General features: G+C 66.0%; 41 protein-coding genes and 1 pseudogene (1 of these 42 only partly in view). 27 read left to right on the top strand and 15 right to left on the bottom strand.

From position 1 onward, the window contains the following. Positions 1–165: 165 nt before the first annotated feature. Positions 166–942: an enoyl-CoA hydratase gene (locus C7401_RS29460; RefSeq protein WP_112174921.1), complete on the bottom strand. Its 777-nt coding sequence runs from the start codon at positions 940–942 to the stop codon at positions 166–168. Positions 943–1,080: 138 nt separating this feature from the next. On the opposite strand from C7401_RS29460, the gene paaN reads away from it, so the two are divergent. From paaN to paaK, 5 genes are all read left to right on the top strand, one after another. Then, complete coding sequence (gene paaN / locus C7401_RS29455) at positions 1,081–2,781, top strand: phenylacetic acid degradation protein PaaN (protein WP_112174920.1); 1,701 nt, start codon at positions 1,081–1,083, stop codon at positions 2,779–2,781. Between the two features lie 108 nt (positions 2,782–2,889). Beyond that, positions 2,890–4,098: a 3-oxoadipyl-CoA thiolase gene (pcaF, locus tag C7401_RS29450; protein WP_112174919.1), complete on the top strand. Its 1,209-nt coding sequence runs from the start codon at positions 2,890–2,892 to the stop codon at positions 4,096–4,098. A 118-nt stretch (positions 4,099–4,216) separates the two neighbouring features. Then, positions 4,217–5,008, top strand: a complete 792-nt coding sequence (gene paaG / locus C7401_RS29445) for a 2-(1,2-epoxy-1,2-dihydrophenyl)acetyl-CoA isomerase PaaG (RefSeq protein ID WP_112174918.1) — start codon at positions 4,217–4,219, stop codon at positions 5,006–5,008. Between the two features lies 1 nt (position 5,009). Continuing rightward, positions 5,010–5,480, top strand: coding sequence for a hydroxyphenylacetyl-CoA thioesterase PaaI (gene paaI, locus C7401_RS29440; RefSeq protein ID WP_112174917.1), 471 nt, complete (start codon positions 5,010–5,012; stop codon positions 5,478–5,480). Positions 5,481–5,546: 66 nt separating this feature from the next. Continuing rightward, positions 5,547–6,845 carry a phenylacetate--CoA ligase PaaK gene (gene paaK / locus C7401_RS29435; protein ID WP_112174916.1) on the top strand — a complete coding sequence of 433 codons (1,299 nt, stop codon included), beginning with the start codon at positions 5,547–5,549 and terminating at the stop codon, positions 6,843–6,845. Positions 6,846–6,949: 104 nt separating this feature from the next. Here paaK and mltA read toward each other — a convergent pair whose 3' ends face one another. After that, the gene (gene mltA, locus C7401_RS29430; protein ID WP_258397277.1) at positions 6,950–8,230 is read right to left on the bottom strand and encodes a murein transglycosylase A; all 1,281 of its coding nucleotides are present in this window, start codon (positions 8,228–8,230) and stop codon (positions 6,950–6,952) included. Here mltA and C7401_RS46335 point away from each other — a divergent pair. Then, positions 8,196–8,339 carry a hypothetical protein gene (locus C7401_RS46335; RefSeq protein ID WP_208949054.1) on the top strand — a complete coding sequence of 48 codons (144 nt, stop codon included), beginning with the start codon at positions 8,196–8,198 and terminating at the stop codon, positions 8,337–8,339. The two genes, mltA and C7401_RS46335, sit on opposite strands and share 35 nt — an antisense overlap. 38 nt (positions 8,340–8,377) lie before the next feature. Here the strand turns inward: C7401_RS46335 and apaG are convergent, their stop codons facing one another. Beyond that, positions 8,378–8,752, bottom strand: a complete 375-nt coding sequence (gene apaG / locus C7401_RS29425) for a Co2+/Mg2+ efflux facilitator ApaG/CorD (protein ID WP_028208771.1) — start codon at positions 8,750–8,752, stop codon at positions 8,378–8,380. A gap of 241 nt (positions 8,753–8,993) precedes the next feature. On the opposite strand from apaG, the gene rpe reads away from it, so the two are divergent. From rpe to C7401_RS29380, 8 genes are all read left to right on the top strand, one after another. After that, positions 8,994–9,692, top strand: a complete 699-nt coding sequence (gene rpe, locus C7401_RS29420) for a ribulose-phosphate 3-epimerase (protein WP_112174928.1) — start codon at positions 8,994–8,996, stop codon at positions 9,690–9,692. Continuing rightward, positions 9,689–10,396, top strand: coding sequence for a phosphoglycolate phosphatase (locus tag C7401_RS29415; RefSeq protein ID WP_112174914.1), 708 nt, complete (start codon positions 9,689–9,691; stop codon positions 10,394–10,396). Before rpe ends, C7401_RS29415 begins: the two co-directional genes overlap by 4 nt. Before the next feature lie 476 nt (positions 10,397–10,872). Beyond that, positions 10,873–12,366 (top strand): anthranilate synthase component I, encoded by a 1,494-nt coding sequence (gene trpE, locus C7401_RS29410; RefSeq protein ID WP_112174913.1) that lies wholly within the window; start codon positions 10,873–10,875, stop codon positions 12,364–12,366. Between the two features lie 14 nt (positions 12,367–12,380). Then, positions 12,381–12,956: an aminodeoxychorismate/anthranilate synthase component II gene (locus C7401_RS29405; protein WP_112174912.1), complete on the top strand. Its 576-nt coding sequence runs from the start codon at positions 12,381–12,383 to the stop codon at positions 12,954–12,956. A gap of 13 nt (positions 12,957–12,969) precedes the next feature. Continuing rightward, a complete protein-coding gene (trpD, locus tag C7401_RS29400) occupies positions 12,970–14,001 on the top strand; it encodes an anthranilate phosphoribosyltransferase (RefSeq protein ID WP_112174911.1) in 1,032 nt (343 codons plus the stop codon). Between the two features lie 27 nt (positions 14,002–14,028). After that, positions 14,029–14,814 (top strand): indole-3-glycerol phosphate synthase TrpC, encoded by a 786-nt coding sequence (gene trpC / locus C7401_RS29395; protein WP_112174910.1) that lies wholly within the window; start codon positions 14,029–14,031, stop codon positions 14,812–14,814. A 23-nt stretch (positions 14,815–14,837) separates the two neighbouring features. After that, the gene (locus C7401_RS29390) at positions 14,838–15,464 is read left to right on the top strand and encodes a CYTH domain-containing protein (protein ID WP_112174909.1); all 627 of its coding nucleotides are present in this window, start codon (positions 14,838–14,840) and stop codon (positions 15,462–15,464) included. 183 nt (positions 15,465–15,647) lie between these two features. Beyond that, a complete protein-coding gene (locus C7401_RS29380) occupies positions 15,648–16,625 on the top strand; it encodes a uracil-DNA glycosylase (RefSeq protein ID WP_181565719.1) in 978 nt (325 codons plus the stop codon). Between the two features lie 114 nt (positions 16,626–16,739). On the opposite strand, the gene C7401_RS29375 is transcribed toward C7401_RS29380, so the two are convergent. The 4 genes from C7401_RS29375 to C7401_RS29360 all read right to left on the bottom strand — a co-directional run bounded on the left by C7401_RS29375 (position 16,740) and on the right by C7401_RS29360 (position 21,562). Next, positions 16,740–17,336, bottom strand: coding sequence for an FMN-dependent NADH-azoreductase (locus tag C7401_RS29375; protein ID WP_112174907.1), 597 nt, complete (start codon positions 17,334–17,336; stop codon positions 16,740–16,742). Positions 17,337–17,535: 199 nt separating this feature from the next. Further along, positions 17,536–19,338, bottom strand: coding sequence for a M61 family metallopeptidase (locus C7401_RS29370; RefSeq protein WP_112174906.1), 1,803 nt, complete (start codon positions 19,336–19,338; stop codon positions 17,536–17,538). A 119-nt stretch (positions 19,339–19,457) separates the two neighbouring features. Then, positions 19,458–20,189 (bottom strand): DsbC family protein, encoded by a 732-nt coding sequence (locus tag C7401_RS29365; protein ID WP_112174905.1) that lies wholly within the window; start codon positions 20,187–20,189, stop codon positions 19,458–19,460. A gap of 200 nt (positions 20,190–20,389) precedes the next feature. After that, positions 20,390–21,562 (bottom strand): UbiH/UbiF family hydroxylase, encoded by a 1,173-nt coding sequence (locus C7401_RS29360; RefSeq protein ID WP_112174904.1) that lies wholly within the window; start codon positions 21,560–21,562, stop codon positions 20,390–20,392. Between the two features lie 325 nt (positions 21,563–21,887). Between C7401_RS29360 and ychF the strand changes: the two genes are divergently transcribed. From ychF to C7401_RS29345, 3 genes are all read left to right on the top strand, one after another. Then, positions 21,888–22,982, top strand: coding sequence for a redox-regulated ATPase YchF (ychF, locus tag C7401_RS29355; protein WP_112174903.1), 1,095 nt, complete (start codon positions 21,888–21,890; stop codon positions 22,980–22,982). Positions 22,983–23,210: 228 nt separating this feature from the next. Next, positions 23,211–24,875 (top strand): energy-dependent translational throttle protein EttA, encoded by a 1,665-nt coding sequence (gene ettA / locus C7401_RS29350; protein ID WP_112174902.1) that lies wholly within the window; start codon positions 23,211–23,213, stop codon positions 24,873–24,875. A gap of 157 nt (positions 24,876–25,032) precedes the next feature. Beyond that, on the top strand, positions 25,033–26,202 hold the full coding sequence (locus C7401_RS29345; RefSeq protein WP_112174901.1) for a DUF748 domain-containing protein: 1,170 nt from the start codon (positions 25,033–25,035) through the stop codon (positions 26,200–26,202). A gap of 66 nt (positions 26,203–26,268) precedes the next feature. Here C7401_RS29345 and C7401_RS29340 read toward each other — a convergent pair whose 3' ends face one another. The 3 genes from C7401_RS29340 to C7401_RS29330 are packed head-to-tail and all read right to left on the bottom strand — an operon-like array spanning position 26,269 to position 29,064. Continuing rightward, positions 26,269–26,892, bottom strand: a complete 624-nt coding sequence (locus C7401_RS29340; RefSeq protein WP_112174900.1) for an HAD family hydrolase — start codon at positions 26,890–26,892, stop codon at positions 26,269–26,271. Between the two features lie 43 nt (positions 26,893–26,935). Beyond that, positions 26,936–28,750 (bottom strand): aminopeptidase P family protein, encoded by a 1,815-nt coding sequence (locus tag C7401_RS29335; RefSeq protein WP_112174899.1) that lies wholly within the window; start codon positions 28,748–28,750, stop codon positions 26,936–26,938. 56 nt (positions 28,751–28,806) lie between these two features. Next, a complete protein-coding gene (locus C7401_RS29330) occupies positions 28,807–29,064 on the bottom strand; it encodes a hypothetical protein (RefSeq protein WP_112174898.1) in 258 nt (85 codons plus the stop codon). A 193-nt stretch (positions 29,065–29,257) separates the two neighbouring features. Between C7401_RS29330 and C7401_RS29325 the strand changes: the two genes are divergently transcribed. The 7 genes and pseudogenes from C7401_RS29325 (at position 29,258) to C7401_RS29295 (ending at position 35,582) form a co-directional block, all read left to right on the top strand. Beyond that, positions 29,258–30,004, top strand: a complete 747-nt coding sequence (locus tag C7401_RS29325) for a response regulator transcription factor (RefSeq protein ID WP_112174897.1) — start codon at positions 29,258–29,260, stop codon at positions 30,002–30,004. Between the two features lie 27 nt (positions 30,005–30,031). After that, positions 30,032–31,321: pseudogene (gene hemA, locus C7401_RS29320) on the top strand (glutamyl-tRNA reductase); the annotation flags it as partial. 191 nt (positions 31,322–31,512) lie between these two features. Next, positions 31,513–32,595, top strand: a complete 1,083-nt coding sequence (prfA, locus tag C7401_RS29315; protein ID WP_112174895.1) for a peptide chain release factor 1 — start codon at positions 31,513–31,515, stop codon at positions 32,593–32,595. Between the two features lie 13 nt (positions 32,596–32,608). Beyond that, positions 32,609–33,454, top strand: a complete 846-nt coding sequence (gene prmC, locus C7401_RS29310) for a peptide chain release factor N(5)-glutamine methyltransferase (protein WP_112174894.1) — start codon at positions 32,609–32,611, stop codon at positions 33,452–33,454. A gap of 107 nt (positions 33,455–33,561) precedes the next feature. Beyond that, complete coding sequence (gene grxD, locus C7401_RS29305; RefSeq protein WP_112174893.1) at positions 33,562–33,873, top strand: Grx4 family monothiol glutaredoxin; 312 nt, start codon at positions 33,562–33,564, stop codon at positions 33,871–33,873. Positions 33,874–34,013: 140 nt separating this feature from the next. Further along, positions 34,014–34,637: a UbiX family flavin prenyltransferase gene (locus tag C7401_RS29300; protein WP_112174892.1), complete on the top strand. Its 624-nt coding sequence runs from the start codon at positions 34,014–34,016 to the stop codon at positions 34,635–34,637. 150 nt (positions 34,638–34,787) lie between these two features. Further along, positions 34,788–35,582 carry a DODA-type extradiol aromatic ring-opening family dioxygenase gene (locus tag C7401_RS29295; protein ID WP_112174891.1) on the top strand — a complete coding sequence of 265 codons (795 nt, stop codon included), beginning with the start codon at positions 34,788–34,790 and terminating at the stop codon, positions 35,580–35,582. Positions 35,583–35,711: 129 nt separating this feature from the next. Here the strand turns inward: C7401_RS29295 and C7401_RS29290 are convergent, their stop codons facing one another. Beyond that, the gene (locus C7401_RS29290; RefSeq protein WP_112174890.1) at positions 35,712–37,307 is read right to left on the bottom strand and encodes an APC family permease; all 1,596 of its coding nucleotides are present in this window, start codon (positions 37,305–37,307) and stop codon (positions 35,712–35,714) included. 423 nt (positions 37,308–37,730) lie between these two features. On the opposite strand from C7401_RS29290, the gene C7401_RS29285 reads away from it, so the two are divergent. Beyond that, entirely contained in the window at positions 37,731–37,934 is a 204-nt protein-coding gene (locus tag C7401_RS29285) for a cold-shock protein (protein ID WP_027819263.1), read from the top strand. Positions 37,935–38,092: 158 nt separating this feature from the next. On the opposite strand, the gene C7401_RS29280 is transcribed toward C7401_RS29285, so the two are convergent. The 3 genes from C7401_RS29280 to C7401_RS29270 form a co-directional block, all read right to left on the bottom strand. Then, positions 38,093–39,352: an Hsp70 family protein gene (locus tag C7401_RS29280; RefSeq protein WP_112174889.1), complete on the bottom strand. Its 1,260-nt coding sequence runs from the start codon at positions 39,350–39,352 to the stop codon at positions 38,093–38,095. A gap of 210 nt (positions 39,353–39,562) precedes the next feature. Continuing rightward, on the bottom strand, positions 39,563–40,165 hold the full coding sequence (locus C7401_RS29275; protein ID WP_112174888.1) for a nitroreductase family protein: 603 nt from the start codon (positions 40,163–40,165) through the stop codon (positions 39,563–39,565). A gap of 119 nt (positions 40,166–40,284) precedes the next feature. Further along, entirely contained in the window at positions 40,285–41,568 is a 1,284-nt protein-coding gene (locus C7401_RS29270; RefSeq protein WP_112174887.1) for an MFS transporter, read from the bottom strand. A 188-nt stretch (positions 41,569–41,756) separates the two neighbouring features. Here C7401_RS29270 and C7401_RS29265 point away from each other — a divergent pair, with 188 nt between their 5' ends. Both C7401_RS29265 and C7401_RS29260 read left to right on the top strand, forming a co-directional pair. Further along, on the top strand, positions 41,757–42,404 hold the full coding sequence (locus C7401_RS29265; protein WP_112174886.1) for a TetR/AcrR family transcriptional regulator: 648 nt from the start codon (positions 41,757–41,759) through the stop codon (positions 42,402–42,404). 4 nt (positions 42,405–42,408) lie between these two features. Then, positions 42,409–43,002 (top strand): DUF1415 domain-containing protein, encoded by a 594-nt coding sequence (locus C7401_RS29260; protein WP_112174885.1) that lies wholly within the window; start codon positions 42,409–42,411, stop codon positions 43,000–43,002. A gap of 31 nt (positions 43,003–43,033) precedes the next feature. Here the strand turns inward: C7401_RS29260 and C7401_RS29255 are convergent, their stop codons facing one another. Continuing rightward, positions 43,034–43,784 carry the 3' portion of a class I SAM-dependent methyltransferase gene (locus tag C7401_RS29255; protein WP_112174884.1) on the bottom strand. It continues 113 nt past the right edge of the window, so 751 of the gene's 864 nt are visible here — the last part of the coding sequence; its start codon lies off the right edge, out of view — the gene reads right to left on this strand; its stop codon occupies positions 43,034–43,036.

Raw genomic sequence — 43,784 nt, 5'->3', positions numbered from 1 at the left:
TGTCGACTCCTGCGTCCGCCGGTTTCCGCGGCGGCCTTCGCAAACCCGGATATCAGAGACATCGAACTGCGAAGGGGGCGAATCTTAACCCCGCCAGCGCCGCCCCGCAAGGGGGCGGGCGAAAAAATTCGATCGCCGTTTCCGGCGATCGGTCACATCGCTCTATTACTTGTTCTTGAATGCCGGCTTGCGCTTCTCCACAAACGCCGCCATCCCTTCCTTCTGATCTTCCGTCGCGAACAGCGAATGGAACATGCGGCGTTCGAAGTGCACCCCTTCCGCGAGGGTGGTCTCGTACGCGCGGTTCACCGACTCCTTCGCCATCATCACGGCAGGCAGCGAGAATTCGCAGATGGTCGCCGCGGCCGCAAGCGTTTCGTCCAACAGGTCCGCCGCCGGAATCACGCGCGACACAAGACCCGCACGCTCCGCCTCCTCCGCACCCATCATCCGCGCGGTCAGGCACAGATCCATTGCCTTCGCCTTCGACACCGCACGCGGCAGACGCTGCGTACCGCCCGCCCCAGGAATCACACCGAGCTTGATCTCCGGCTGGCCGAACTTTGCCGTATCGGCGGCGAAGATCATGTCGCACATCATGGCCAGCTCGCAGCCGCCACCCAGCGCGAAACCCGCCACTGCCGCGATGATCGGCTTGCGGATCGAGCGGATCGTTTCCCAGTTACGCGTGATGTAGTCACCCTTGTAGACATCCATGAAGGTGTAAGTCGCCATCATGCCGATGTCCGCGCCTGCGGCGAAGGCCTTCTCGCTGCCGGTGATGACGATCGCGCCCACACCCTCGTCGGCGTCGAATGCCTTGAGCGCCGAACCCAGCTCGTCCATGAGCGCGTCGTTCAGTGCGTTGAGCGCCTTCGGCCGGTTCAGCGTGATCAAACCGACCTTGCCGCGCGTCTCAACCAGGATGTTTTCGTACCCCATAACCCCTCCTTGCATCTAAAGAAAGTCCCCAAAAAAATTTTTCACGCCGAACTTTGACTAATGCTAACATTGCCCAACCAACCGGTCGGTCAATTAATTGGCACGGGCCCTGTCCAACCTCTCAATTCACGTTGCGCCATGACAAATCCGTTGTTCGCCAAGCATGAAGGCACGCTCCAAAAAGCGCTTGCCGCCATCGAGACCCGCGGCTACTGGAGCCCGTTCGCCGAAATGCCAAGCCCCAAAGTGTACGGGGAAACCGCCAGCGCGGACGGCGAAGCCGCGTTCAAAGCCAACCTGAACCGCACCTTCGAACTCGACCAGCCGTCGACGGGTGAAACCGTCGGCAGCGAGACTTCGCCCTTTGGCTTTGCACTCGGTGCGCGCTATCCGAAGTCGACGCCGGACCAGTTGATCGAAGCGGCGCAGAAATCCCAACGCGACTGGCGCGCCGCCGGCCCGCAGGCATGGGCAGGCGTGAGCCTCGAAATTCTCGAACGCCTGAACCGCGCGAGCTTCGAGATTGCCTTCAGCGTGATGCACACGACCGGCCAGGCGTTCATGATGGCCTTCCAGGCCGGCGGCCCGCACGCCCAGGACCGCGCGCTCGAAGCCGTGACCTACGCGTACGACCAGCTGCGCCGCATTCCCGCCGACGCGCACTGGGAAAAGCCGCAGGGCAAGAACCCGCCGCTCGCGATGCACAAACGCTTCACCATCGTGCCGCGCGGCACCGGCCTCGTGCTCGGCTGCTGCACGTTCCCGACCTGGAACGGCTACCCCGGCCTGTTCGCCGATCTCGCAACGGGCAACACCGTCATCGTCAAGCCGCACCCGGGCGCGATCCTGCCGCTCGCGATCACCGTGCGCATTGCGCGCGACGTGCTGCGCGAAGCGGGCTTCGACCCGAACGTGGTCACGCTGCTCGCCACCGATCCCAATGACGGCGCGCTCGTCCAGCAACTCGCCGTGCGCCCCGAGATCAAGCTGATCGACTTCACCGGCAGCACGCAAAACGGCGACTGGCTCGAGCGCAATGCGCACCAGGCGCAGGTCTACACGGAAAAGGCCGGCGTGAACCAGATCGTGATCGACTCCGTGGACGATCTGAAAGCCGCCGCGCGCAACATCGCGTTTTCGCTCTCGCTCTACTCGGGCCAGATGTGCACGGCCCCGCAGAATATTTACGTGCCGCGTGGCGGCATCCGCACCGCCGAAGGCCCGGTGAGCTTCGACGCCGTTGCGCAAGCCATTGCCGGCGCCGTGCAGAAGTTCGTGTCCGACCCGGCGCGCGCTGTCGAGGTGCTCGGCGCGATCCAGAACGAAGGCGTGACCGCTCGCATCGACGAGGCCCGCAAGCTCGGCACCGTGCTCGCCGACAGCCAGACGCTCGAACACCCGCTGTTCGCTGGCGCGCGCGTGCGCACGCCGCTCGTGCTTGCGCTCGACGCCGCCCGCGACGCCGCGCAATTCACGCGCGAATGGTTCGGCCCGATCTCGTTCGTGATCGCCACGGACTCGACCGCGCAGTCGCTCGAAATGGCCGGCGCGACCGCCCGCGACCACGGCGCGCTTTCGTTTTCCGTCTATAGCACCGATGACGCCGTGATCGACGCCGCACACGAAGCCGCCGTGACCGGCGGCGTGGCGCTCTCGATCAACCTGACGGGCGGTGTGTTCGTGAACCAGACGGCCGCGTTCTCTGACTTCCACGGCACCGGCGCGAACCCCGCCGCCAACGCCGCGCTCTCCGACTCCGCCTTCGTGGCGAACCGCTTCCGCGTGGTTCAAAGCCGCGTTCATGTTGAACCGAAAGCGGCTCCCGCGGTAGCCGGCTGAACGGCCTATGCCGTTCGGCCGAGTGGCGCCCAAGTGGCGCCCGCTTGACCATCCCTCTAGCATGCAAGGCGTGAGCGCACTTCCGCGCTCGCGCCCGAGGAACCCCAGATGACCGAAGCCTATATCTGCGACGCGATTCGCACCCCGTTCGGCCGCTACGGCGGCGCGCTCAAGGATGTCCGCACGGACGATCTCGCGGCCGTGCCCATCCGCGCGCTCGTCGAGCGTAATCCCGGCGTGGACTGGAGCGCGCTCGACGACGTGCTCTACGGCTGCGCCAACCAGGCCGGCGAGGACAACCGCAACGTCGCGCGCATGGCCGCGCTGCTCGCGGGCCTGCCGACCGATGCTCCCGGCGGCACGCTCAACCGCCTGTGCGGCTCGGGCCTCGACGCCGTCGGCAGCGCGGCGCGCGCCATCAAGGCGGGCGAAGCGCGCCTCATGATCGCGGGCGGCGTGGAAAGCATGACGCGCGCGCCGTTCGTGATGGGCAAGGCCGCCACGGCCTTCTCGCGCGAAGCGGCCATCTACGACACGACCATCGGCTGGCGTTTCGTCAACAAGCTGATGAAGCAGCAATACGGCGTCGACTCGATGCCCGAAACGGCGGAAAACGTCGCGGGCGATTTCAACATCAACCGCGCCGACCAGGACGCGTTCGCCCAGCGCAGTCAGCAGAAAGCGGCGCGCGCGCAGAAGGACGGCACGCTCGCGCAGGAAATCGTCGCGGTCGAGATCGCGCAGAAAAAGGGCGACCCGGTGCGCGTGACGCTCGACGAACACCCGCGCGAGACCACGCTCGAAACGCTCGGCAAGCTCAAGGGCGTGGTGAAGCCCGACGGCACCGTCACGGCGGGCAATGCCTCGGGCGTCAATGACGGCGCCTGTGCGCTCCTGCTCGCCAACGAGGAAGCCGCGAAACAATACGGCCTGCGCCGCCGCGCGCGCGTGCTGGGCATGGCCACGGCCGGCGTCGCGCCGCGCATCATGGGCATCGGCCCGGCGCCCGCCACCCAAAAGCTGCTCAAGCAACTCGGCATGACGCTCGACCAGTTCGACGTGATCGAACTCAATGAAGCGTTCGCGTCGCAAGGTCTGGCCGTGCTGCGCGAACTCGGTCTCGCCGACGACGATCCCCGCGTGAACCCGAACGGCGGCGCGATCGCGCTCGGCCATCCGCTCGGCGCTTCGGGCGCGCGACTCGTCACAACGGCGCTCTATCAGCTCGAGCGCACGAACGGACGCTACGCGCTCTGCACGATGTGTATCGGCGTTGGCCAGGGCATTGCACTGGCGATCGAACGCATCGAGGCATAACGCGCGCAGTATCGACCGGCCGCCGGGCGCAGCGTTCGGCGGTCTTTGGCAGGCGACTGCTTTGCATGGGGCGGGACCAGGCACTCAAGCGCCAAGTCCCGCCGACAGGAGACAACCGATGCCCTACGATGCGATCCGCGTCGAAATCGACGCATCCACCCGCGTGGCCACGATCACGCTGAACCGCCCGGACAAGCTCAACAGCTTCACGCGCGCCATGCACGGCGAACTCGCCACGGCGCTCGACGAAATCGCCGCAGCGGGCGCGCGCGCACTCGTGCTGACCGGTGCCGGCCGCGGCTTCTGCGCAGGCCAGGATCTCGCCGACCTCGACTTCACGCCGGGTGCGATGACCGACCTGGGCGAGCTCATCGACGAGCATTTCAATCCGCTGATCAAGCGCCTGCAAGCGCTGCCCATGCCTGTGATCGCCGCCGTCAACGGCACGGCGGCCGGCGCGGGCGCGAATCTCGCCCTCGCCTGCGACCTGGTGCTCGCCGCGCGCTCCGCAAGCTTCATCCAGGCGTTCGTGAAGATCGGCCTCGTGCCCGATTCGGGCGGCACGTGGTTCCTGCCCAAGCGTGTGGGCATGGCCCGCGCGCTCGGTCTCGCCATGACCGGCGAAAAGCTCAGCGCGGAGAAGGCGGAAAACTGGGGCCTCGTCTGGCAAGTGACCGACGACGCCGAGCTTGTGCAAACGGCCGGCGCACTCGCCGCGCGGCTTGCGCAGCAACCCACGCGCGCCATCGTCGCGACGCGGGAAGCACTGCGCGCATCGGCTACGAACACGCTCGACCAGCAGCTCGATCTCGAACGCGATCTGCAACGCGAACTGGGCGCTTCGTACGACTACGCGGAAGGCGTGCGCGCCTTCATCGAAAAACGCGCACCGCATTTCGAGGGCCGCTGAGATGTCCACGCAAGTTTCGCAACTGTCAGAGGAGCAAGGCATGTCGCCCGACGAACTCGCTCGCGCGGCCGCGCAAGCGATGTACGAAGCCGACGGCTGCACGCGCGCGCTCGGCATGGAGCTGCTCGAAGTACGCGCTGGTTACGCGCGCCTCTCCATGGCCGTGCGGCCCGAGTTCCTCAACGGCCATCAGACCTGTCACGGCGGGATGATCTTCTCGCTCGCGGATTCGGCGTTCGCCTTCGCTTGTAATTCATACAACGTCAACACGGTGGCGGCCGGCTGCTCGATCGAGTTCCTGCGTCCGGTCCTGCGCGACGAAGTGTTGACCGCCGAAGCCGTCGAACAGGTGCTATCGGGACGCAACGGGGTCTACGACATCCGCGTGACGAACCGGGCAGGCGAAACGGTCGCGCTTTTCCGAGGCAAGTCCGCGCAGATTCGCGGCAATGTCATTCCAGTCGCAATGTGAACCGGGTTTCCCCTTCTCGATTCCCCACGCGTCACGAGTAAAGTTCTTAAGGTCCAGGAGACACCCATGACTACCACGCTGCCGCTCGAGCCCATCGAGAAAGCGAGCCGCGACGAGCTTGCCGCGCTTCAGCTCGAGCGCCTGAAATGGTCGCTGAACCATGCGTACGAGAATTCGCCGGTCTATCGACGCAAATTCGACGAAGCGGGCGTGCATCCGTCCCAGGTGCAGTCGCTCGCCGACCTCGCGCGCTTCCCGTTCACCACGAAGAAGGACCTGCGCGACAACTACCCCTTCGGCATGTTCGCCGTGCCGCAGGAGCAGATTTCGCGCATCCACGCATCGTCGGGCACGACCGGCAAGCCGACCGTGGTGGCCTACACCGCGCGCGACATCGACACGTGGGCCAACCTCGTGGCGCGCTCGGTGCGCGCGGCCGGCGCAAAGCGCGGCGACAAGGTGCATATCAGCTATGGCTACGGCCTCTTCACGGGCGGTCTCGGTGCCCATTACGGCGCGGAGCGCGCGGGTCTCACGGTCATTCCGTTCGGCGGCGGCCAGACCGAGAAGCAGGTCCAGCTGATCCAGGACTTCCGTCCCGACATCATCATGGTCACGCCGAGCTACATGCTCGCGATCGCCGACGAAATGGAGCGCCAGGGCATCGACCCCGCCAGCAGCTCGCTGCGCATCGGCATTTTCGGCGCGGAGCCCTGGACCAACGACATGCGCGCGGCCATCGAGCAGCGCATGGGCATCACGGCGGTCGACATCTACGGCCTTTCGGAAGTGATGGGTCCGGGCGTCGCGTCGGAATGCGCGGAAACGAAGGACGGCCCGACCATCTGGGAAGACCACTTCTATCCCGAGATCATCGACCCGGAGACCGGCGAAGTCCTGCCCGACGGCGAATTCGGCGAACTCGTCTTCACTTCGCTCACAAAGGAAGCGCTGCCCATCATCCGTTACCGCACGCGCGACCTCACGCGTTTGCTGCCGGGTACGGCGCGCACCATGCGCCGCATGGAAAAGATCACGGGCCGCTCGGACGACATGCTGATCATCCGTGGCGTGAACGTGTTCCCCACGCAGATCGAGGAACTGCTGCTCAAGCAGCCGGCGCTTGCGCCGCACTATCAGATCATCCTGACGAAGGAAGGTCCGATGGACGTGATGACGCTCAACTGCGAGCCTTGCCCGGAAACCGCACCCGACTACGGCGCGATCGACGCGGCAAGCAAGGCTCTCGCTTACGACATCAAGTCGCTCATCGGCGTGACGTGCAAGGTGAACGTGCTGGACGTGAACGGCATCGAACGTTCGGTGGGCAAGGCCAAGCGCGTGATCGACAAGCGGCCGAAGTAAGCGCCGCGCGAGCAGCATAAGAACAAGAACGCGCAGCAGGAAACGAAAAAGCCGGCAGATGCCGGCTTTTTCGCTACAGGGGCGCCACGCGGGCGCCGCTGCGATCACGAGTTCGGAAACAGCAGCCACATCCGGCCGCCCTGTTTCATCTTCCCGGCCAGATCGCCAGCATCGTCGCCCAAGCCCCAGAAGTAGTCGGCGCGCACGCCGCCCTTGATCGCCGTGCCCGTATCCTGCGCGAACACGAGCCGGTTGAGCGGCGTGTTCGTGAGCGGACGCGTGGTCTGGAGAAACACCGGCGTGCCGAGCGGAATCGACGACGGATCGACGGCAATCGAGCGCTCCGGCGTGAGCGGCACGCCGAGCGCGCCGATCGGGCCATCCGCGCCACCTTGCGCATCGCCCTCGTTCGACTGCATGTCGCGGAAGAACACGAAGCGCGGATTGGTGTCGAGGAGCGCATCCACGCGCGTCGGGTTCGCGCGCGCCCAGGCCTTGATGCCCTGCATGGTCGCCTGCGCCGGCGTGAGCTCGCCGCGATCGAGCAGCCAGCGCCCGATCGACTTGTACGGCTGGTTGTTGGTGCCGCCGAAGCCCACGCGCATCACGCTGCCGTCTTCCATCACGACGCGCCCCGAGCCCTGCACCTGAAGGAAGAACGCCTCGATCGGATCGTCGACCCACACGAGTTCGTTGCCGTTGAGGATGCCCGCGCGTTCGAGTTGCGCGCGCGGCGGCAACGCGGCGCCCGCGCGATAGCCGGAAGGCCAGCGATAGAGCGCCGTCTGATAGATGCCGTGACGCGTGCGTGAGCCGTGCAGCAGCGGCTCGTAGTAGCCGGTCACGAGACCGTCGAGCGTGCCGTCGGTGTTGGCGAATTGATACGGCGTGAAATACGTTTCGAAGAACACGCGCGCACTGGAGGCATCGAGATCGTCGAGATGCGACGCGGCGGAGCACGCGCGCTGCCAGCGCGGATCGCGTGCAAGGCGCGTGCAATTGGCACGCAGCGCCGCGGTCGCGCCGATCAGCGAGTCGTCCTGCCAGCCCGGCACCTGTTGCCAAGCGACCGGCGTGAGACGCTGGGCCGCGAGTTGCGAGGGCAGCGCGGGCGCGCCCTTGGGCGGCGCGTTGCGCACGTAGCTCGGGCCGCCGCACGCGGCGAGCAGGGCCGCCAGCGAAACGGCGCCAAGCCAGCCGCCCAGGCGGGCAGCCAATCGGGCGCCCGCGCTGCGCAGCGTCGAGCCCGCACGATATCGCGCCGCTGTGAATCCCGGCATTACTGGAGAACCGAGGCCGGAATCGACGCCACAATCACGCCTACAATATTGGCTCTCGATGGATGCCGCCATGTCAGAACTGCTCGACGAATACCCGATGCTCATGTTTGGTCTGGAAGCGCTCCTTGCGCTGTTCCTGCTGATTTTCATCGTTGTGTGGACCGCGTCGGGCAGGAAAAAGCGCGCCCCGCACGACGATCGGCGTCAGGACTAGCAGACCCCAAATTCGCGCCGCGGTTCAATCGCGGCGCGTCAGTGCAACGTGCGAGGCATGCGCAGCACGAACTCGGGCACGGGCGCCTCGAAGCGCTCGGCGTCCTCGGCCACACAGAAGTACTCGCCGCGCATGGTGCCCACGGGCGTCGCGATCACGGCCCAGCTCGTGTACTCGAACTGCTCGCCCGGCTTCAGAAGCGGCTGATGGCCGACCACGCCGAGCCCCTTCACTTCCTGCACGTGATTTTCGCTGTCGGTGATGACCCAGTGGCGCGCAATGAGCTGTGCGCTCACCTGACCGGTGTTGCGAATGGTCAACGTGTACGCGAAGGCATACTGCCGGCGCTCCGGGTCCGATTCTTCGGGCAGGTAGCGCACCTGCGACGTCACGCTGAATTCGTACTGGCTCATCCTTGTTCCAATCGCCCGGGTGCGGCTGCTGAGTCTGATTACTGAAACGCCCGCGCGCAAGAGCGTCGGCAGGCGCGCCGCGATGCGCGGCACATGGTTTCGCATTCTGCTTGATGCAACCGGCACCCGCAACCCGGCGCGGCCCGCGACAACGCTCCTGGCCGTGGCCGGACAGCGGCCGCGGCGGCCCGCCCCACTGACGGTAAAATACGGTTTTTCCGACAGTTTTCCGATTGCCGCCATGACGCAATTCCGCATCGCCCCCAGCATCCTCTCCGCCGACTTCTCGCGTCTTGGCGAGGAAGTCCGTAACGTCGTCGCAGCCGGCGCCGACTGGATCCACTTCGACGTGATGGACAACCATTACGTGCCGAACCTCACGATCGGGCCGCTGGTGTGCGAGGCGATCCGCCCGCACGTGAATGTGCCCATCGACGTGCATCTGATGGTGCGCCCGGTCGACCGCATCGTGCCCGACTTCGCCAAGGCCGGCGCGAACCTCATCAGCTTCCACCCGGAAGGCTCGGACCACATCGACCGCACGCTCTCGCTGATCCGCGACCACGGCTGCAAGGCCGGTCTCGTGTTCAACCCGGCCACGCCGCTGAACTACCTCGACCATGTGATGGACAAGCTCGACCTGATCCTCATCATGTCGGTGAATCCGGGCTTCGGCGGCCAGTCGTTCATTCCCGAGGCGCTCAACAAGCTGCGCGAGGCGCGCGCGAAGATCGACGCCTACACGGCGCGCACGGGCCGCGAGATCCATCTGGAAGTGGACGGCGGCGTGAAGGTCGACAACATCGCCGAAATTGCGGCGGCCGGCGCGGACACGTTCGTGGCGGGCTCGGCGATCTTCGGCAAGCCGGACTACAAGGCTGTGATCGACCAGATGCGCGCGCAGCTCGCAAGCGTTGCCAGCGCCGCAACCGCGAAATGAACGCTCCCGTCAAATTCAGCGCGCCGCGCATCGAAGCGGCGCTGATCGACCTGGACGGCACGATGGTCGACACCGCCGACGACTTCGCCGCCGGCCTGAACGGCATGCTCGCGCAGCTCGACGCCGAAGAAACCACGCGCGAGGAAGTGATGGGCTACGTGGGCAAGGGCTCGGAGCACCTGATCCGCAGCGTGCTCGCGCCGCGCTTTCCCGCCGACGACGCCCAGGAGCGCTTCGACGAAGCGCTCGCGCTCTACCAGGACGAGTACGCGAAGATCAACGGGCGCCACACGCATCTGTACCCGGACGTCGAAGCGGGCCTGGCCGCGCTGCGCGGCCAGGGCATCAAGCTCGCGTGCGTGACCAACAAGCCGCACCGCTTCGCCGTCGAGCTTTTGCAGCAATACGGCCTGGCGCACTACTTCGAGGTGGTGATTGGCGGCGACAGCCTCGCGAAGAAGAAGCCCGACCCGCTGCCGATGCTCACCGCCTGCGAGCGCCTGGGCGTGAAACGCGCAGCGGCTGTGGCGATCGGCGATTCGGAGAACGACGCGATTGCGGGCCGCGCGGCCGGCATGGCCACGCTCACGGTGCCCTACGGCTACAACCACGGCCAACCTGTACAAAAAATTGAATCGGATGGTATAGTTGCCTCGCTGCTCGACGCCGCCAAGGCGGTCGCAGCACACAATGATCTGACTTAAGTTCTCAACTGAACGTCAACTATCCTCATGTTTCTGAATAAAAAACGGAGTCTGAGCACGATCGACCGGGGAGCCTGGCCCTGGCGTCGCTGGTCGCGCTAACCTCGCCTGAGGTTCGCTGAAGCTTGTCTTCAGCACCGTTTTTTACTTCGCTGCGCACTCGCGCGTGTCTCGACTCTAAACTGTTGCAGTAAACCGTCGGCTGATCTGGCCATTGGCTTTCGTTGTCCTTGCGTGTTGTTTCGCCGTTCGCGGCGAGGTGCGCAAGGCGCGAGCGGCTACGCCTCGTCTTCCGTCGATGTACTGCACGCCGGCCCGGCAAGCGCGCCTTCAGCAGCGCAAGCACGGACCGCACGAGCGAGCGCCAGCGGCCATCAAGCACTCAAAAACAAACGCCTCGCGCACGCCGCGCGCCCCGTTTTGAGCCGCACTGGGCCCGCACCCGCCGCGACCGGCAGCACGAACAGGATCGGAACATGACCGAACTCGAATTTCAGTCCCTCGCCAACGAGGGCTACAACCGCATCCCACTGATCGCCGAAGCGCTCGCCGATCTCGAAACGCCGCTCTCGCTGTATCTCAAGCTCGCGCAACCCGAGCGCGGCGGCGCCAACTCTTTCCTGCTGGAGTCCGTGGTGGGCGGCGAGCGCTTCGGGCGCTACTCGTTCATCGGCCTGCCAGCGCGCTCGCTGATCCGCACGCGTAACGGCGTTTCGGAAGTCGTGCGCGACGGCCAGGTGATCGAGACGCACAACGAAGATCCGCTCGAATTCATCGCGAAGTACCAGGCGCGCTTCAAGGTCGCGCAGCGTCCGGGCCTGCCGCGCTTCTGCGGCGGCCTCGCCGGCTACTTCGGCTACGACGCGGTGCGCTACATCGAGAAAAAGCTCGCCGACACCTGCCCCACCGACGATCTCGGTCTGCCCGACATCCAGTTGCTGCTGACCGAAGAAGTCGCGGTCATCGACAATCTCGCGGGCAAGCTCTACCTGATCGTCTACGCCGATCCGCAAACGCCCGAGGCGTACACCAAGGCCAAGCACCGCCTGCGCGAACTCAAGCAGCGCCTGCGCACCACGGTTCAACCGCCGGTGACGAGCGCGAGCGTGCGCACCGAAACGTTCCGCGAATTCAAGAAGGACGATTACCTCGCCGCCGTGCGCAAGGCGAAGGAATACATCGCAGCGGGCGAGTTGATGCAGGTGCAAGTGGGCCAACGCCTCTCGAAGCCGTATCGCGACAACCCGCTTTCGCTCTACCGTGCGCTGCGTTCGCTGAACCCGTCGCCGTACATGTACTACTACAACTTCGGCGAATTCCACGTGGTGGGCGCGTCGCCGGAAATTCTCGTACGCCAGGAAAAGCGCGGCGAGGACCGCATCGTGACGATTCGTCCGCTCGCAGGCACGCGTCCGCGCGGCAACACGCCCGAGCGCGACGCCGAACTCGCGACCGAGCTGCTCAACGACCCGAAGGAAATCGCCGAGCACGTCATGCTGATCGACCTCGCGCGCAATGACGTGGGCCGCATCGCCGAAATCGGTTCGGTGGCCGTGACCGACCAGATGATCATCGAAAAGTACTCGCACGTGCAGCACATCGTGAGTTCGGTGGAAGGCAAGCTCAAGCCCGGCATGAGCAACTTCGACGTGCTGCGCGCCACGTTCCCGGCCGGCACGCTTTCGGGCGCGCCGAAGGTTCGCGCGATGGAACTGATCGACGAACTGGAGCCGGTGAAGCGCGGCCTGTACGGCGGCGCAGTCGGCTATCTCTCGTTCAACGGCGAGATGGATCTCGCGATTGCGATCCGCACCGGCCTCATCCACAACGGCAATCTGTATGTGCAGGCCGCCGCGGGCGTGGTTGCGGATTCGGTGCCCGAGTCCGAATGGCAAGAAACCGAGAACAAGGCGCGCGCCGTGCTGCGCGCGGCCGAGCAGGTGCAGGACGGCCTCGACAGCGACTTCTGAGCGGAGAAAAGACCATGTTGCTCATGATCGACAACTACGATTCGTTTACCTACAACATCGTCCAGTACTTCGGCGAGCTCGGCGAAGACGTCCACACGTATCGCAACGACGAAATCACGATCGACGACATCGCGAAGCTCAACCCCGAGCGCATCTGCCTCTCGCCGGGACCGAGCAATCCGCAGCACGCGGGCATCACGCTCGACGTGCTGCGCGAATTCGCGGGCAAGACGCCGATTCTCGGCGTGTGCCTCGGGCATCAGGCGATTGGCGAAGCGTTCGGCGGGCGCGTCGTGCGCGCCAAAACCATCATGCACGGCAAGGTGAGCCAGATCGAAACCGATTGCAAAGGCGTGTTCGCCGACCTGCCGAAGCACTTCAACGTCACGCGCTATCACTCGCTGGCGATCGAACGCGAGTCGCTGCCCGACTGCCTCGAAGTATCGGCCTGGACCGACGACGGCGAGATCATGGGCGTGCGTCACCGCGAACTGGCGGTGGAAGGCGTGCAGTTCCATCCGGAATCGATTCTCTCGGAGCACGGCCACGCGCTGTTCGAGAACTTCCTGAAGCAAACCAGGCACGCTTGATACGGAGGCGACCATCATGATTACCCCGCAGGAAGCGCTCCAGCGCACGATCGAGCATCGCGAGATTTTTCACGACGAGATGCTCCACCTCATGCGCCTCATCATGCGCGGCGAGCTGTCGCCCGTGCTGTCGGCCGCCATCATCACCGGCCTGCGCGTGAAGAAGGAAACCATCGGCGAGATCACGGCGGCCGCGACCGTGATGCGCGAGTTCGCGAATCACGTCGAGGTGAAGGACAACTCGAACTTCATCGACATCGTCGGCACCGGCGGCGACGGTTCGCACACCTTCAATATCTCCACGGCCTCGATGTTCGTGGTCGCGGCGGCAGGCGCGAAGGTCGCCAAGCACGGCAACCGTGGTGTGTCGAGCAAGTCGGGCAGCGCGGACGTGCTCGAAGCGCTCGGCGTGAACATCGATTTGCAACCGGACCAGGTGGCCGCATCGATCGCCGAAACGGGCATGGGCTTCATGTTCGCGCCCAACCATCATCCCGCGATGAAGAACATCGCCGCCGTGCGCCGCGAACTCGGCGTGCGCACGATCTTCAACATCCTCGGGCCGCTCACGAATCCGGCTGGCGCGCCCAATCAGTTGATGGGCGTGTTCCATCCGGACCTCGTCGGCATTCAGGTGCGCGTGATGGAGCGTCTGGGCGCGAAGCACGTGTGCGTGGTGTACGGCAAGGACGGCATGGACGAAGTGTCCCTTGGCGCGGCGACGCTCGTCGGCGAACTGAAGGACGGCCAGATTCGCGAGTACGAGATCCACCCTGAAGACTTCGGTATGCAGATGGTTTCGAACCGCTCGCTCAAGGTCGAAAACGCCGGCGAGTCGAAGGCGATGCTGCTCGGCGCGCTCTCGAACGAGCCGGGCACGGCGCGCGAAATCGTGACGCTGAACGCCGGCACGGCGCTCTACTCCGCGAACGTGGCGGATTCGATTGCCGACGGCATCGCGCTTGCGCGCGAGACGCTCGCGAGCGGCCGCGCGCGCGCCAAAGTCGACGAACTGGTACGCTTCACGCAACAGTTCAAACGCTGATCCAGCACCGTTTTTTAGCCGAACATCATGAGCGACATCCTCGAAAAAATCATTGCGGTGAAGCGCGAAGAAGTGCGCGCCGCGGAACAGAGCGCCCCGCTCGAAGAGCTGCGCCTCGCGGCGAGCGCGCGCGACCTGCGCGATTTCGTCGGCGCACTGCGCGCGAAACACGAGAACGGCCAGGCCGCCGTGATCGCCGAAGTGAAGAAGGCGAGCCCCTCGAAAGGCGTGCTGCGCGAGAACTTCGATCCCGCCGAAATCGCGCGCTCGTACGCCGAAGGCGGCGCGGCCTGCCTTTCCGTGCTCACCGACGTGCAGTTCTTCCAGGGCAGCGCCGCCTACCTCGAAGCCGCGCGCGCCGCATGCCATCTGCCGGTGCTGCGCAAGGACTTCATCGTCGATCCGTACCAGGTCGTCGAAGCCCGCGCGATGGGCGCCGACGCGATCCTGCTGATCGCCGCCGCGCTCCAGCCCGGCGAAATGCGCGACCTCGAAGCGCTCGCGCATTCGCTCGGTCTCGCGGTGCTCGTCGAAGTGCACGACCGCGCGGAACTCGACCATGCGCTCACCTTGAAGACGCCGCTCATCGGCATCAACAACCGCAACCTGCGCACGTTCGAAACCACGCTGCAAACCACCATCGGCATGCTCGACGACGTGCCCGAAGATCGCATCGTCGTGACCGAGTCGGGCATTCTTTCGCGTGCGGACGTCGAGAACATGCGCTCGCTTTCGGTGCACACGTTCCTTGTGGGCGAGGCGTTCATGCGCGCCGAACAGCCGGGCGCGGAACTCGCCCGCATGTTCTTCTGATTGCTTGCGAGTAGAAGGCGACGATGGGTATCGAACGCGAAATCAAGCTCGCGCTGCCGAGCGACCAGGTGGACGCGGCGCTGCGTCTGTTCGAGACGCGCGCCGGCGTGCCGGGCCGCGCGATCAGGCTGGAGAACATTTACTTCGACACGCCTGCGCTCACGCTGGCGCGCGCAAAGAGCGCGCTGCGCCTGCGCCGCGCGCCCGAAGGCTGGCTTCAGACCTTCAAGACCGTGGGTGTCGCGCAAAACGGGCTGCACGCGCGGCACGAGTGGGAAATGCCGGTGGCGGGCGAAGCGCTCGAAATCGACAGGCTGTTGCACGAGTGCGATGAAGCCGGCGTTTCGACGGCGCTTTCCGATGCCGCCGCCAGCCTGATTCCGCTCTTTCGCACCGATTTCACGCGCACGCTGTGGGCGCTCGAAATCGACGGCTCGCAGGTGGAAGCGGCCGTCGATCAAGGCGAGGTCAGCGCGCAGGTGAACGGTGAAACTCGCCGCACGCCGATCTGCGAAATCGAGCTCGAACTGAAAGCGGGCGACGAAGCCGCTTTGCACACGCTCGCCGCCGAGCTGGCGAAGGTGCTGCCGGGCCTCGCCCCCGACGACATCAGCAAGGCCCAGCGCGGCTACAAGCTGCGCGAAGGCTGAGCACGACGCTGCGCGGCGCTTGAAGCGTCGCGCACGGGCACGGGCACGGGCACGGGCACGGGCACGGGCACAACAAAGAGGCTCGCTGTTAGTTGCATCAACAGCGCCAATGCGTCCACCGCCCGCCCTGCCGCGCTCGCGCCGGATTGAATCGCCGCGCGATTGCTGCGACACTTGCCGCCCATGACCTCCACGAAACGCCCGCGCCTCGCTCAGCCGGTGCAGACCTCGCTCTTCGACGACGAACCGCCCGACACCGCGCTGGCTACGCTCGATGAGCCGCCGCTGCCCGAAGTCGACCCGCGCCAGATCTCGATCTTCTCGCTGTTCGACGCCGACGAATTCCCGGCGCCCGCGCGCGCCCGCTCGCACGTCGACACGTCTGCCGAACCGCCCGCACCCGCCATGTCCAAAGAATCCGCCACGCCGCAGGCCCCGGCCGAGACCACGCGCCTCGAAGACCAGTTCGACGCGCTGCCCGCCGCCTGGCGCGAACTGCTCGCGCCGTTTATCGCGAGCGACACCTACGCTGCACTGTGCCGCTTCGTCGACGACGAGCGCGCCGCCGGCAAGACCGTCTATCCCGCCGACGTATTCCGCGCGCTGCGCCTCACCTCGCCCGACGACGTGAAGGTCGTGATCCTCGGCCAGGACCCGTACCACGGCGACGATCGCGGCACGCCCCAGGCGCACGGTCTCGCGTTCTCGGTGCCGCCTTCGGTGCGCCCGCCGCCTTCGCTGCGCAACATCTTCAAGGAGATTGCCGCGAGCCTCGGCATCGAAGCGCCGCCGCACGGCTGTCTGGACGCCTGGGCACGTCAGGGCGTGCTGCTGCTGAACACCGTGCTCACCGTCGAGCGCGCCAGCGCCGCGAGCCACGCCAAGCGCGGCTGGGAGCGCTGCACCGACACGCTGATCCACGAACTCGCCGCGCGCCACGAGCATCTCGTGTTCATGCTGTGGGGCGCGCACGCGCAAAACAAGCGCACGCTGCTCTCGGGCGCGCATTGCGTGCTGGAAGCGCCGCACCCGTCGCCGCTCTCCGCGCATCGCGGCTTTCTCGGCTGCGGGCATTTCGCGCAAGCCAACGACTATTTGCAGGCGCATGGCCGCCAGCCGATCGACTGGCGTTTGCCTGTGCAAGGCGTCGTGCTCGCCTGATACCCACCGACTACGCGCCGATTCGGGCCGACACGCGCCGGGAGGCCCACAAGCAAAAACGCCACGAAATCGCTTTCGTGGCGTTTTTGTTTTACCGCAGGGAAATCGCCCGCATTACGCGGCGGCGATCGCCTCACGTGCGCTCGCGAGCGCGGCGCTGGCTGCGTCCGGGCCCATGTTCAGGCCTTCGGCATAGATGAAGTTCACGTCGGTCATGCCGAGGAAGCCGAGGAACGACTTCAGGTACGGCGTCTGGCTGTCGTGCGGGGTGCCTTGATACTTGCCGCCGCGCGCCGAAACGACGAACACCTTCTTGCCCGTCACGAGGCCTTCCGGACCGTTCGCGGTGTAGCGGAACGTGATGCCGGCGCGAGCGATCCAGTCGAAGTACGTCTTGAGCTGCGACGAGATGCCAAAGTTGTAGAGCGGCGCGCCGATCACGATGACGTCGGCTGCCTGCAATTCCGCGATCAGCGCTTCGCTGCGTGCGGCGATGGCCTGCTGCTCGGGCGTGCGCTGCTCGGCCGGCGTGAAGAACGCGCCGAGGACGGCGTCGTCGAGGTGCGGCAGCGGATCGGCTTGCAGGTTGCGCGTGACGACTTGCGCGCCCGGATTCGATTGTTGCAGCCTGGCCGTCAATTCATTGACGAGCAGCGTCGACTGGGCGCCTTGCGAGCGGGCGGCGGAATTGATTTGCAGGATCGTGGTCATGGTGGCTCCTTCGGGTCTCAGTTGCGCAACGTTGCGCGAGTGAAGGCATTGTGTTTTTTTACCGCGCCGCGAAAAAGTAGGCCGCCGATGACGGATTGTTGCAAAGATAGAACAATCGTCGGCATGAAAAAACGGCGCGGGATATCTCGCCCGCGCCGCTTCCGGTGCCGCCGCGCTGCGAGCGCGGCTCGATCCCCGCTCAGGCCGCCAGCCACCGCTCGCGCAAGCCGCGCACGGCGGCTCGCTTGTCAGTTCGCTTGTCGGCGGCGCTGAGCTTGTAGCGCGCGACTTCGGGCGCGTCGAGGGTCAGACGCGCCACGCGCAGCTCGTCGCGGCGGAACGCGTGAATCTCGACCTTCGCGCCCGGCTGGTAGCGCGAGAGCAGCGCGTCGAGATTGGCGCCCGTCACGCGCAGGCCGTCCAGCGCGACGAGCGCGTCGCCGGCCGAAAGGCCTGCTTTCTGTGCCGCGCCGCCTTCGTAGACCACGGCAAGCGTCGCGTCCGCGCCGCCGCGCAAGCGCGCGCCGAGCGACGGCTTGGCGCCGCGCTCGGGCTCCCCTTCGAGCGTGACGCCGAACGGCTCGAACAGCGCCGCGAGCGGCAAATCGCGCGTGCCGCGCACGGCGTCGCTGAAGAGTGCGCCCAATTCCACTCCCGTCGCCTCGGCGATCAGCGCCTCGACGTCGTCCTCGCCCACGCCCACCGGCTTGCCGCGGTAGAAGTCGCGCCCGTAGCGCTGCCACAGGAGGCGCATGACGTCGTCGAGCGACTTGCGGCCGCCCGTTTGCGCGCGGATCGACAGATCGAACGCCAGGGCGACAAGCGAGCCCTTCGTGTAGTAGCTCACGATCGCATTCGAAGCGTTCTCGTCCTGGCGGTAATACTTCACCCATGCATCGAACGAGCTTTCGGCCACGCTCTGCTTCAGCCGCCCCGTGCCGCGCAGCACGCCCGCAATCGTCTTGCCGAGCAGGCCGAAGTATTCGTCTACGGAAATGAGGCCGCTGCGTACGAGCATCAAGTCGTCGTAGTACGACGTGAAGCCTTCGAAGAGCCACAGGAGCGACGTGTAGTCCTCGCGCGTGAGGTCATACGGCACGAACGCCGCGGGCTTGATGCGCTTCACGTTCCAGGTATGGAAGTACTCGTGACTGCACAGGCCGAGATAGGTGCGATAGCCGTCCGACGTCTCGGGCTTGCCCTTCACCGGCAAGTCCGTGCGATTGCAGATGAGCGCCGTCGAAGCGCGGTGCTCGAGGCCCCCGTAACCGTCGCTCACGGCCTGCGTCATGAACACGTAGCGCTCCATCGGCGCGCGCTTCGTGCGCGGCTCGAAAAGCGCGATCTGCGCCTCGCAGATCTTCTTCAGGTCGGCGGCGAGACGCTCGGTGTCGAGCGCCACCACGCGGCCCGCGATCACGATGTCGTGCGGCACGCCGTGCGCCTTGAAGCTCGCGAGCGTGAACTCGCCGAGCGTGACCGGATGGTCGATCAGCTCGTCGTAGTTGGTGGCCGCGTATTCGCCGAAGCCGTAACGCTTGGTGCCGCGCGCCTCGGCGAGCGCCGTGCCCACGCGCCAGTGGCGGTACGCATGGCCGTCCGGACGCTGGATGTCGACCACGTGCTGCGCCTCTTCGTGGCCGAGCGCCGCGAGAAACACGCTCGTGCCGTTGAAGAAGCCGACGGTGTCGTCGAGATGCGCGGCGCGCACCGACAGGTCCCACGCGTACACCTCGTAGCGCAGCGTGAGTGCGCCCTTCACGGGCGCGGCCTGCCACGTGTGCTTGTCGGTTTTCGTCACGCGCACCTTGCGGCCCGCGTCGTTGAAGGCGCGCAGCGTGACGATGTTGCGCGCGAACTCGCGCACCATGTAGCTGCCCGGAATCCACACGGGCAGCATGAAGCACTGGCCCTCCGGCGCGGGATCCTCGACGGTGAGCGTCACCTCGAACAGATGCGCGGCAGGGTTCTTCGGGACGATGGTGTATCGGATCGGCTTCATCGGCGGGATCGGTGAGAAGTTCGGTCGGCGCAATGCGATTACAGCACGCATGGCCGGGGAAAACGCGAAGGATAAGAAAACACCGGCCGCAAAAGCGGCCGGAGGTTTCGGGCGAGGCCTCAGTGAGCGCTGCTCAGGGCCTTTTCGAGCCGGTCACCGCTGACCGCGCCCGGCAGCCGCGTGCCGTCGGCGAGGATCACGGTGGGCGTGCCGGTCACGTTCATCTTCTGGCCGAGCGCGAGATTGCTGTCGATGGCGGCGGTGTCGCAGGTGCCGGCGGCCGTGGGCGCCTTGCGGTCGACCATCCACGACTCCCACGCCTTCGCGCGGTCCGTCGAGCACCAGATCTGCTTGGCCTTCGCCGTCGAATCCGGCGAGAGCACCGGGTACAGGAAGGTGTAGACCGTCACGTTGTCGATCGACTTGAGCGTGCTTTCGAGCTGGTGGCAGTACGGGCAGTTCGGGTCGGAGAACACGGCCATCTTGCGGCTGCCGTTGCCCTTCACCACCTTCACCGCGTTCGCGAACGGCAGCTTCGCGAAGTCGACCTTGTTGATCTCGTTCAGGCGAGCCTCGGTGAGATTGCGATGCGCCTTGGTGTCGATGAGTTCGCCGTTGAGCACGTAGTCGCCGTTGGCGTCGCTGTAGATGAGCTGCGTGCCGAGGTTGATCTCGTACAGGCCCGGCATCTGTGCCTTGGTAATGCCCTTGATGTCGCTGGCGTCGATGCCGAGGCGCGACTGGAGCGCCGATTTGATCTTGTCGGTGGTCTGGTCGGCCTGGGCCGAGCAACCGAGCGCCGAGGTGGCCGCCGCGATGACGATCGCGGCAATGCGAATACGCGTTTGCATGGGATGCATTCCTGATTCGGGCGCGCCGCGCGAATGCGGCGCGCGCAGAGTTCCGTTGGCTGACCGCAGCGCTGACAAGCGCTGCAAACACCGCCTTCGCCGGCACCGCTGGGCGAATACGCCCATTCTAAGCTGCACCGGGCTTCGAGCAACCGAAATGCCCGCTCGGGCTCGACGATGCCATAAGCGCTACGGGCGCGCTAACCGAGCGCCGAAGCCACGAGCCAGCGCTTGAGCAACGGCTGCGCGCCCACGAACGCCATGCCCGTGTTGCGCACCGCGCGAGCCAGCGTGCCGGGAAATGAAAAGAGGCGTTGCAGGCCGTCGGTGGCGACGACGAGTTTCTGGATGTCTTCGCGGCGGCCGCGTTCGTAGCGGCGCAGCAGCACGAGGTCGCCGAGGTCGCGAAACGCCTCTTTCTTCGTGACGACGTCCACAAGCGCGGCGACGTCGCGCAAACCGAGGTTCACGCCCTGACCGGCGAGCGGGTGAATCAGATGCGCGGCGTCGCCGACCAGCGCGACGCGCGGCGCGACGAGCCGATCGACGGTTTGCAGCGAAAGCGGAAAGCCGCGCGCGGGCGTGACGCATTCGAGCGCGCCCAGCTGGCTTTGCGAAACGCGCTCGACTTCGGCGGCGAGCTGCTCCGGTTCGAGCTTGAGGAGTTCATCGGCATGATCCGTCTGCGCCGACCAGACGAGCGATACGTGCTGGTCCGGCAGCGGCAGCAACGCGACGATCTCGCCCTCGCGGAACCACTGGTACGCCGTTTCGCCGTGCGGCTTTTCCGCGCGGAAATTGGCGACCACGCCGGTTTGGCGGTAGTCGCGCCGCTCGACCTTCGAGCCGATCTGCGAGCGCACCCACGAATGCGCGCCGTCCGCGCCGATCGCGAGATCGGCTTCGATCGTGCGGCCGTTGGCGAGGCCGATCACGGCGGCGTCCGGCTTCACGTCGAGCGTTTGCGCGCGCGTGTCGATCCACGTGAGATTGGGCTGGAAGTGCAGCGCTGCGTCGAGCGCGCGCTCGACGACCGACGACTCGGCAATCCACGCGAGCTGCGCAACCGAGGCCTGATACGCCGAGAAGTGCAGCTCCGCGGCGGCGTCGCCGAACACGCGCATGTCGAGCACGGGCGTGAGGCGCGCGGCGTCCACGGCCTGCCAGACCCGCAGCCGCTCGAACAGCGCCTGCGAGCTGCGCGAAAAGGCGTAGACACGCGCGTCGAACACGGCGCCCGTGGGCAGCGGCGCGCACGGCTGCGCGAGCAGCGCCACGCGCAGGCCGCCCTGGGTCAGCGCGAGCGCCGCCGACTTGCCGACGAGCCCGCCGCCGATCACGGCGACATCAAAGGTCTGGTTGCTTGCAGTCATGCGCGCATTATAGCCGCGGGGGCTTGCCCGACAGGGCCGGACGGGCAGGATGTTGCGGCGCAACAAGGGGCCCGCGTCACCCGGCGCTACACGGCGTCGCAGGGCGAATCCGCGTTTCGGGGCGCCCGCCCGCATCGCCCACGCCGAACCCTCCCCCGGACGAGGTTACAATTACGGTTTTCGTGACCCGTAGAATCGTGTCACGCCCCCCGACGTGCCACCTGCGCCGCCCCGCCCGCCGCCTCCGCTATTCGCGCGACGCCCGGCCCCGGGCGCTACGCGCGCGGCGAGCCGCACGTCACCACCCTGACATGCAGAGATTTTCATGAGCCTCAAATGCGGCATCGTCGGCTTGCCTAACGTCGGCAAGTCCACCCTCTTCAATGCGCTGACCAAGGCAGGCATCGCCGCCGAGAACTATCCGTTCTGCACGATCGAGCCGAACGTCGGCGTGGTCGAAGTGCCGGATCCGCGCCTGAAGGCGCTCTCGGAGATCGTGAAGCCCGAGCGCGTCGTGCCGGCCGTGGTCGAATTCGTCGACATCGCGGGTCTGGTCGCGGGCGCGAGCAAGGGTGAAGGCCTCGGCAACCAGTTCCTCGCCAACATCCGCGAAACGGATGCGATCACGCACGTCGTGCGCTGCTTCGAGGACGAAAACGTGATCCACGTGGCGGGCAAGGTCGATCCGCTCTCCGACATCGAAGTCATCAACACCGAACTCGCGCTCGCCGACCTCGCCACCGTCGAAAAGTCGCTCACGCGCTATTCGAAGGCCGCCAAGTCGGGCAACGACAAGGAAGCCGCGAAGCTCGTCGCCGTGCTGGAAAAAGTGCGCACGCAGCTCGACCAGGCCAAGCCCGTGCGCGCGCTCGACTTGAACGAAGACGAACAGGCGCTCCTGAAGCCCTTCTGCCTGATCACCGCGAAGAAGACGATGTACGTCGCGAACGTGAAGGACGACGGCTTCGAGAACAACCCGTACCTCGACGCCGTGCGCAAGCACGCCGAAGCCGAAGGTGCGCCGGTCGTGGCCGTGTGCGCCGCGATCGAAGCCGAAATCGCCGACCTCGACGACGAAGACAAGATCGCCTTCCTCGCCGACATGGGCATGGAAGAGCCGGGCCTCGACCGCGTGATCCGCGCGGGCTTCAAGCTGCTCGGCCTGCAAACGTATTTCACGGCGGGCGTGAAGGAAGTGCGCGCGTGGACGATCCACGTGGGCGATACGGCCCCGCAAGCCGCCGGCGTGATCCACACCGACTTCGAGCGCGGCTTCATTCGCGCGCAAACCATCGCGTTCGACGACTTCATCCAGTACAAGGGCGAAACCGGCGCGAAGGAAGCCGGCAAGATGCGCGCCGAAGGCAAGGAATATGTCGTGCACGACGGCGACGTGATGAACTTCCTGTTCAACGTGTAAAGCGACGTTGCAAGGCAATGCAGAAAAGCCCGCTTGTGAGCGGGCTTTTTTGTGGCTGAGGGCGCGAGCGGCCGACGGTAGCCACCCGTCACTCCCCCGCCGCCCCCACCCCGTACAATAGCGGTTTGCGTTTCACCCGGCGTCACCCCAATTCGCGGTTCCGACGCGGCGCCCGTGCAAGCAGCGCCGCGTCCCGCCCCCTTTTCTCCCGTTTCCAAAGACACTCTCATGGCCCAATACGTCTTCACCATGAACCGGGTCGGCAAGATCGTGCCGCCCAAGCGCCAGATCCTGAAGGACATCTCGCTGTCGTTCTTCCCCGGCGCGAAGATCGGCCTGCTCGGCCTGAACGGCTCGGGCAAGTCCACGCTCATCAAGATCATGGCCGGCGTCGACAAGGACATCGAAGGCGAAGCCACGCCGATGCCGAATCTGAACATCGGCTACCTCCCGCAGGAGCCGCAGCTCGATCCGGAAAAGACCGTGCGCGAAGCGGTCGAAGAGGGTCTGGGCGACGTATTCAACGCGCAGAAGAAGCTCGACGAAATCTACGCCGCCTACGCGGAGCCGGATGCCGACTTCGACGCACTGGCCGCCGAACAGGCAAAGTACGAAGCGATTCTCGCGACCACCGACGGCAGCGCCGAACAGCAGATCGAAATCGCCGCCGACGCCCTGCGCCTGCCGGCGTGGGACGCGAAAATCGGCAATCTGTCGGGCGGTGAAAAGCGCCGCGTCGCGCTGTGCAAGCTGCTGCTCGAAAAGCCCGACATGCTGCTGCTCGACGAACCGACCAACCACCTCGACGCCGAATCGGTCGAGTGGCTCGAGCAGTTCCTCACGCGCTTCCCGGGCACCGTGGTCGCCGTGACCCACGATCGCTACTTCCTCGATAACGCCGCCGAGTGGATTCTCGAACTCGACCGTGGCCACGGCATTCCCTGGAAGGGCAACTACTCCAGCTGGCTCGACCAGAAGGAAGAACGCCTGAAGCAGGAAGAAGCGTCGGAATCGGCGCGCCAGAAGGCGATCAAGAAGGAACTGGAGTGGGTGCGCCAGAACCCGAAGGGCCGTCAGGCGAAGTCGAAGGCGCGTATCGCCCGCTTCGAGGAACTGTCGAGCGCCGATTACCAGAAGCGCAATGAAACGCAGGAAATCTTCATTCCGGCGGGCGAGCGTCTGGGCAACGAAGTCATCGAGTTCAAGAACGTCAGCAAGTCTTACGGCGACCGTCTGCTGATCGACAACCTCAGCTTCAAGATTCCGGCGGGCGCGATCGTCGGCATCATCGGGCCGAACGGCGCCGGTAAGTCGACGCTGTTCCGCATGCTCACGGGCAAGGAGCAGCCGGATTCGGGCGAGATCGTGCAGGGCCCGACGGTCAAGCTCGCGTACGTGGACCAGAGCCGCGACGCGCTGGCCGCCGACAAGACCGTGTTCGAGGAAATCTCGGGCGGCGCGGACGTGCTGACCGTGGGCAAGTACGAAACGCCGTCGCGCGCGTACATTGGCCGCTTCAACTTCAAGGGCGGCGACCAGCAGAAGGTCGTCGGCAATCTGTCGGGTGGTGAGCGCGGCCGTCTGCATCTGGCCAAGACGCTGATTTCGGGCGGCAACGTCCTGCTGCTGGACGAACCGTCGAACGACCTCGACGTCGAAACGCTGCGCGCGCTCGAAGACGCGCTGCTCGAATTCGCGGGCTCGGTGATGGTGATTTCGCACGATCGCTGGTTCCTCGACCGTATCGCCACGCACATCCTGGCGTTCGAAGGCGACTCGCAGGTCACGTTCTTCGACGGCAACTATCAGGAATACGAGGCCGACAAGATCAAGCGTCTGGGCGAGGAAGCCGCGCGTCCGAAGCGTCTGCGCTACAAGCCGATCAGCCGCTAACCCGCGACGGGTTCGGTAGCCAGCAACGGCGGCCCTCGGGCCGCCGTTTTGCTTTGCGGCACGCGCGGCACGGCGGTTGCGCGAAAGCCGCTACGCTTAGGGCCTTCCGCCTTTGGTCCTCTAGCCTCCTGGCCCTCTCCCCCGCGAGGAATTGCGCATGGCGATGCCGCTCCGCAACCGGATTCTGCTGATCGTGGCGATCGCCGCCGCGTTACTCGTGCTTGCGGCGCTCGGCGCGATGTACACGCTCCAGCGCGAGGCAAAGGCGTATGTGGAGCGAGCGCTCGCGCCCGTCGGCACGGCGGCGAGCGTGAACGTGGCATTCAACCTCTCGTCCGTCGAACTCGTCGACGTCCGCCTGAAACCGCCGCCCAACTGGCCCACCGCCAACACGCTGCGCGCCGCGCGCATCACGATCACGCCCGACCTGCGCGCACTGCTCTCGCACCGCGTGCACATCCGCAGTGTCACCGTGAGCGACTTCACGATGACGGTGCTGCGCCGGGAGAGCGGCTCCATCCTGATCCTGCCGAATCTGCGCGACGAGATGGCGCAGGCTTCAGCGCCCGCTTCCGGCGCGAGCGCAACGCCGGACGCGGGCGGCCTGCCGCGCGAAAAGGTCATCGACCATATCGGCTTCGAGAACGGCACGTTCGAGTTCTACGACCGCTCGGTGAGCAATCCGCCGTGGCGCGTGACGGTGAACCGCGCGCAGGCGAGCGTGGACAACGTGCATCTGCCCGCGCTCAGCGAGCCCACGCGCGTTTCGGTCACGGGCAATGTGGTCGGCCCCGAGCATACGGGCCGCGTCGCGTTTGACGGCTGGGTGCAGATCGCGAACAAGGATTCGCAAACGCACACGACGCTGCGCGGCGTGGACGTGCGCACGATCGATCCGTATCTGCTGAAAAAGGCCGGCGCCAAGGCCAATGTGACGGGCGGCACGCTCGACCTCGATCTCACCTCGACCGTGCGCGGCTATCACCTGCACGCGCCGGGCACGGTCACGCTGCACAACCTGCAACTGGCGGAAAGCGGCGACGCCGTGGACACCTTCCTGTCGATCCCGACGCGCGCCGCCGTGGCCGCGCTCAAGGCGCACAAGGGCGAGATCACGCTGCATTTCGTGCTAGACGGCAACTTGCGCGATCCGAAATTCAAGCTCAACGAAAGCCTCGTGACGGAACTGCGCGCGGGGTTCGCGCAAGCGCTCGGCGTGAGTGCGGAGGGCGTGGCGAAGGGCGCAGGGCAAACGGCGAAGGGAATCGCCGACGCGCTGCGCAGCCTGCTCGGGCAACCGGCGGCGCCGGCGCCCGCATCGAAATAGCCCGCGAGTGCGGACTTGCTGCGCGATCAGGCGATCACGCGAACAGGCAGTCAGCCGATCAGCCGCTCAGAGCGGCAGGCCGAGTTCGCGCAGCTTCGCGTCGGTGGCGGCGTTGCTCGAGTGATGCACGCCATGCCAGCCGAGCGCCGTGGCGGCCTCGGCGTTGCGCGCGTTGTCGTCGATGAAAACGAGTTCCTCGGGCTTCACGCCCGGCAACTGCGCCTCGATGCGGCGAAACATCTCGTGGAAAATCGCCGGATCGGGCTTCACGAGCTTCACACGCCCCGAAACGACGATGTCGCGGCAGCGCCGCAGGATGCCAAAGCGCTCCCAGGCCCACGGAAACGTCTCCGCCGACCAGTTGGTGAGGCCGAAGATCGGCACGCCCGCCGCTTCCAGCCGCTCGAAGGTGGCGACGCCGCCCTCGAGCAGGCCGCCGATCATCTCGTGCCAGCGGTCGTAAAACGCGCGAATGAGCGCCTCGTGCTCGGGAAACTTCGCGACCAGTTCCTCGGTGCCCACGGCAAGGGGCTCGCCGCCGTCCTGGCGGATCACCCAGTCCATCTTGCAGACGTTCGTGAGGAACCAGCGCCGCTCGTCGTCGTTGGGAATGAGCTTGCGATAGAGATGCTCGGGATTCCAGTCCACGAGCACGCCGCCGAAATCGAACACCACTGCCTTGATCGCCATACGCTTGCCGCTCCGCTTGATCGCTAGCTGAATATCGAGGAAATCAGATCGGTTGCGTGCGCTTTTCGAGCCACGCGAGCGCCTCGCCGCTCACATGCGGCGCGACGCGCACGCGCACCGTCTGGTGGTACGCGTTGAGCCATTCGCGTTCGTCCGCGCGCAGGAGCGACAGATCGATACAGCGCGTGTCGATTGGGCAGAGCGTGAGCGTCTCGAAGTTGAGGAACTCGCCGAATTCGGTGGTTTCGGCGCGCTGGTTCAGCACGAGATTCTCGATGCGCACGCCCCACTTGCCCGGCCGGTAGATGCCCGGCTCGACCGATGTGATCATGCCCTCTTCCATCGCGGTCCACGGCTCGGCGGGCGCGTAATGGGAGATGACCTGCGGGCCTTCATGCACGTTCAGGAAGTAGCCCACGCCGTGGCCCGTGCCGTGACCATAGTCCACGCCGGCTTCCCAGATCGGCGCGCGCGCGATGGCGTCGAGCATCGGCGAGCGGATGCCGCGCGGGAACTGCGCGCGAGAGAGCGCCATCATGCCCTTGAGGACGAGCGTGAAGTCGCGCTTTTGCTCCGCGCCCGGTGTGCCCACGGGCACGACGCGCGTGATGTCGGTGGTGCCGTCGAGGTACTGGCCGCGCGAGTCGATCAGCAGCAGGCCGTCGCCCTCGATCACACTGTGCGACTCGGGCACGGCGTGGTAGTGCGGCATCGCGCCGTTGGCGTTGAAGGCCGCGATGGTCGCGAACGAGAGCGACTTGAAGCCGGGCCGGCGCGCGCGCGCGGCGGTGAGCTTTTCGTCGATGGTCAGTTCGGTGATGGTCTCGTGGCCAAGCGCGGCTTCGAACCACGCGAAGAACTCGGCGAGCGCCGCGCCGTCCTGCTCCATGGTCGCGCGCACGTGGTTGGCTTCGGCGGCCGTCTTGCGCGACTTGAAGAACGTGCTCGGGTTGACCGACTCCACGAGTTGCACCGCCGACGACACCGCCTTCAGCAAGCCGTACGTCACGCGGCGCGGATCGACGAGCAGCGCGGCCTTGGCGGGCAGCGCCGCGAGCGCGGCTGCGGCCTCGGCATAGGGCGCCACACGCACCTTGTCTTTAGCGAGCGATTGCGCAAGCGCCTCGCCCACCTTGCCGCCGGCGACGAAGAGCGTCGCTTCGTCCGGCCCGATCAACGCATGCGCGACGAACACCGGGTTGTAGTTGACGTCCGCGCCGCGCAGGTTGAAGAGCCATGCGAGGTCGTCGAGCGTCGAGATGAAATGCCACTGCGCGCCCTTCTCCTGCATCGCGCGGCGCACCTGTTCGAGCTTGCCCGCGCGGCTCGTGTCCGCGTGCGGCGCGACGTGCTCGTACACCGGTTCGAGCGGCAGCGACGGGCGGCCCTGCCACACGTCGTCGAGCAGATCGAGGTCGGTGCGCAGCGCGATGTCGCGCGCCTTGAGCGCGTCGGCGAGCGCACGCGCCGAGGCCACACCCAGCACGTCGCCGTCCACGGCCACCGCGCCGCCCGCGCGCACGTTCTGCGCAAGCCAGTCGATGTGCGGCGCGCTCTGCTGGCCCGCCATCATCTTCATGAGCTGTATGCCCGTGCCCGCCAACTGGTTTTCGGCCTGCACCCAGTAGCGGCTGTCCACCCACACGCCAGCAAAGTCCTTCGTCACGACCAGCGTGCCCACCGAACCGGTGAAGCCCGACAGCCACTCGCGGCCCTGCCAGCGGCGCGGCAGGTACTCGGAGAGATGCGGATCGGCGGACGGCACGAGGGCGGCGTCCACGTCGGCGCGCGCCATCGCGGCGCGCAGGGCGGCAATGCGTTCAGGGATCGAAGCGGTTTCGGGGAGTCGGGCGTTCATGTTTTCACCTGCGAAGAATTCGGGGCGGGATGATGGGTGGACCGGATCGGAACGGGTTAGCGCCGCCGCGCGCGCAACGCGACGCACGCGCCCACGAAGACGAGTGCGAGCGCCGTGCAAAGCGGCCATTCGAGCACCTCGCCGTCGTAGAAGAGGCCCGTCGCCCGGCCCGCCGCTTTCGCGAGCACCGCGCCCAGCACGCCGGCCACGGCCGCCAGCGCGAGCCCGTGGCGGGCGGCACGGCGCAGGGGATGGAGCCACCACCCGGCACACCCCACCACCAGACCCAGAACAACGATACCGGACCAGCCCATTAGAGATTTGTCCTATAGATTTTCAGAGATGTCTGATAGGACCGTCGAAGCGCGAGGGCTAGCATCACTTTCTCGGTTACATCTACTTTTACTGGAGAACGGTCGGCTCGGCGCTTTCCGCGTAGCGGTTGAGTGTAGGGGGCGGGATGGCGCAAGGCAAGCGCGTCCGGTCCGCCGCGGCCGCCCCCCTCGTATGCGAATCGCCCTAGTCGAACCCGACGCCCGTCAGGCCGAAATCGTCGTCCGCCTGCTCATCGCGGGCGGGCACGCATGCCAGCACTTCGCGCTCGGCACGCAGTTCTTCGAGACGCTCGAAGAAGAAACCTTCGACCTCCTCGTCGTGGCATGGTGGTGCGGCGACACCGGCGCCGACGACCTCATCCCGCGCACGCGCAAGCTGCTCCCGGGCCTGCCCGCCATCGTGCTGATGGTCACGCCGCACGAGAGCGAGATCGTCGCGAGCCTGCAAGCCGGCGCCGACGACTGTATCGCCAAGCCTGTGCGCGGCCCCGAAATGCTCGCGCGCATCGACGCGCTGCTGCGCCGCGCGGGCGTGCGCCGTCCGCGCAACCGCGCGCGCCACGGCTTTGGCGACTATCTCTTCGACTCGGGGCGCTACGAAGTGTCCTTCCGGGGCCAGACCGTCACGCTCACGCCGAAGGAATATCGCTTCGCCCTGCTGCTGTTCACGAACGCATCGCGCCCCGTTTCGCGCGCGCGCATTCTCGAAACGGTGTGGAATCTGAACCGCGACGTTCGGTCGCGCACGCTCGACACGCACGCCTCCCGGCTGCGCAGCAAATTGCAGCTCGGGCCCGAGCACGGCTGGCGTTTGACGACCTTGTACGGCTTCGGCTACCAGCTCGAAAGACTCCCCCTATCATCTGCCGAAGAGTCGGAATCTGTCGACGAGAATGTCAGAAGCGCGGAAAAGTTATAATATCCGCCTAAATCTTCGCCCCATGGTATGCAGCTTCTAACGATCGGAATCAATCACCACACCGCGCCCGTCGCCTTGCGCGAACGCGTGGCGTTTCCGCTCGAACAGATCAAGCCCGCACTCGGCTTGTTCAAGGAAGCGTGGTCCGGCAAGCGTTCGCTGAGCGCGCCGGAGGCCGCCATCCTCTCCACCTGCAACCGCACCGAGCTCTATTGCGCGACCGACGCGCACGGCTCGCGCGAGGCCGCGGTGAGCTGGCTGTCCCACTACCACGGCATCCGCGAGGAGGAACTCGCGCCGCACGTCTATACGCTGCCGCAGTCCGAAGCGGTCCGCCATGCGTTCCGGGTGGCGTCGGGACTCGATTCGATGGTGCTCGGCGAAACGCAGATCGTCGGCCAGTTGAAAACGGCGGTACGCACCGCGACCGAAGCGGGCGCCCTCGGCACCTATCTGAACCAGTTGTTCCAGCGCACCTTCGCCGTGGCGAAGGAAGTGCGCACCACGACTGAAATCGGCGCGCAGTCGGTTTCGATGGCCGCCGCCGCCGTGCGCCTCGCGCAGCGCATCTTCGACAAGATCGCCAACCAGCGCGTGCTGTTCATCGGCGCGGGCGAAATGATCGAGCTGTGCGCCGCCCACTTCGCCGCGCAGCAGCCGCGCGAACTCGTGGTGGCCAATCGCACCGCCGAGCGCGGGCGCTATGTTGCGGAACGTTTCAACGGCAAGTCGATTCCGCTCTCCGACCTGCCCTCGCGCATGCACGAGTTCGACATCATCGTCTCGTGCACGGCGTCCACGCTGCCCATCATTGGTCTCGGCGCCGTCGAGCGCGCGGTGAAGGCGCGCCGTCACCGCCCCATTTTCATGGTCGACCTCGCGGTGCCGCGTGACATCGAGCCCGAAGTCGGCCAGCTCGAAGACGTGTTCCTCTACACCGTCGACGATCTCGGCACGATCGTGCGCGAAGGCAATGCCTCGCGCCAGGCCGCCGTGGCGCAGGCCGAAACGATCATCGAGTCGCGCGTGGCGAACTTCATGCAGTGGCTCGACTCGCGCAGCATCGTGCCCGTCATCCGCCACATGCACACCCAGGCCGACGCCCTGCGCCGCGCCGAACTCGAGCGCGCCCGCAAGATGCTCGCGCGCGGCGACGACCCGTCCGCCGTGCTCGAAGCGCTCTCGCAGTCGCTCACCAACAAGCTGATCCACGGCCCGACGCACGCGCTCAACACATCGAGCGGCGACAACCGCGATTCGCTCATCGAGCTGATGGGCGGTTTCTATCGCCACGGCCAGTCGCCGAAATCCGGCGACGCGGCGCAGCCCGCGACCTCCGACGCCTCGTCCCGTTCCGCGGACGCCTCCGGCTCGACTGAAGCGTCAGGTTCTTCGGACCGTTAGCGACGCTCGGGCCCGGCGCGCGCCATGCGCGCCCCGCACGAACGGGCCGCGCGCCCGCCTCTTCTCTCTCGCAGTCCTTTCCGGAGCCCGCTCCGCACCGCCCGATGAAAACGAGCATGCAATCGAAGCTCGACCAGCTGACTACGCGCCTGGCCGAGCTGAACGACCTGTTGAGCCGTCCCGACGTGACCTCGAACCGCGACCAGTACCGCAAGCTCACGCGTGAGCATTCGGAACTGGGGCCGGTGGTCGAGCACTACGGCCAATGGCGCCAGGCGAAAGACGACGAGGCCGCGGCGAAGGACCTGCTCTCCGATGCCTCGATGCGCGACTTCGCCGAGGAAGAAGTGAAGGCCGCGCGCGAGCGCATGGCGCAGCTCCAGCACGAATTGCAGATGATGCTGCTGCCGAAGGACCCCAACGACGACCGCAACGTGTTCCTCGAAATCCGCGCGGGCACGGGCGGCGACGAGTCGGCCCTGTTCGCGGGCGACCTCCTGCGTATGTACCTGCGCTACGCGGAGCGCAACCGCTGGCAGATCGAAATGATGTCGGCGAGCGAGTCGGATCTGGGCGGCTACAAGGAAGTGATCGTGCGCATTGCGGGCGAAGCGGCCTATTCGAAGCTCAAATTCGAGTCGGGCGGCCATCGCGTGCAGCGCGTGCCGGCCACGGAAACGCAGGGCCGCATCCACACGTCGGCCTGCACGGTCGCGGTGATGCCCGAGGCGGATGAAATTGGCGAGGTCGAGATCAATCCCGCCGATCTGCGCATCGACACGTTCCGCGCTTCGGGCGCGGGCGGCCAGCACATCAACAAGACCGATTCGGCCGTACGCGTGACGCACTTGCCGACCGGCATCGTCGTGGAATGCCAGGACGACCGCTCGCAGCACAAGAACAAGGATCGCGCGCTCAAGGTGCTCGCCGCGCGCATCAAGGACAAGCAGTACCAGGAGCAGCACGCGAAGGAAGCGGCCACGCGCAAGAGCCTCGTGGGCTCGGGCGACCGCTCGGAGCGCATCCGCACCTATAACTTCCCGCAAGGGCGGCTCACCGATCACCGCATCAATCTCACGCTCTATCGTCTCGAAGCGATCATGGACGGCGACCTCGGCGAGTTGATCGGCGCCCTGGTTTCCGAGCATCAGGCCGAACAGCTTGCCTCGCTCGGCGACGCGGATTGAGCGCGCACCCGGTATGAACGAAGCCGTCACCGCCGACGCCCTGCTGCGCGCCTCGCCGCTGCCCGCGCTCGAAGCGCGCATCCTGCTGATGCACGTGCTCGGCTGGCGCCGCACCGAACTCATCACGCGCGGCGACCAGGCGCTCGACGCGGCCCGCGTGGACGCTTACCGCGCGCTCGAAGCGCGCCGCGTGCAAGGTGAGCCGATCGCGCAGCTCGTGGGCGCGCGCGAGTTCTACGGCCTCGACTTCGATGTGACGCCCGATGTGCTGATTCCGCGCCCGGAAACCGAACTGCTCGTGGAAACGGCGCTCGCCGCGCTCGAAGGCGTTGTGCAGCCGCGCGTGCTCGACCTCGGCACCGGCAGCGGCGCGATCGCCGTGGCGCTCGCGTCGATGCGGCCCGACGCACGCGTCTGGGCGGTCGACCGCTCCGCGGCCGCACTCGAGGTGGCGGCGCGCAATGCCGCGAAACTGCTGAACGCGCGGCGCCCCGGCGGCGCCCTCGCGTTCGTGGCGGGCAGCTGGTACGACACGCTCGACCCGGCGCTGCGCTTCGAGGCGATCGTGAGCAATCCGCCGTATATCGCGAGCGGCGATCCGCATCTGGAGCAGGGCGACTTGCGTTTCGAGCCGCGCGGCGCGCTCACCGACGAAGCCGACGGCCTCACCGCCCTGCGCGCGATCGTTGCGGGCGCGCCCGCGCGGCTCGCGCCTGGCGGCACGCTCTGGATGGAGCACGGTTATGACCAGGCGCAAGCCGTGCGCGCACTGCTGGCAGGCGCGGGCTTCGCCGATGTGCGCTCCGGGCGCGACCTGGCGGGCATCGAGCGCATCAGCGGCGGCCGTATGCCTGGCTGATGCCTGGCTGAGCCCACCGGTCACGCCCGGCTCTCCCCGACGAAATCCGCTATCATTTCATCCTGCATTCCAACGTATTCAGCATCAATCCAATCGCAAGGTCAGTCATGGACACTCAACAACGCATCAAGCAGATCGTCGACGAAAACGCCGTCGTCCTCTTCATGAAGGGCAACGCGCAGTTCCCGATGTGCGGCTTCTCCGGTCGCGCGGTGCAGATCCTGAAAGCGTGCGGCGTCGATCAGCTCAAGACCGTCAACGTGCTCGAGGACGACGAGATCCGCCAGGGCATCAAGGAATTCTCGAACTGGCCGACCATTCCGCAGCTCTACGTGAAGGGCGAGTTCATCGGCGGCTCGGACATCATGATGGAGATGTACCAGAACGGCGAACTGCAACAGCTCTTCGCCGCGGCGTAAATGCCGGCCTGCGGGGCGGCGGCGGACGCAATGGCAATCCATTGCGTCTCGTTTGTCCCCGGGCGCGCGGCGCGCCACGCCCGCGCGCTTCATGAGGCGCCGCGCGCCTCGCCTTCGCTTCGACTCCCCACCCGCCTGACGTGAATACCGCCTCCCCTGCCTCGTCCGCCGTCGCACGGCCCGCGCAACGCCGGCTGATCATCGCGATTACGGGCGCCACGGGCGCGATCTATGGCGTGCGCATGCTCGACGTGCTGCGGCGGCTGGGCGGCGTCGAAACGCATCTGCTGGTGTCGGCCGCGGGGTGGCTGAACATCCAGCACGAACTCCAGATCACGAAAGACGATCTCCATGCGCGCGCCGATGTGGTCCATTCGGTGCGCGATGTCGGCGCAACCATCGCATCGGGCTCCTTCGCGACCGACGGCATGATCGTCGCGCCCTGCTCGATGAAGACGCTCGCGAGCGTCGCCCACGGCCTCTCCGACAACCTGATCGCACGCGCCGCCGACGTCACGCTCAAGGAGCGCCGCCGCCTCGTGCTGCTCGTGCGCGAGACGCCGTTCAACCTCGCGCATCTGCGCAACATGACGGCCGTGACCGAAATGGGCGGCGTGATCTTCCCGCCGCTGCCGGCCTTCTACAACCAGCCGGCCTCGATCGACGAAATGGTCGATCACACCGTGGCGCGCGTGCTCGACCTGTTCGCGCTCGGACCCGCGCTCTCGCCCGCCTGGCCGGGGCTGCGCGGCAGCGGCGAGTAGCCGCGGCCCGAATCTCTTCGCGCTGCGCCGATTATCAATACCGGCGACACAATCAATTCCCTTTCGCCCCGTTTAATTCTCGGCGGTAGGCTCCTATATTGATCGCAATACGATACTTTCGGACCGCCCTGGCGCGGCCAGCCCACGATCATGACAACCCGTACGCCTACCCTCTATCTTTCGCACGGCGCGCCGACGCTGCCGATCGACCCGTCGCTGCCGTCCGGCGGCTTCACCACGCTTGCGCAGCACCTGCCGCGTCCGCAGTCGGTGCTGATGCTCTCGGCGCACTGGGGCACGATACGCCCCGTGGTGAGCACCGCCGCGCAGCCCGAAACGATCCACGACTTCTACGGCTTTCCGCGCGCGCTCTACGAGATCCAGTATCCGGCGCCGGGCGCGCCCGAGACGGCGCAGCGCGCCGCGGCGCTGCTGCGCGAGCAAGGTGTGCCGGTCGATGAGGAAGCGCACGGGCTCGACCATGGCGCGTGGGTGCCCATGCTGCTGATGTTCCCCGACGCCGACGTGCCGGTCGCGCAGCTCTCGATCCAGCCGCGCGCCGACGCCGCGCACCACTTCGCCATCGGCCGCGCGCTGCGCGCGTTGCGCGACGAAGGCGTGATGGTGATCGGTTCGGGCCAGATCACGCACAACCTGCGCGCGGCGGACTTCTCGGCGCGCCCCGAAGACGCCGACCCGCGCGTGGCCGAGTTCACCGACTGGTTCGAGAACCACCTCGCCGCACGCGATATCGACGCGCTGCTCGACTACCGCCAGCGCGCTCCGCACGCGGTGCTCATGCACCCGACCGACGAGCACCTGCTGCCCGTCTTCGCGGCGCTCGGCGCGGCTGACGACGACTACACACTCGGCGTGCAATCGCTCGGCACCTACCAGCGCGCGCTGGCGATGACGAACTACGTGTTCGGCAGCGCCGTGCAGTAAGACCGCCGCACACGCTCCGGACGCAAAAAAGCCCGCCTGAATCGCTTCAGGCGGGCTTTTTGTTTTGCGCCGCTTCGACAGCGCGGCGCAATCGGACCAGCAACGCTTAGTGCGCTTGGCTTAGTGCACTTAGTGCGCGCCGATGCCTTCGAGCACTTCGTCGTGTTCTTCGCGTTCGGCGAGGTACGGCGAACGGTAGCCCGAACTCACGCCCCAGTAATAGAACACGAGCGAGATCAGCGCGACCACGAGCATGTCCCAGCCGTAGGGAAGCAGGCCGCTGCCGCCGAACTCCTTGCTGCCGAGCAACGAGAGCAGCGCCATGATCGGCAGGTACGCGCACAGCCACCATGCGGCCTTCAGATCCTGGCCCCAGCCGGCGAAGCCCTGCTTGCGCTGGAAGTAGAAGTACACCGGCAGCGCGACGACCATCAGCAGGATGATTTCGCCGGTCAGCGGCCACTTCGCCCAGTACAGGATCATCGACGCGCAGACGAACGCGAACGGCGCGATCACTTTCATGAACGGCACGGAGAGCGGGCGCTCGATGTCCGAGGCGGCGCGCTTGAGCGCCATCAGGCTGATCGGACCCGTGAGGTACGAAATCACCGTCGCCACCGAGATCACCGCCGCAAGCGAGCTCCAGCCGCGGAAGAAGAACATGAAGATGAACGAAACAAGCAGGTTGAACCACATCGCGTTGCGCGGCACGCCGTAGAACGGGTGCACGTTGCCGAACATCTTCGGCATCGTGTTGTTGCGCTCCATCGCGTAGATCATGCGCGAGGTCGTCGCCATGTAGGTCGTACCGGTGCCGCTCGGGCTCACGAATGCGTCGACGTAGAGCAGGATGGCGAGCCAGTTCAGGTTCAGCGCGATCGCGAGTTCCGCGAACGGCGACTTGAAGTTGAACGTGTTCCAGCCCTTCATGACGTCCGACGGCGAAACCGCGCCGATGTACGCGATTTGCAGCAGCACGTAGATCACGAGCGCGCAGAGGATCGAGCCGATCACCGCGAACGGCACGCTCTTGGCCGGATTGCGCGCTTCACCCGCGAGGTTGATCGGGCTCTGGAAGCCGTTGAACGCGAACACGATGCCGCTCGTCGCGACCGCCGTGAACACCGCCGACCAGCCATAAGGCGCGAACGTGCTCGCCTCGCCGAAATTCTCGTGGTGGAAGCCACCCGCCATCAGACCGACGATCGTGAGACCCGGAATGATGAACTTGAAGATCGTGATCGCGCTATTGGCGCGCGCGAACAGCTTCACACCCCAATAGTTGAGCATGAAGTAGATGATCACGAGGATGGCGGAAAGCCCGAGCCCTGAATGTGTTAATGACCCGTCGACGAAGAGCGCGTGCGCCCACTCGTAGGGCCAGGTGCTCATGTACTGGATCGAGGCTTCGGCTTCGATCGGGATCACCGAGACAATGGCGATCCAGTTTGCCCACGCGCTGATGAAGCCCACCAGTGCGCCGTGCGAGTAGCGGGCGTAACGGACCATGCCGCCCGACTCCGGGAACATCGCGCCCAGTTCGGCGTAAGTCAGGGCGATGGCCAGAATGACCACGGCGCCGATGATCCAGGCACAAACGGCCGCCGGACCCGCGATTTTCGCCGCCTTCCACGCGCCGAACAGCCAGCCCGAACCGATAATCGACCCGAGGCCGGTAAACATCAGCGCGAACGGGCCGATGTTCCGTTGAATAGAACTTTTCACGTCTTCTCCTGTATCAAGAGCAGCTCGACACCGCATTTATCCCGTCTGTTGTGCGGGCGGGTTTCCCGCGGTTGTCGTACCTCCACACGAAAGATTGCGCCTGTAGGCGCAACTTTAGCGCGGCGCGTAGTTTAACCGGTTGCACCGCCGAAAGTCGCGGCTTAATACAAAAAAGTCATTTGCTTATCAAGCTTTGTAAGGTTTTGTTGCGTCCCCGAAGTAAAAAAACATGGAGATTGCCGGGCCCCCAGTTGACCTTGTTCGCAATAAGCCGTATAAAGTTCGAGCAGGATTTCAAGCGGCGAGTGTGAATTGGTCTTTCGTAGTTCGCCCATCAACGGTACTCCGGCTGGTCCCATACCCCTTCCTTGATTTTCATGCACCTCTCGGGCTTCGGCCTTCATTCATTTTTAGGAAAGTAATATGGAAACCGGTACCGTCAAGTGGTTCAATGACGCAAAGGGCTTTGGCTTCATCACTCCGGACGGCGGCGGCGAAGACCTGTTCGCGCACTTCTCGGAAATCAAGATCGACGGCTTCAAGACGCTGCAAGAGAACCAAAAGGTTCAATTCGAAGTCCGTACGGGCCCGAAGGGCAAGCAAGCCGCCAACATCAAGCCGGTCTAAGGGCTGCGGACCGTGTCCGCGCCGACCTGCTTTGACGTTCAGGACCTGAACACCGGTTCTTGAGTGGCAAGCTTACCGAAAAACCCCACGCTTCTTCTCGAACGTGGGGTTTTTTCTTGCCTGCCGTTTTTTGCGCGGATCAAGCCCGCCCGGTGCGCTCAGCCAAACAGGCGCCGCGCGTGAATGCCAAGCCCCGTCGCCACGCTCGCGAGGCGGTCGCCGAACACGGGCTGGGCATCGGGGAACGCCTCGGCCAGCGCCTGCGTGAGGAACATGAGGCCGGTCGAGCCGCCCGTGAAGTAGAGCGCGCTCACCTGGCCCGGCGCCACGCCCGCGGCCTGCACGGTGTCGCGCGCGGCCTGCACGATGCGGCGCGTTTCCTCGCGGCCCGCCTCGACGAGCTGGGCGTCGCCGAACGCGAGGCGCAGATCCGCTTCGACCGATTCGAGGTCGATCATCGTCTCCCCGCCCGCCGACACGCCGATCTTCGCCTCCTCCGCGCGCGCCATGAGCGCGTGCCCGAGACGCTCCTCGACCACGCGCATCAGGCGGTCGTGGTGGCGCGTCTCGCGGTACAGGTGACGCATGAGCTTGAGCTCGGTGGTGCGCTTGGGCGTGTAGATCGTGTTGATCAGGTGCCAGGTCGCCAGATCGAAGTAGATGCGGTTCGGCACTTCGCGGCCTTCCGGGTCGAGCGCCTGGTAGCCGAGTTCGCGCAGGATGGTCGCGAGCTCGACGCGGCGGTCGAAGTCGGTGCCCGCCACGTGCACGCCGTGGTGCGCGAGCACGTCGTCCTTGCGCTCGAGCCGCGACATGCGCTGCGGCCCCACGCGTACGAGCGAAAAGTCCGACGTGCCGCCGCCAATGTCGGCCACGAGCACGAGCCCTTCCGCGGTAAGGCGCGACTCGTAGTCGAACGCGGCCGCGATCGGCTCGTACTGGAACTCGATCTCGCGAAAGCCCACGCCGCGCGCCGCGCCTTCGAGCTGGTCCTGCGCGAGCCGGTCGGCGCGCGGGTCCTCGTCGACGAAGAACACGGGGCGCCCGAGCACCGCGTGCGTGATCGGCGCGCCCGCGCAGCGTTCGGCGCTGCGTTTCAGGTGTTCGAGAAAGATCGTGATGATCTCGGTGTAGCGAATCGCGCTGCCGTCGCCGAGGTCGGTCGTGCTTTCGGCGAGCGGCGAGCCGAGGATGCTTTTCATCGAGCGCATCAGGCGGCCGTCGAAGCCGTCGATATAGGACGCCAGTGCGGCGCGCCCGAACTCGCGCGTGTGTTCGTCGACGTTGAAGAACACCGACGTCGGCAAGGTGGTGTGGGCGCCTTCCACCGGCGCGAGGCGCATGGCGTCGCCGGCCGCTGCGGGCAGCGCCACTGCCGAATTGGAGGTTCCGAAGTCAATCGCGCAGAAGCTGGTCATGGCAAAGGCTGCGCCGCAGCGAATGCGCGCGCGAGAGAGGAAAGGTCGGGGAGGACCGGCTTTGTAACACGAAAGCGCGGCGCTGGGCAACCGCAGGGCCTTGATGCGGCCCCACAAGAAAAACGCGCGGACTGCGCCGCGCGTTTCATATGACCCATCTGGGAGCACCGGACACGCGCGCAGCCAGCCGGCGCGCACCCGGTTGCAGGATCAACCCTTGAACGGCTTCTTCCAGGCGTTTTCGTAGGCGATGTCGCCCACCGCCGAGCGCGTGCGCTCCGCTTTTTCGCGGTCGCGCAGCACCGGCTCCAGCCTGTCGGTTTCGCCGTAGTGGCCGATCGAGATAATCGCGAGCGGCTCCACGTCGTTCGGCAGGGCGAATTCCGTGCGGAACGCCTGCACGTCGAAGCCGCTCATCTGGTGCGCGGCGAGGCCCAGCGCATGCGCCTGGAGCACGAGAGACATTGCCGCCGCGCCCGCGTCGTATTGCGCCGTGCGGTTGACTTCGCCCTTCGAGTTGAGCGTTTGCGCGGTCACGGCGATCAGCACCGGCGCCGGCGTGTTCCATTGCTGGTTGAACGGCACGAGCGTCGCGAACGCGCGCTTGAACGCGGCCTCGTCGGCGCTGCGATCGAACACCATAAAGCGCCACGGCTGAAGGTTGTAGCCCGAGGGCGCCCAGCGCGCCGCCTCGATCACCGCGTGCAGCGCCTCGCGGCTCACCGGCTCGCTCGAATAGGCACGCGGGCTCCAGCGCCCGGCGATGAGTTCGTGAATGGGCACGGCTGTCGGTGCGGGTTTGTGCTTCGTCATGCCTTGTGTGTCCTTGCGGTGGCGGGCGGCTTGCCCGGGGGTCACTAGCATAACCGCAGCGCGTGAAATACGCTCAAGTGCGACGGGCGGCACGCTCGCGCAGCCCGCGTCAAGCCACGTCAGGCCGTCTGCACGCCCACCGTACGCGGCCCGCGATTGATCCGCAACACGAGGAACGACGCCACGAGGCACAAGCCGCCCGAGATCATCGACGCCACCGTGTACGTGCCGAGGCTCGAGCGCAGCAGGCCCGCGCCGAACGCCGCGAACGCCGCGCCGAGCTGATGGCCCGCCACCACCCAGCCGAACACGATCGGCGCGCGCTCCTTGCCGTAGACGTCGGTGGCAAGACGCACCGTCGGCGGCACGGTCGCGATCCAGTCGAGGCCGTAGAACACCGCGAAGATCGGCAGCCCGAAGAAGTCGATGCCAAACGCGTGCGGCAGATAGATCAGCGAGAGGCCGCGCAGCCCGTAGTACCAGAACAGCAACACGCGGCTGTTGAAGCGGTCCGAGAGCCAGCCCGAGAGCGTCGTGCCGAACAGGTCGAAAATGCCCATCGTCGCGAGCAACGAGGCGCCCTGCACTTCGGTCATGCCGTAGTCGCCGCACATCGCGATGAGGTGCGTGCCCACATAGCCATTGGTGCTCGCGCCGCAAATGAAGAAGCTAAAGAACAGCAGCCAGAAGTCGCGCGTGCGGCTTGCCGAGAACAGCGCGTCAAACGCGATCTTCAGCGGATTTTGCTGCGGCGCAGGCGGGGCGACTGGGGTGCTCTCGTCCTCGCCGAACGGACGCAGATTCACGCTCGCGGGCCGCTCCGGCAGCAGGAACAGCACGAGCGGCAGCGCCACGGCGGCGGCGGCTGCAACCACGAGCACCACCGGTTGCCAGCCGTACTTCTGCGCAATGGCCGCGAGCAAAGGCAGGAACACGAGCTGGCCCGTGGCCGAACTCGCGGTGAGGATGCCCATGACGAGGCCGCGATGCGAGCTGAACCAGCGCGTAACGACGGTGGCCGAGAGCGAGAGCGCAGCCACGCCGGTCGAGCCGCCCACCATCACGCCCCAGATCAGGATCATCTGCCACGGGTGGGTCATCAGCGCCGAGATTGCGACGCCCGCCGCCATCGTGGCGAGCGCCACGAGCAACGTGGGCCGCACGCCGAAGCGCTGCATGGCCGCCGCCGCGAACGGCCCCATCAGCCCATAGAGCGCGATGTTCACCGAAATGGCGAGCGAGATCGTCGCCCGGCTCCAGCCGAATTGGTGCTCGAGCGGCACCATCATCACGCTCGGCGTCGCGCGCGTGCCGGCGGCCGCCAGCAGCACGAAAAACACCACCGCCACGACGAGCCATCCATAGTGGAAACGCCCGCCTATTCGCCTCGCTGCCCAGTTCATTGATGCTCCTGTCACGCCGTGGCAGCGCGCGAAGCGTGCGACGGTTCGTTGAGTTGTTCGTTGTGACGGCTCGCGTGGCTGCGACAATGCACCACCGCTTGATTGTTACCGATCGGTCACAAGTGTGTTGCGATAGTAGTGACCGCTCGGTAACATGTCAAGCAATCCCTTGATCGCGAGATGCCCTCATGAAACACGAAGGCCAGGACGAAGCGGCCCCCGCTACGGGGCCGGCAAAGCGCCCGCGCGCGCAGAAGCCGGGCGCGCGCGCTCACGAGCATCTTCTGCTTGCCGCCGACGAGCTGTTCTACCGCGAAGGCGTGCGCGCGGTGGGCATCGAAGCCGTGGTCGAGCGCGCGGGCGTGAACAAGATGAGCCTGTACCGGCAGTTTTCGTCGAAGGATGATCTCGTCGTTGCGTACCTGCAACGCTGCGACGTGCGCTTTTTCCAGCGCTTCGACGAAAGTCTCGCGAAGCATCCGGGCGAGCCGGTCAAGCAACTGGTGCAGTATTTCGAGGATCTGGCGCGGCGCGCCTCGGCGCCGGATTATCGCGGTTGCCCGTTCGTCAACGTCGCCACGGAATTTCCCGACGCCACGCATCCCGCGCGACGCAGCGTGGACGTCAACAAGTCGAAGCTGATCGCGCGGCTCACCGCGCTCGCGCAGGGAGCGGGCGCAACGGACGCGGTCGCGCTCGCCGAGGAACTCGCGCTCATCGTGGAAGGTGTTTATGCCGCGAGCCAGACCTACGGGCCGGGCTGCGGGGTGATCCACGCAGCGCCGCGCATGGCGAAGCGGCTGATCGAAGCGGCGTGCCCCGCGCCGCTAAAATGACGCGATGACCGATACTTCCCTGCCGCCTTCCGCGCAGTCCGACGCGCCATCCGACAATCACGCCGCAATCCTCGACGCCACGCGGCACTGGCTCACGCGCGCCGTGATCGGGCTGAACCTCTGCCCGTTCGCAAAGGGCGTGCACGTGAAAAACCAGATTCGCTATGTGATCAGCGAGGCAACCGAACTCGAAGGCGTCCTTATCGATCTGGAGCGCGAGTTGCAAACGCTCGCGCAGACCGACGCCGCCGAAATCGACACGACACTGCTGATCCTGCCCCACGCGCTCGCCGATTTCGCCGAGTTCAACGACGCGACCTGGTTTGCCGAGCGGCTTGTCGGCCAGTTGCGGCTCGAAGGCACGCTACAGGTGGCGAGCTTTCACCCTCAATTCCAGTTCGACGGCACCGCGCCCGACGACATCGAGAACTACACGAATCGCGCGCCGTATCCGATCCTGCACCTGTTGCGCGAGGCGAGCATCGAGCGCGCGGTCGAGGCGTTTCCCGACGCCGCCGACATCTACGAACGCAACCAGGAAACGCTGCGCAAGCTCGGCTTCCAAGGCTGGCGCGACTGGATGGCGAAGCGCGACTGACGCCGCGCCCCGGTCACGGGTTCTGCGCGGCTCAGGCTTCGGTCGCAGGCTCCGCGGCCGCCTCACCCTCGTCGGCGAAAAAGCGCTCACGCAACTCGGCGAGACCAAAGGTGTCGAGAATCTCGTTGAGTCGAGCTGCCGCACGGCCGCGCGGCAAATCCTTGTACTGGGCGATGATGAGTTCGTTCTTCATCGAATGCTCCCAGCCCACCAGTTCCGTCACGCTCACCTGATACCCGTGCGCCTCGAGTTGCAGGCAGCGCAGCACATTGGTGATCTGGCTCCCGAATTCGCGCGTATGCAGCGGATGCCGCCAGATTTCGGTCAGCGCCTGGCCGAGCGACTTGCCCTTGTTCCTGCGCAGCACGCCCGCCACCTCGGCCTGACAGCACGGCACGACGACGATGAAGCGCGCGTGCTTCTTGAGCGCGAAGCGCAGCGCGTCGTCGGTGGCGGTGTCGCAGGCGTGCAGCGCGGTCACCATGTCGACGCTCGGCGGCAGTTGCGTCGACGTGATCGAATCGGCCACCGAAAGGTTCAGGAAAGACATCCCCCCGAAGCCCAGGTGTTTGGCCAGCTCCTGCGAGCGCTTCACGAGTTCGTCGCGCGTCTCGATGCCATAGATATGTGACCTGTCGCGCTGATCCTTGAAGAACAGGTCGTAGAGAATAAAGCCGAGGTAGGACTTGCCCGCACCATGGTCGACGAGGGTCACGTCGCGGCCGTCCTGCTTCAGTTCCTTCAGAAGCGGCTCGATGAACTGGAACAGGTGATAGACCTGC

It is taken from the genome of Paraburkholderia unamae (assembly GCF_003268775.1).
In the GTDB taxonomy this organism is placed as follows: domain Bacteria; phylum Pseudomonadota; class Gammaproteobacteria; order Burkholderiales; family Burkholderiaceae; genus Paraburkholderia; species Paraburkholderia unamae.
This window is presented reverse-complemented; position numbering and strand designations above follow the sequence as displayed.

Coding starts and splice junctions, on each gene's coding strand:
- C7401_RS29460 (WP_112174921.1), bottom strand. CDS start 942: ATGGGGTACGAAAACATCCTGGTTGAGACGCGCGGCAAGGTCGGTTTG.
- paaN (WP_112174920.1), top strand. CDS start 1,081: ATGACAAATCCGTTGTTCGCCAAGCATGAAGGCACGCTCCAAAAAGCG.
- pcaF (WP_112174919.1), top strand. CDS start 2,890: ATGACCGAAGCCTATATCTGCGACGCGATTCGCACCCCGTTCGGCCGC.
- paaG (WP_112174918.1), top strand. CDS start 4,217: ATGCCCTACGATGCGATCCGCGTCGAAATCGACGCATCCACCCGCGTG.
- paaI (WP_112174917.1), top strand. CDS start 5,010: ATGTCCACGCAAGTTTCGCAACTGTCAGAGGAGCAAGGCATGTCGCCC.
- paaK (WP_112174916.1), top strand. CDS start 5,547: ATGACTACCACGCTGCCGCTCGAGCCCATCGAGAAAGCGAGCCGCGAC.
- C7401_RS46335 (WP_208949054.1), top strand. CDS start 8,196: ATGTCAGAACTGCTCGACGAATACCCGATGCTCATGTTTGGTCTGGAA.
- mltA (WP_258397277.1), bottom strand. CDS start 8,230: ATGAGCATCGGGTATTCGTCGAGCAGTTCTGACATGGCGGCATCCATC.
- apaG (WP_028208771.1), bottom strand. CDS start 8,752: ATGAGCCAGTACGAATTCAGCGTGACGTCGCAGGTGCGCTACCTGCCC.
- rpe (WP_112174928.1), top strand. CDS start 8,994: ATGACGCAATTCCGCATCGCCCCCAGCATCCTCTCCGCCGACTTCTCG.
- C7401_RS29415 (WP_112174914.1), top strand. CDS start 9,689: ATGAACGCTCCCGTCAAATTCAGCGCGCCGCGCATCGAAGCGGCGCTG.
- trpE (WP_112174913.1), top strand. CDS start 10,873: ATGACCGAACTCGAATTTCAGTCCCTCGCCAACGAGGGCTACAACCGC.
- C7401_RS29405 (WP_112174912.1), top strand. CDS start 12,381: ATGTTGCTCATGATCGACAACTACGATTCGTTTACCTACAACATCGTC.
- trpC (WP_112174910.1), top strand. CDS start 14,029: ATGAGCGACATCCTCGAAAAAATCATTGCGGTGAAGCGCGAAGAAGTG.
- C7401_RS29390 (WP_112174909.1), top strand. CDS start 14,838: ATGGGTATCGAACGCGAAATCAAGCTCGCGCTGCCGAGCGACCAGGTG.
- C7401_RS29380 (WP_181565719.1), top strand. CDS start 15,648: ATGACCTCCACGAAACGCCCGCGCCTCGCTCAGCCGGTGCAGACCTCG.
- C7401_RS29375 (WP_112174907.1), bottom strand. CDS start 17,336: ATGACCACGATCCTGCAAATCAATTCCGCCGCCCGCTCGCAAGGCGCC.
- C7401_RS29370 (WP_112174906.1), bottom strand. CDS start 19,338: ATGAAGCCGATCCGATACACCATCGTCCCGAAGAACCCTGCCGCGCAT.
- C7401_RS29365 (WP_112174905.1), bottom strand. CDS start 20,189: ATGCAAACGCGTATTCGCATTGCCGCGATCGTCATCGCGGCGGCCACC.
- C7401_RS29360 (WP_112174904.1), bottom strand. CDS start 21,562: ATGACTGCAAGCAACCAGACCTTTGATGTCGCCGTGATCGGCGGCGGG.
- ychF (WP_112174903.1), top strand. CDS start 21,888: ATGAGCCTCAAATGCGGCATCGTCGGCTTGCCTAACGTCGGCAAGTCC.
- ettA (WP_112174902.1), top strand. CDS start 23,211: ATGGCCCAATACGTCTTCACCATGAACCGGGTCGGCAAGATCGTGCCG.
- C7401_RS29345 (WP_112174901.1), top strand. CDS start 25,033: ATGGCGATGCCGCTCCGCAACCGGATTCTGCTGATCGTGGCGATCGCC.
- C7401_RS29340 (WP_112174900.1), bottom strand. CDS start 26,892: ATGGCGATCAAGGCAGTGGTGTTCGATTTCGGCGGCGTGCTCGTGGAC.
- C7401_RS29335 (WP_112174899.1), bottom strand. CDS start 28,750: ATGAACGCCCGACTCCCCGAAACCGCTTCGATCCCTGAACGCATTGCC.
- C7401_RS29330 (WP_112174898.1), bottom strand. CDS start 29,064: ATGGGCTGGTCCGGTATCGTTGTTCTGGGTCTGGTGGTGGGGTGTGCC.
- C7401_RS29325 (WP_112174897.1), top strand. CDS start 29,258: ATGCGAATCGCCCTAGTCGAACCCGACGCCCGTCAGGCCGAAATCGTC.
- prfA (WP_112174895.1), top strand. CDS start 31,513: ATGAAAACGAGCATGCAATCGAAGCTCGACCAGCTGACTACGCGCCTG.
- prmC (WP_112174894.1), top strand. CDS start 32,609: ATGAACGAAGCCGTCACCGCCGACGCCCTGCTGCGCGCCTCGCCGCTG.
- grxD (WP_112174893.1), top strand. CDS start 33,562: ATGGACACTCAACAACGCATCAAGCAGATCGTCGACGAAAACGCCGTC.
- C7401_RS29295 (WP_112174891.1), top strand. CDS start 34,788: ATGACAACCCGTACGCCTACCCTCTATCTTTCGCACGGCGCGCCGACG.
- C7401_RS29285 (WP_027819263.1), top strand. CDS start 37,731: ATGGAAACCGGTACCGTCAAGTGGTTCAATGACGCAAAGGGCTTTGGC.
- C7401_RS29280 (WP_112174889.1), bottom strand. CDS start 39,352: ATGACCAGCTTCTGCGCGATTGACTTCGGAACCTCCAATTCGGCAGTG.
- C7401_RS29275 (WP_112174888.1), bottom strand. CDS start 40,165: ATGACGAAGCACAAACCCGCACCGACAGCCGTGCCCATTCACGAACTC.
- C7401_RS29270 (WP_112174887.1), bottom strand. CDS start 41,568: ATGAACTGGGCAGCGAGGCGAATAGGCGGGCGTTTCCACTATGGATGG.
- C7401_RS29265 (WP_112174886.1), top strand. CDS start 41,757: ATGAAACACGAAGGCCAGGACGAAGCGGCCCCCGCTACGGGGCCGGCA.
- C7401_RS29260 (WP_112174885.1), top strand. CDS start 42,409: ATGACCGATACTTCCCTGCCGCCTTCCGCGCAGTCCGACGCGCCATCC.